At 33.3% G+C, this 57671-nt stretch carries 47 protein-coding genes (1 of these 47 running past the window's edge); 43 read left to right on the top strand and 4 right to left on the bottom strand.

Annotation, left to right across the window (positions count from 1 at the left end; translation table 11 throughout):
- The 21 genes from HNR33_RS12650 to HNR33_RS12550 form a co-directional block, all read left to right on the top strand.
- Positions 1–1692, top strand: the 3' end of a protein-coding gene (locus tag HNR33_RS12650; protein WP_429083814.1) for a S8 family serine peptidase. Its footprint begins 4203 nt before the window's first position; the window shows 1692 of its 5895 coding nt (coding positions 4204–5895); the start codon falls outside the window, past its left edge; its stop codon occupies positions 1690–1692.
- 150 nt (positions 1693–1842) lie between these two features.
- Complete coding sequence (locus HNR33_RS12645; protein ID WP_429083812.1) at positions 1843–3261, top strand: S41 family peptidase; 1419 nt, start codon at positions 1843–1845, stop codon at positions 3259–3261.
- A gap of 190 nt (positions 3262–3451) precedes the next feature.
- The gene (pyrG, locus tag HNR33_RS12640) at positions 3452–5065 is read left to right on the top strand and encodes a CTP synthase (RefSeq protein WP_429083810.1); all 1614 of its coding nucleotides are present in this window, start codon (positions 3452–3454) and stop codon (positions 5063–5065) included.
- A gap of 281 nt (positions 5066–5346) precedes the next feature.
- Complete coding sequence (locus tag HNR33_RS12635) at positions 5347–7950, top strand: S-layer homology domain-containing protein (protein WP_429083809.1); 2604 nt, start codon at positions 5347–5349, stop codon at positions 7948–7950.
- 250 nt (positions 7951–8200) lie between these two features.
- Positions 8201–9379, top strand: coding sequence for a TolC family protein (locus HNR33_RS12630; protein ID WP_429083807.1), 1179 nt, complete (start codon positions 8201–8203; stop codon positions 9377–9379).
- A gap of 183 nt (positions 9380–9562) precedes the next feature.
- Positions 9563–10657, top strand: coding sequence for a copper amine oxidase N-terminal domain-containing protein (locus HNR33_RS12625; RefSeq protein ID WP_429083805.1), 1095 nt, complete (start codon positions 9563–9565; stop codon positions 10655–10657).
- Positions 10658–10874: 217 nt separating this feature from the next.
- Positions 10875–12008 (top strand): efflux RND transporter periplasmic adaptor subunit, encoded by a 1134-nt coding sequence (locus HNR33_RS12620; RefSeq protein WP_429083804.1) that lies wholly within the window; start codon positions 10875–10877, stop codon positions 12006–12008.
- On the top strand, positions 12008–15118 hold the full coding sequence (locus HNR33_RS12615) for an efflux RND transporter permease subunit (protein WP_429083802.1): 3111 nt from the start codon (positions 12008–12010) through the stop codon (positions 15116–15118). Before HNR33_RS12620 ends, HNR33_RS12615 begins: the two co-directional genes overlap by 1 nt.
- A gap of 11 nt (positions 15119–15129) precedes the next feature.
- On the top strand, positions 15130–15738 hold the full coding sequence (locus tag HNR33_RS12610) for a TetR/AcrR family transcriptional regulator (protein ID WP_429083800.1): 609 nt from the start codon (positions 15130–15132) through the stop codon (positions 15736–15738).
- Between the two features lie 308 nt (positions 15739–16046).
- Positions 16047–17945, top strand: a complete 1899-nt coding sequence (locus HNR33_RS12605) for an S-layer homology domain-containing protein (protein ID WP_429083799.1) — start codon at positions 16047–16049, stop codon at positions 17943–17945.
- 109 nt (positions 17946–18054) lie between these two features.
- Positions 18055–20079, top strand: a complete 2025-nt coding sequence (locus HNR33_RS12600) for an S-layer homology domain-containing protein (protein ID WP_429083797.1) — start codon at positions 18055–18057, stop codon at positions 20077–20079.
- A gap of 304 nt (positions 20080–20383) precedes the next feature.
- On the top strand, positions 20384–20767 hold the full coding sequence (locus HNR33_RS12595; RefSeq protein ID WP_429083796.1) for a response regulator: 384 nt from the start codon (positions 20384–20386) through the stop codon (positions 20765–20767).
- A gap of 310 nt (positions 20768–21077) precedes the next feature.
- The gene (gene kal, locus HNR33_RS12590; RefSeq protein WP_429083794.1) at positions 21078–21461 is read left to right on the top strand and encodes a 3-aminobutyryl-CoA ammonia lyase; all 384 of its coding nucleotides are present in this window, start codon (positions 21078–21080) and stop codon (positions 21459–21461) included.
- Positions 21462–21511: 50 nt separating this feature from the next.
- On the top strand, positions 21512–22330 hold the full coding sequence (gene kce / locus HNR33_RS12585) for a 3-keto-5-aminohexanoate cleavage enzyme (protein ID WP_429083792.1): 819 nt from the start codon (positions 21512–21514) through the stop codon (positions 22328–22330).
- A 139-nt stretch (positions 22331–22469) separates the two neighbouring features.
- Positions 22470–23129 carry a hypothetical protein gene (locus tag HNR33_RS12580; RefSeq protein WP_429083790.1) on the top strand — a complete coding sequence of 220 codons (660 nt, stop codon included), beginning with the start codon at positions 22470–22472 and terminating at the stop codon, positions 23127–23129.
- Positions 23130–23172: 43 nt separating this feature from the next.
- Positions 23173–24024 (top strand): class II fructose-1,6-bisphosphate aldolase, encoded by an 852-nt coding sequence (locus HNR33_RS12575; protein ID WP_429083788.1) that lies wholly within the window; start codon positions 23173–23175, stop codon positions 24022–24024.
- 55 nt (positions 24025–24079) lie between these two features.
- Positions 24080–24724 (top strand): fructose-6-phosphate aldolase, encoded by a 645-nt coding sequence (gene fsa, locus HNR33_RS12570; RefSeq protein WP_429083786.1) that lies wholly within the window; start codon positions 24080–24082, stop codon positions 24722–24724.
- A 197-nt stretch (positions 24725–24921) separates the two neighbouring features.
- A complete protein-coding gene (gene glpX, locus HNR33_RS12565) occupies positions 24922–25893 on the top strand; it encodes a class II fructose-bisphosphatase (protein ID WP_429083784.1) in 972 nt (323 codons plus the stop codon).
- Between the two features lie 208 nt (positions 25894–26101).
- The gene (gene rho, locus HNR33_RS12560) at positions 26102–27463 is read left to right on the top strand and encodes a transcription termination factor Rho (protein WP_429083782.1); all 1362 of its coding nucleotides are present in this window, start codon (positions 26102–26104) and stop codon (positions 27461–27463) included.
- A 113-nt stretch (positions 27464–27576) separates the two neighbouring features.
- A complete protein-coding gene (gene rpmE, locus HNR33_RS12555) occupies positions 27577–27777 on the top strand; it encodes a 50S ribosomal protein L31 (RefSeq protein ID WP_429083780.1) in 201 nt (66 codons plus the stop codon).
- Between the two features lie 208 nt (positions 27778–27985).
- The gene (locus HNR33_RS12550; protein WP_429083778.1) at positions 27986–28576 is read left to right on the top strand and encodes a thymidine kinase; all 591 of its coding nucleotides are present in this window, start codon (positions 27986–27988) and stop codon (positions 28574–28576) included.
- A 145-nt stretch (positions 28577–28721) separates the two neighbouring features.
- Here the strand turns inward: HNR33_RS12550 and HNR33_RS12545 are convergent, their stop codons facing one another.
- The 3 genes from HNR33_RS12545 to HNR33_RS12535 form a co-directional block, all read right to left on the bottom strand.
- Positions 28722–29441 (bottom strand): SGNH/GDSL hydrolase family protein, encoded by a 720-nt coding sequence (locus HNR33_RS12545; protein WP_429083776.1) that lies wholly within the window; start codon positions 29439–29441, stop codon positions 28722–28724.
- Positions 29442–29683: 242 nt separating this feature from the next.
- Positions 29684–31024, bottom strand: a complete 1341-nt coding sequence (locus tag HNR33_RS12540) for an MATE family efflux transporter (RefSeq protein ID WP_429083921.1) — start codon at positions 31022–31024, stop codon at positions 29684–29686.
- 288 nt (positions 31025–31312) lie between these two features.
- Positions 31313–33379, bottom strand: coding sequence for a helix-turn-helix domain-containing protein (locus tag HNR33_RS12535; RefSeq protein ID WP_429083774.1), 2067 nt, complete (start codon positions 33377–33379; stop codon positions 31313–31315).
- A gap of 86 nt (positions 33380–33465) precedes the next feature.
- Between HNR33_RS12535 and HNR33_RS12530 the strand changes: the two genes are divergently transcribed.
- The 10 genes from HNR33_RS12530 to HNR33_RS12485 all read left to right on the top strand — a co-directional run bounded on the left by HNR33_RS12530 (position 33466) and on the right by HNR33_RS12485 (position 45170).
- Entirely contained in the window at positions 33466–34638 is a 1173-nt protein-coding gene (locus HNR33_RS12530; RefSeq protein WP_429083773.1) for an acyltransferase, read from the top strand.
- A gap of 365 nt (positions 34639–35003) precedes the next feature.
- Positions 35004–36767 carry a sigma 54-interacting transcriptional regulator gene (locus HNR33_RS12525; protein WP_429083772.1) on the top strand — a complete coding sequence of 588 codons (1764 nt, stop codon included), beginning with the start codon at positions 35004–35006 and terminating at the stop codon, positions 36765–36767.
- Positions 36768–36989: 222 nt separating this feature from the next.
- Positions 36990–37949, top strand: a complete 960-nt coding sequence (gene speB, locus HNR33_RS12520) for an agmatinase (RefSeq protein ID WP_429083771.1) — start codon at positions 36990–36992, stop codon at positions 37947–37949.
- Between the two features lie 285 nt (positions 37950–38234).
- The gene (locus tag HNR33_RS12515) at positions 38235–39683 is read left to right on the top strand and encodes a YjiH family protein (RefSeq protein ID WP_429083770.1); all 1449 of its coding nucleotides are present in this window, start codon (positions 38235–38237) and stop codon (positions 39681–39683) included.
- Positions 39684–39784: 101 nt separating this feature from the next.
- The gene (locus HNR33_RS12510) at positions 39785–40744 is read left to right on the top strand and encodes a DUF1385 domain-containing protein (protein ID WP_429083768.1); all 960 of its coding nucleotides are present in this window, start codon (positions 39785–39787) and stop codon (positions 40742–40744) included.
- A complete protein-coding gene (gene prmC / locus HNR33_RS12505; RefSeq protein WP_429083918.1) occupies positions 40744–41628 on the top strand; it encodes a peptide chain release factor N(5)-glutamine methyltransferase in 885 nt (294 codons plus the stop codon). Before HNR33_RS12510 ends, prmC begins: the two co-directional genes overlap by 1 nt.
- A gap of 25 nt (positions 41629–41653) precedes the next feature.
- A complete protein-coding gene (locus tag HNR33_RS12500) occupies positions 41654–42196 on the top strand; it encodes a chromate transporter (RefSeq protein ID WP_429083767.1) in 543 nt (180 codons plus the stop codon).
- Positions 42190–42705: a chromate transporter gene (locus HNR33_RS12495; protein ID WP_429083765.1), complete on the top strand. Its 516-nt coding sequence runs from the start codon at positions 42190–42192 to the stop codon at positions 42703–42705. Before HNR33_RS12500 ends, HNR33_RS12495 begins: the two co-directional genes overlap by 7 nt.
- 89 nt (positions 42706–42794) lie before the next feature.
- Positions 42795–43862, top strand: coding sequence for a peptide chain release factor 1 (gene prfA / locus HNR33_RS12490; protein WP_429083763.1), 1068 nt, complete (start codon positions 42795–42797; stop codon positions 43860–43862).
- Positions 43863–43976: 114 nt separating this feature from the next.
- The gene (locus tag HNR33_RS12485; protein ID WP_429083761.1) at positions 43977–45170 is read left to right on the top strand and encodes a cation:proton antiporter; all 1194 of its coding nucleotides are present in this window, start codon (positions 43977–43979) and stop codon (positions 45168–45170) included.
- Here the strand turns inward: HNR33_RS12485 and HNR33_RS12480 are convergent.
- On the bottom strand, positions 45160–45903 hold the full coding sequence (locus HNR33_RS12480) for a ZIP family metal transporter (protein WP_429083760.1): 744 nt from the start codon (positions 45901–45903) through the stop codon (positions 45160–45162). The genes HNR33_RS12485 and HNR33_RS12480 overlap by 11 nt on opposite strands.
- A 189-nt stretch (positions 45904–46092) precedes the next feature.
- On the opposite strand from HNR33_RS12480, the gene HNR33_RS12475 reads away from it, so the two are divergent.
- The 12 genes from HNR33_RS12475 to HNR33_RS12420 all read left to right on the top strand — a co-directional run.
- Positions 46093–47154, top strand: coding sequence for an L-threonylcarbamoyladenylate synthase (locus tag HNR33_RS12475; RefSeq protein ID WP_429083759.1), 1062 nt, complete (start codon positions 46093–46095; stop codon positions 47152–47154).
- 24 nt (positions 47155–47178) lie between these two features.
- Positions 47179–47640 carry a low molecular weight protein arginine phosphatase gene (locus tag HNR33_RS12470; RefSeq protein ID WP_429083758.1) on the top strand — a complete coding sequence of 154 codons (462 nt, stop codon included), beginning with the start codon at positions 47179–47181 and terminating at the stop codon, positions 47638–47640.
- A 28-nt stretch (positions 47641–47668) separates the two neighbouring features.
- Entirely contained in the window at positions 47669–48118 is a 450-nt protein-coding gene (gene rpiB, locus HNR33_RS12465; RefSeq protein ID WP_429083757.1) for a ribose 5-phosphate isomerase B, read from the top strand.
- Between the two features lie 40 nt (positions 48119–48158).
- Complete coding sequence (gene upp, locus HNR33_RS12460; protein ID WP_429083756.1) at positions 48159–48788, top strand: uracil phosphoribosyltransferase; 630 nt, start codon at positions 48159–48161, stop codon at positions 48786–48788.
- Positions 48789–49010: 222 nt separating this feature from the next.
- A complete protein-coding gene (locus HNR33_RS12455) occupies positions 49011–49475 on the top strand; it encodes a C-GCAxxG-C-C family (seleno)protein (RefSeq protein ID WP_429083755.1) in 465 nt (154 codons plus the stop codon).
- A 12-nt stretch (positions 49476–49487) separates the two neighbouring features.
- A complete protein-coding gene (locus tag HNR33_RS12450) occupies positions 49488–50399 on the top strand; it encodes a TDT family transporter (protein ID WP_429083753.1) in 912 nt (303 codons plus the stop codon).
- A 261-nt stretch (positions 50400–50660) separates the two neighbouring features.
- On the top strand, positions 50661–51917 hold the full coding sequence (locus HNR33_RS12445) for an S-layer homology domain-containing protein (protein WP_429083752.1): 1257 nt from the start codon (positions 50661–50663) through the stop codon (positions 51915–51917).
- Between the two features lie 137 nt (positions 51918–52054).
- Positions 52055–52501 (top strand): deoxycytidylate deaminase, encoded by a 447-nt coding sequence (locus HNR33_RS12440; protein WP_429083750.1) that lies wholly within the window; start codon positions 52055–52057, stop codon positions 52499–52501.
- 231 nt (positions 52502–52732) lie between these two features.
- A complete protein-coding gene (locus tag HNR33_RS12435) occupies positions 52733–53776 on the top strand; it encodes a glycosyltransferase family 4 protein (protein ID WP_429083748.1) in 1044 nt (347 codons plus the stop codon).
- A gap of 15 nt (positions 53777–53791) precedes the next feature.
- Entirely contained in the window at positions 53792–54919 is a 1128-nt protein-coding gene (wecB, locus tag HNR33_RS12430) for a non-hydrolyzing UDP-N-acetylglucosamine 2-epimerase (protein ID WP_429083746.1), read from the top strand.
- A 218-nt stretch (positions 54920–55137) separates the two neighbouring features.
- Entirely contained in the window at positions 55138–56889 is a 1752-nt protein-coding gene (locus HNR33_RS12425) for a sigma 54-interacting transcriptional regulator (protein WP_429083744.1), read from the top strand.
- 306 nt (positions 56890–57195) lie between these two features.
- The coding region (locus HNR33_RS12420; protein ID WP_429083743.1) for a thiolase family protein at positions 57196–57671 on the top strand (476 nt) is incomplete at its 3' end.

The raw sequence follows: 57671 nt of genomic DNA, 5'->3' as shown, positions 1-57671 counted from the left end.
GCAACAGTTCAGGATGCTGTAGGACTATACATGCCCGGTATTGGAGTGGATGATAATAGTATAAACGGCAGATCATTTATACATCACGAAGGAGTGCTTTATCCAATTGTTGAGCATACATCAAAAGATGGAACTTTAATGATGAGGCCAGTTATGAGCTATGTAATAGATACTCCTCAAATAACTAATCTGTCAGGATTATCATATACAGATAAAGACGTAATAGTTTTAGAGGGTACAATAAATAGAGACAGCTCAATTGTGTTCTATAATAATGGAGAAAAAATTAAAGAAGTAACAGTATTAGATAACAAATTCAGTTCAGAAATTGAATTAGCAGAAGGCGAAAATAAGATTACAGTAACTGGATTTAGAGAAGGCAAAGAAACAGAGCCAAGTGATCCTATAATAGTTGTAAAGGATACAGCTGCACCAATTATAGAACTTTTAGAACCAAAAAATAATCTAAAAACTGATCAAAAGCTAGTTCATATAATAGGTAATGTAAAAGACTATACACTAGATAAAGTAAAAATAAATGAAGAAATTATTAATATTGATGATGAAGGCGACTTTGATTATCAAATTGACTTAAATAATGGGAAAAATGTAATAACTGTATACGCTAGTGACCTTATGGGTAATGAAACAGTATTAACAAGAACAGTATATTTAGATCCAGATTTATCAAAAGGGTCAGGCAGTTCAAGCAGCAGTGCACATAAGAAAACTTTAGATAAGTATATAATTGAAGTAACAGTACCGATATCTGGTGATACAGTAAAAGATAAAAAAGGGAGCATTGAGTTTGTATTTGAAAAAGGAGCATTTGATAAAAGAGTTGAAGTTAAAGTAGAAGTATTAGATGATGAAGATATAGAAGAGCCAAAAACATCACATAATATAAAAAGAGTAGCAGATGTTTATGAGTTCACATCAAGTATAGATAAATTTAATAAACCAGTTAAAGTAAAAATGAAATACAATAAATCTAAACTTGATTGTATAGACGAAGAATTGCTTGGAGTTTATACATTAAACGAAAAGACAGATACATGGGAATATGTAGGCGGAAAAGTAGATAAGAAAAACAGAGTAGTAGAAGTAGAATTGAACCATTTCAGTAAGTATACAATAATGGCATCAACAAGAACATTTGCGGACATAGCAAATCACTGGGCAAAACATAATATAGAAGCTATGGCAGCAAGAAAGATAGTAGATGGAATGGATGGAGTAAACTATGTGCCACAAGGAACAATGACAAAAGCTCAATTTGTAAAGACATTAGCTAGTCTTCTAGGACTAGAACAAGAAGAACACACAGGAGTATTTACAGACATAGCAGGCAGATGGTACACAGGATATGTAGAAGCAGCACTAAAAGCAGGAATAATAACAGCAACAGAAAATACATTTAACCCAGATGCAGCAATAACAAGAGAAGAAATGGCAGTAATGATAGCAAATACAATAAAATATGTAGATGAAACAAAAGCAACAGCAGTAGAGCTAACATTTGAAGACAAAGATCAAATAGCAGAATCAGCAAAAGAAGCAGTAGCAATAGCATTTAACAATGGAATAATCAACGGAAGAACAGAAACGACCTTTATACCAAAAGGAACAGCAACAAGAGCAGAGGCAGCAACAATGATTTACAGGCTGCTGCAGACGCTAGACAAACTATAGTATACAAAAGAGAACTAAACGAAAACTCTTGGTAGAGATTCCCACCAAGAGTTTTTGCTTTTATAAAGGAAAACTATATAATTAATAGAAATATAATATAAATAGTCTTATAATAGATATAAATATGTTAAAACGAAAGGAGAAGATTGCATGAACATGAGAAAAAGCATAAAGAGATTAGCAATGTTGACGTTAGCTATAGCGATGTTAGTATCAATGCCAATTAACTTTGCACAAGCTGCAGATGAAGTTACAGATGAACAGCAAAAGCTTCAAAATGATTTAGATTATCTTGGTAAGATGTTACGGTTTATTGAGGCAACCTATTTACATGAAGTAACAGAGGATGAGCTTATAGAAGGGGCTATGAAGGGGTTATTCTTTAATCTAGATGACTACAGCAACTACTATACACCAGAAGAATATGCAGAGCTTAATGAAATAGTTACAGGAGATTTTGGAGGAATAGGAGTACATATAACAGATGAGGGTGGTTATGTAACTATAATAACGCCAATAGATGGAAGTCCAGGATTTAGTGCAGGATTAAAAGCTGGAGATAGAGTAGTATTCGTAGATGATATTAATGTAGTAGGCTACACAGCAAGCAAGGTATCGGAGCTTATGAGGGGAGAACCTGGGACTGAAGTAAAGCTTGGTGTTGTCAGAGAAGGTGTAAAAGGAGTTATATATTTTGATATAACTAGAGAAATAATAAAAATAAATCCAGTAGAATATGAGATATTAGATAACAACATAGGTTTTATTAAGATAAACGACTTTAATTCTCATACATTTGAAAATGTAATAAAAGCATTAAATGAACTTGATAGCAAAAAAGTAGATAAAATAATATTTGACATAAGAAATAACCCTGGAGGAAGTTTAAGAGAGGTTATAAATGTACTTAGACTTTTAGTTCCAGAAGGTCCCTTAGTGCATATAAACAATGCAGATGGAAGCACACAGACATACGAATCGTATAATACAGAAACAAAGTATGAGCTTGCGGTATTAGTAAACGAAGGAAGTGCAAGTGCATCAGAAATATTTGCAGGAGCAGTTCAGGACAAAAAAGCTGGAACTGTGATCGGAACTACAACCTATGGGAAAGGTACAGTGCAGACTATATTACCACTTACCAATGATGGAGGGATAAAGATCACAGTAGCAGAATACCTTACTCCAAACAAAAACGTTGTGAACAAGGTTGGGATTAAACCAGATATAGTAGTGGAAAATGCTTATATGGAATCTAAAGTTGATCTAAGCAAGATACCTGCACTAGAGAAGAAAAGAAAACCAACTCTAAATACTGTAGGGCTAGATGTACTGGGAGCAGAGCAAATGCTTCAGCTTTTAGGATATAGCATAAATGAACCAGATGGGATACTAGATCAAGTTACATTCAACACTATAAAAGAATTCCAAAAGGACAATGGACTATCAAGCTATGGTGTGCTAGATTTTACAACTCAAGATGCACTTACAAAAGCTATAACCAAATATGTACAGTCTCAATTAGTAGATAAACAATTAGAAAAAGCTATAGAAGTATTAAGCAAATAATGTTAAATGCATGCTGAGGGAGAAAACCCCTCAGTTTTTTACTTCAGAATTTACGTCAGACATGTATTTATCAAGTGTTTTTAGATTTATTAACATATTATATATGCTAAGATAAAATACTATAATTATTAAGATGATTTCGAAAAATTAACATATAGTCAATATATTAAAAAGAAGGAGGCTAGCATCTATGTCCACTAAGTACATCTTTATCACAGGCGGAGTTGTATCATCCCTAGGAAAAGGAATAACAGCTGCTTCACTAGGTCAAGTATTAAAAAGCAGGGGTCTTAGAGTTACAATACAAAAGTTTGATCCATATATAAATGTAGACCCTGGAACCATGAGTCCATATCAGCACGGAGAGGTTTTTGTAACAGATGATGGAGCAGAAACAGACCTTGATTTAGGTCACTATGAGAGATTTATAGACATAAATTTAAGCAAAAACAGCAATGTCACAACAGGAAAGATATATTGGTCAGTTCTAAATAAGGAGAGAAAAGGAGTATATCTTGGAGGTACAGTTCAGGTAATCCCGCATATAACCAATGAAATAAAGGAAAGAGTATTTAGAGTAGCTAAGGAAAAAGAAGTAGATGTAGTTATAACAGAAATAGGGGGAACAGTAGGAGACATAGAAAGTCTACCGTTCCTTGAGGCAATAAGGCAGATAAGATATGATGTGGGCAAAGAAAATGTTATGTATATACATGTGACACTAGTGCCATACTTGTCAAAGGCAGGAGAACTTAAAACTAAGCCTACACAGCATAGTGTAAAAGAGCTTAGAAGTATAGGTATTCGTCCAGATATTCTTGTATGTAGAACAGAGTACCCAATATCAAAGGAGCTAAAAGATAAGATAGCACTATTCTGTGACCTTGACCAGCGTCATGTAATTCAGAACCTAGATGCAGAAACATTATATGAAGTACCTTTACTCCTCGAAAAAGAAGGACTTTCTAATCTGGTTGTAGAATATTTAGACATCAAATGCGATGAACCAGATTTATCAGAATGGTCAAGTATGGTAGAAAAGGTCAAGGAACCAAAAGATAAAGTAAAGATAGCATTGGTAGGGAAATACGTAGAGCTAAAGGATGCATACCTATCAGTTGCTGAATCGTTAAGACACGCAGGTATTTCAAATGATGTAGATATAGAAATAGAGTGGATTCATTCAGAGAAGATTGATGAGAACTGCTGTGAACAAATATTAAAGGACGCTGATGGAATATTAGTACCTGGAGGCTTCGGAGACAGAGGGGTAGAAGGAAAGATATGCGCTATAAAATATGCTAGAGAGAATAAGATGCCTTTTTTAGGAATATGTCTAGGTATGCAGATGGCAGTAGTTGAGTTTGCGAGAAATGTAATGGGATTAAAGGGAGCACAGAGTTCAGAGCTTGACCCAGAAACACTGTATCCAGTCATTGATCTTATGCCAGAGCAGAGAGATATAGAGGATATGGGTGGAACAATGAGACTAGGCTTATATCCATGCAAGATACATGAAGATACTAAAGCTATGGAAGCATATAGTGATGAGCTTGTTTATGAAAGACATAGACATAGATATGAATTCAACAATGAATTCAGAGATAAGGCACTAGACCATGGACTTGTCATAAGTGGTATATCTCCTGATGAAAGATTAGTTGAGATAATAGAGATAAAAAATCATCCATGGTTTGTAGCTGCTCAATTTCATCCAGAGTTTAAATCGAGGCCTACAAGAAGTCATCCACTATTCAGAGAATTTATAAAAGCATCTAGAAATGTGACCGTAAAGCAACTGTAACATAACTGTAATGTTAAAGTACTAAGAAATAGTATATAATTACTAGTGTAGTACTGAGTATGTTAAAAACAAATCATTATTACAGTTTTATTACAAACATACTTGTCTAATTGACTGACAGCTATGTTAGTGCTATAATTAGGAATAGAATGCAGGATTCATCTCTGTTTCCTGATTCTACAATTATGAGTTAGACTGGTTCGGAAGAGGTTACAGTTTAACCTACATAGTTTAATCTCTTCAAAAAAAGAAAACATTAAAACACAAGGAGGTTTTTTAGAATGAAGAAAGTTTTATCATTAGTACTAGTACTAACAATGGTACTTGGTAGCTTTAGCTTCGCATTCGCAGCTGCACCAAGCGATGTAGCTGGCACAGAATACGAAGAAGCAGTTACTAGACTGGCTTCTCTAGGCGTACTAGAAGGATATCCAGATGGTACATTCAAGCCAGGAAATACAATAACAAGAGCAGAATTTGCTGCGGCAGTAGTAAAAATAAAAGGTTTAAAATCTGCTGCTGATGCATCAAAAGGTGCTACTAGCTTCGGTGATGTTCCGGCATCTCACTGGGCAACAGGCTATGTAAACATAGCTTCTAAAATGGGCTTTGTAAAAGGTATGGGAGACGGAACATTTGCTCCATCAGCTCCTATAACTTACGAACAAGCTGTAACATTAGTAGTTAGAGCTTTAGGTTATGAAGCAGCTGCTAATGCAAGAGGTGGATACCCTTATGGATATCTTGTAGTTGCAACTCAAGAAGGATTAACTGATGGAGTTAATGGCGTACAAGGTATACCTGCTCCAAGAGGATTAGTTGCTCAATTGTTAGATAACGCTCTAGAAATTCCAATGATGATTCAAGTTGGATATGGCGATCAAACTAAATGGGTAAAATCAGGAACAGAAGATACTAAAGAAATATTCTTATTAGATGACCTTGGATTTGAAAAGGTAGAAAAAGAAAGAGTAGTATCTATAGACAAAGATAAAAACACAATTAAGTTTGAAGAGTATGGTAAAGTAGACGTTGTAGATGGTTTTGATTTTGAAGAAGTTTACGGTGTTAGACTAAACGCTTGGCTTAACTCAGATGGCGAAGTAGTTATCTATACACTTAAAGACACTCCAAAGTTTGATGCTACTACAGGTGGAGAAAAAATCAAGCTTTTAGGAGAAAACAAAAAATACGAAGTAGCTAAAGGCGCTGATCTTGTATTAGATGGTGAAGAAGTAAAAGCTGAGAAATTCGTGGCTGACTATGCTAAAATAGTTCTTAATAGTGATGACGAAATAGTATGGGCTTATGGATTCAACTGGGATGATACATTTGCAGCTAAAGAAGTTAAAGATGAAGTAGTGTATAGCTATGATGAAGACGACTTAGATTTAGAAGATTATACAATAGTTAAAGATGGAAAAACTCTATTAGCAGATGATATTGAAGAAGGCGACATTTTATTCTTCAATAAAGGTGAAGAGTATGCTGTAGTTTATAACGATAGCAAAACTGGAGAACTTGAAAGAGTTTATGACGAGTCATTTAAATTTGATGGCGACACTTATGAAAACTCAAATGCTAACTATGAAGTAAAATATGTTGATGGTGATGTAGTAGGAAAAGTTGATAAAGATATTTTATCAGGTATGAAGGACGAAGGAGATGTAACAATATTCTTTGACTTCGCTGGAGAGGCTGTTTTCGTAATGGGAGACAGAGGAGAAGCTAATACTAACTACTACTATGGTGTTGTTACAGCGGACTCAGAGTATTTTAAAGACAGAAATGTTGAATCGTATACATTTGACGTACTAAATGAAGAAGGAAAAGTAGTTAAATATGATGTTGCACAAGATGATATTGAAGATACAGACTTCTTTAAAGATGGTTTATCTGTATGGAAATCAGACATTGACAAAGATGCAGTTGTAAAAGTTACAGTTGATGAAGATGGCGATCTTACAGAAATTGAATTATTAACAGGTAAAAACGTAACTGATGTTAAAATAGATGCAGCTTATGCAGGTGGCTATAAGCTACAAGATGATGCTGTAGTATTCATAGCTGAAGGTGAAACTGCAGTTAAAGACTATGATGTTATTAAATGGTCAGAAGCTGAAGACAAATTCACTAAAGTTGAAACTGGTATAGTATATGCTGGTAGCAAAGCTAGAGTAGAGGCTATATTCGTAACTAAAACTGATGCTGATACTGAAGACCATATGGGTCTAGTAACAGATGTAAGAAAAGTTAAAACATCTAAAGATGTTTGGGATATAACTATCGAAATAGCTGGCGAAGAAAAATCATTCTTAACAGATGGAACTCTTAAAGCAAGTGATATTACTGGAATATCAAATATGGATGATCTTGAAGACAAATTTGTTGTAATCACAGTAACAGATACTGAAAAAATAAAAGCAATTGATGCACAACTAAACAAATTAACAGGATTAAAAATTGATGATATCAGTACAACAAATGATTCAATAACAGTTGGAAAATCAGTTTATTATTTAACTGATAATGCAGTAGTTTATGACACTGACCTTAGTGACATTGATTTAAGAGATTTAGATGAAAAAGATACTATAACAATCTACTTCTTAGATGATGAAACTACTGAGTTTGTAAGCTACGTTCAAAGAACAGCACTTGTTGACGAAGATGATAGTGATGATGAAGATGAAGGTAAATTGACTGGTACTGTTAGCTTTGTAACAACTGCAAGAGGAAATGTATGGGTTACAATCGATGATGTTAACTACCTATATAATGGGGCCGAGTCAGAAGTGAAGCCTTTAGAAGGAAAAGAAGTAACATTTGAATTTGTTACAATCGATGGTGACAAAGTAATAAAATCGATAGTAGAAAAGAAATAAGCATAGCAATGAACGAAAAAAGAAGGGTATATCCCTTCTTTTTTTATTTAATGTATAGTTGATAATAATTCTTTAATATATGAAGTAAATCCTTCTATTATGGAGTCAAATATATTTAGGAGTATATTTAAATGCAACCGAACTATTACTATATATTAATAACTAGCTACTATTATTGACACCAGTGTATTTGTAGTATATTCTAATAATATATTGACTCACTAGTCAGAAATTAGAAGGAGGGTTTACTATGAAGAAAATAATATCTATAGTAATGATTTTAACGCTTGTTTTTTCAGCCTTTACATCAGTATATGCCGACTCAAGTATCGACACTAAGCAGGAAAAAGGTAGTATAGAAATGAATAAACAATTAATTAAGTTAAGCTTAACAGATGCAATTGAATATGCTTTAAATAACAATACAGATATAAAGATACAGGATTTAAATATTGAAAAACAGAAAGTATCCTATGATGAAGATATGAAGAGCGTTAGAACGTCTAAAAGAGTAAAAGAGGTTCTAGGAAATTATTCTGCACCTATAGAGCAGGTAGTTGCAGAAAGTCTCATCGAATTAGGTGTAGTTAAACGTTCTGCCAAGCTATCATTACAAATAGCAAATTGGAATAAGGAAATAAAGACTAATGAGATTAAATATAATGTAGAAAAAGGATATTTTGATCTTTTACAGGCACAAAAAGAATTGGATATTGCAAAAGAAGGATTAGAATTAGCAAAGAAACAGTATGATCAAAGCAAACTTATGTATGACTTAGGAACTATTTCTCAACAACAGCTTGTAGCTATAGAGCTTGGTGTATCACAAGCACAGACAGGCGTTAATGGAGCAAACATGGCATATGAATTTCAAAAGATGAATTTTAATCAAGTATTAGGATTGTCTCTTGATCAGGACATAATATTAACTGATAGCATAGAGTATAAGGAACATAAAGATATAGACTTAGATAGTTCAATTGAAGAAGCATTAGAGAATAATGTATCTTTAGACGTAGCTGAAGAAAGTTATGAACTATCAGAGCTTACACTTGATGCAATAAAAACAGGATATTTAGAAAATACATACAAATATAGAGAACAAGCAGTAGTAGTTGAAAGGGCAGCAAAAAGTCTTGAATCAGCTAAAACAGGCATTGAAATGGCAGTTCGTTCAGCATATCTTAACCTTATGACATCAGAAAAACAGATTGCAACATACGAAAAGGCAGTAGAAAAAGCACAAAAAGCTTTAGAGCTTGCTCAGGTGAGCTTTGAACTAGGCCAAAATACTGCAAATGATGTAACACAAGCAAGGATAGAGCTTATGGATGCTAAAAAGAACCTTTCAAAACAAATACATGCATACAACATGGCATTACTTGACTTTAAATATAGCACAGGCCTAGGAAAAACTCTTATAGGCTAATAGAGCTATAATAATATCCGCTAGTAGAGAACAAATCTACTAGCTTTTTTATGTCCAAAATTATTTGATTAATACTCTAGTCCCCTTGTCCTATTTTTCATATACTTTTATCCATATACCCCAAAAAGATGTATAATCATACGTATATATATAGAAAAATACAACACAAGGGGGCAAAATAACATGAAAAACTCAAAAGCAATATTGTCATTAGCAGTAGCATCTGCACTGATTGTTTCAGCACCGATGATCAGTTTTGCGGATAATGGAAAGGGAAACGATGACAAGGTAAAAGAACCTGTAAAACAAGAGAGAATAAAAGAAGAAAAAATAAAATTAACTGAAGAAACTGAAGTTAAGGAAGAGAAAATAAAAACAAACGAAGAAGGAAAAGTTAAAGAAAAAGATATAGCTTGGAAAGAAGCAAAGCACAAGCTTGAAGCAGAAAAAGATATAGTAGAGCTTCAAAAGGATGAATTAGAAGTACAAAAGGATGAGCTAGAAAAACAATATGAAGAAGCTGAAGAAAGTGGTGATGTTGAACTAGCAGAACAGATAAAAGCTCAGCTTCAAGAAGTAGAAGCTCAAAGACTTGAACTAAAAGCAGAAATGAAAGGCTTGTTACTTCAAATGAAGGAAGTTACAAAAAATAGATATAGTATTGAAGAGTTAGAGGAGCTTCAAAATATAGGAGAAGAACTTGCAGAAGTAGATGAAGAAGTGACAGTAATACCAGTAGAAAATATAGTGGTTAAAAACAAAGACATAAAATTTGATACTCCACCGGTTATCAAGCAAGGTAGAACTTTAATACCAGTAAGAGCATTAACGCAAGGATTTGGAGCTGTATTAGAGTGGGTACCAGAAGAGCAAAAAGTGACTATTACAAAAGGTGATGTAGAGATAATATTACATATAGACAGTAATATGGCTCTTGTTAATGGACAAGAAGTACAGATAGAAGTACCATCAGCTTTATATAGCAATCGGACTTATGTACCTCTAAGATTCATAATTGAAAATCTTGGATTAGAGATTGATTATGACAATGAAACAGATACAATTGAAATAGACGAAGAAACTGATGAAGATGAAGAAGCAGAAGATACAGATGAAGAAATAACAGAAGATAATAACCAAGATGACGAAGAAGACACAGATGATGTAGAAGATACATCATCAGATGATGAAGCTGCTTCAGAAGACGACACAAATGCTGAAGATGATATAACTGAAGAAATCGATGATACAGCTGAAGAAACTGTAACACAAGAATAGTAATACCAAACTATCTCAGAATAGACTATATAGTCTGCTCTGAGATAGTATTTTTTTGAAAAAAGTACAAGCAGTCTGTAAAATACTACGAAATTTTAACAGAAATTAACTTGATTTTCCTTTGTGAATAATATATACTTTACATATTCGACTGACTGGTCAGTTTTTAGTCCAGCCATTTCTAATAACAGAATCAAAGAAACTGGAGGTAATAAATATGCAAAAAAGATATGTAGCCTATTTGTTGATTATAACTCTGATAATATCATTGTCAGTAGGATGTACACAAAAGGAAAATGAAGATAACACTCAAGTAGAACAGGAGAACTATGTGCCAGTAGAGGTACAGAATGTAAGTCTGCAAACAATCTACAATGAGGTAACATTTAGTGGTAAGGTGTATCCTGAAAAGGATGTAATGGTTATTCCTAAGATACCTGGAAAGGTAACAAAAGTAAATGTAGCTGTAGGAGATAAAGTTGTTGAAGGGGAGATATTATTTACCTTAGATAAATCAGATGTAGAAAAGCAGGTAGAGACGGCAAGAGTAGCATTAGAAGGTGCTCAGGTAAGCTATGAGTTAAATAAAGAAAAAATTGAAAATGCACAGGCTAATCTGGAAAGAGCAAAAAAGCTATATGAAGAAGGAGCAATATCTGAGTCTCAGTTTGAGCAATCACAGCTTGCAGCTTCAGATAAGTCATTAGAGGCTTTGACAACACAAATAAACCAAGCTCAGCTTGCATATAATCAGGCTGTAGATGCTTTAAACAATTTAACAATAAAAGCTCCAACAGGCGGAGTAATTGCCAGTGTAAATATAGAAACAGGAGAGATGGCATCAAATGCACAGCCAGCTGTAACGATAGTAGATGTAAATAGAATATATGTTCAAATAAATGTACCTGAAAATATTATAAACGATTTAGAAGTAGGTCAAGAGGTAGAAGCTAAAGTTGAGTCAGCTTCTTCGGATATATTTAAAGGACAGATTGATTCTATTAGTCCTTCAGCTGATGCAAGAACACAGCTTTATCAAGTTAAAATATATATAGACAGTCAGGATAACAAGGTGAAGCCAGGGATGTTTGCTCAGACTAAGCTTAAGATTGATCAAAGAGAAAATGCACTAGTAGTAAATAGTGAAGCAGTTGTGCAGAAAAATGGAGAAACAGTTGCATATGTTGTAAATGATGATAGGGCAGTTGAAAAGCCTGTAGCGATAGGTCTTGATACAGGAAGTCATGTAGAAATACTTAGTGGATTAAATAAAGGTGACAAAATAATAATCAAAGGTCAAAATTATGTAGAGGATGGAACAACAGTAAAGGTAGTCAGAGGTGATAAATAATGAACTTATCAGGATTATCGGTAAGAAGACCTGTAACTATTTTAATGGTAACATTAATTGTAGTGTTATTTGGTGTAGTATCATTAAACAGATTACCTATAGACTTATTACCTAAGATTGAGGTACCTGTGGCAATAGTTTCTACATCATATAGCGGTGTAGGGCCGCAAGAAATAGAAAAGCTTATAACTAAACCTTTAGAACAGGCTATAGCTACAGTTGGAAATATAGAAACAATAAGTTCAACCTCATCAGAGGGAAATTCAATAGTTATAGCACAGTTTAATTATGGTACTGATATGGATTTTGCATCATTAGAAATGAGAGAAAAGGTTGATCTTGTAAAAGGGTATTTACCAGATGAAGCATCAACTCCAATGGTAATAAAAATAGATCCAAATGCAATGCCTATAATACAGCTTTCATTAACAAGCAATGATGACCTTGCTAGTCTTCAAGCTATAGCAGAGGATAAAATAAAGCCAAGGATAGAAAGACTGGACGGAGTTGCATCAGTAGATATTTCAGGTGGATATGAGAATCAGGTCTTAGTTAAAGTAAATCAGGATAGACTTGATGGATATGGATTATCTATAAGTCAGCTAGCACAGGTTATAGGAGCTGAAAATCTTAACCTACCTGGAGGTCAAGTTAACAAAGGACAGCAGGAGCTTGCAATTAGAACTCTAGGGGAGTTCCAGTCTTTAGAAGAAATAAAGGGGCTTCCTATAGCATTACCAACAGGTGGAGTGATCAGATTAAGTGATATTGCAGAGGTTAACATAGAATATAAAGATATTTCTACAATATCAAGAACAAACGGCAGCAATAGCATAAATATATCTATTCAGAAACAATCAGGAACTAATACTGTTGAAGTAGCAAATTTAGTAAATGAGGAAATCAATAAGCTTAAAGAAGAAAATTCTAATATTGAGATGGAAACAGTTTTAGACCAATCAGAATATATTAAGCTTTCAATAGATAATGTAGTAAAGAATGCCATAATAGGTGCACTACTTGCAATAGGAATACTGTACCTATTCCTAAGAAATCTAAGAACAACATTTATAATAGGCACTTCAATACCAGTATCTATAATAGCAACATTTATTCTTTTATATTTTAGTGATATTACATTAAACTTAATGACACTTGGTGGTCTTGCATTAGGTATTGGTATGCTGGTGGATAATGCCATAGTAGTACTTGAAAATATATATAGGCACAGACAGGAAGGATACTCTAGGAAGGAAGCGGCAATAAAGGGAGCTTCTGAGGTAAGCATGGCAGTAACAGCTTCAACATTAACTACAGTAGCAGTTTTCTTACCAATAGTGTATGTAGAAGGAATTACATCAACTATATTTAAAGAGCTTGCACTAACAGTTTCTCTATCCTTAGGAGCATCGCTGTTAGTGTCACTGACACTAATACCAATGCTATCATCTAAGATATTGAAGGTAGAGCATAAAAAGAAGAACGTATTTTCATTTTTATATGATGCCTTTGATAAATTATTTGCATTAGTAGAGAGAACTTATAAAAGAATTTTAAACTGGGTACTCCATCATAGAAAATCTACAGTATTTATAGCAATAGTAGTATTTATTGGAAGTATGGGTTCTGTGTTAAGCTTAGGAGCAGAATTTTTCCCTACTATGGACGAAGGACAGTTTACCGTAAGCGTTAAGCTTCATCAGGGAGCAGAGCTTAAAGAAACTGATTCAGTTATTTCTGAAATAGAAGAAATACTTGAAGGCATAGAAGAGGTAGATACTGTATTCTCAAGTATAGGCTCAGGTGGGAACTTTTCAATAGATGGAGCATCATCAAATAGAGGAACTGTAATGGTAATGCTAGATAGTCTAGCAAATAGAACAAGAAGCACTAGTCAAGTAGCTGATGAAGTTAGAAAGAAGACAAGAGATATTCCAGGAGCAGAAATAGGAGTAGAGGTATCTTCTAATACGATGATGGGATTAGGTGGAGCTCCTATAAGTATAATAATAAAAGGCGATGATTTAGACACTCTTAAAAAAATAAGCGAGGACTTTAAAGAAGTTGTTGAATCTGTTAAAGGAACTGCAGAAGTAAATACTAGCTTAAGCGAAGGAATTCCAGAAGCACAGATAATAGTAAATAGAGAGAATGCCTCCTTATATGGTTTAACAGCTGCACAGATTGCTAACTCGGTAAAAGGAAATATATCTGGAGTAGTGGCATCTAGATATAAATACAATGCAGATGAAATAGATATAGTTATTCAAGGAAATGATATATTAAGAGAAAGCATAGCTAACTTAAAACTAACACCTATAAAGACTCCTCTTGGCGTGACAATACCATTGAGTCAGGTAGCAGACGTTACTGTTGAAAGAGGACCAACAAAAATAGATAGAGAAGGTCAGGTTAGAGTGGTTACAGTGACTAGTCAGATTGTAGGCAGGGATTTACGAAGTGTTTCTGATGACATAGAAAGCAAGCTTTCAAAATATAATCTAGAACCAGGTTATAGCTATGAATTAGGAGGTCAAAATAAGGAGTTGAATGATGCATTTGCCGATTTATCATTGGCTATACTACTAGCAGTAGTATTGATTTATATGATCTTAGCATCTCAATTTGAGTCACTACTGCATCCATTCACCATAATGTTCTCTGTACCGTTGGCATTTGCAGGAGGTGCATTAGGGTTATTTATAGCTAGAAAGCCTCTTAGTGTGCCGGCTATAATTGGGGTTATAATACTATCAGGTATAGTTGTAAACAATGCTATAGTTCTAATTGATTATATAAACACAAGAAGAAGCAATGGTGAGGATAGACTTAACGCTATTACCAACGCAGGACCTATAAGGCTTAGACCAATTTTAATGACGACTCTTACTACTGTATTAGGGCTAGTACCTTTAGCATTAGGTATAGGAGAAGGATCAGAGGCTATGGCTCCTTTAGCAATAGTAGTAATAGGTGGGCTATTATTATCAACACTACTTACTTTAGTTTTCATTCCAGTACTTTACACAATATTCGATGATATTGCTATGTTTACAAAGAAAAAGATATTTAAAAGAAACTACAGTAGTAGTGATGTTATTAAACAATAAGGTGTGATGAAATGTCTAAGGAAGAAAAACGGCTAGATATTTTAAATGCTGCAATAAAGATTTTTTCAAAATATGGAATTCATAAAGCTAAGATTGAGGATATAGCTAAAGAAGCAGGCGTAGGTAAAGGTACTATATATGAGTATTTTGATAGTAAGAAAGATTTATTCCAGGAAGTTGTAAAGTATGGGTTAGAGTTATATAAGAAAGATATGATGGAAACATTTCATAGAGAAGAGCCAATTCGAGATAAATTAGTTAGCTTTTGTTCATCACATGGAAAATTTATAAGTGAACATGTTGATATGGCTCAAAATATTGCTTCTCAGACAGGAGTATTATCAAAAGAAATGAGATGCTGGATGGCCGAGTGCAGGATCGAACTGGGAAAAGCAGTTATCGAGGTTCTCAAAAAAGGTGTGGAGAATGGCGAGCTAAGGAATGATTTAGATTTAGAGGTTGCAAGCTATGCTATTTTTGGAACAATTAATCAATACTATTCTAAAAGAATATTTTTTGATAACGAGAGATACGAAGACATTGATCCTGCACCAATAGTAGATACCTTATTTAGAGGTTTCAAGAATGATAGCTTAAAAAATAATAAAAACCAAGGATAGGCTTAAAACCTATCCTTAACTTTTATTTTGAACCATAGATCCAAAGTGGGGAAAGTGGAAATCAATATTTTATCTATACTCGCTTTTTATATTGTATGTATACATTAAAAATATAAATAAAAGAAAAAATTATGGAACAAAAGGCGAAAACTGTACGTCATATATAATGATACACTTATATAATGTTTCAATAAGATGTCAGAAGTATTACAAATTGATGTTAATTGTATTATTTTTCGCAAAACAGAAGGATTTAAGGTTTATTTAAAGAATATATAGAGGATAAAGAAAGAAAGGGAGGGCAACCAATGTTAGCTACTAACAAAAAGTACATAAGAGTATTTTCATTAATTTTAGTATCAATATTCATTCTAACAAACACAGCAGTATATGCTCAAACATTCACAGACGTACCAGATAAACACTGGGCTAAAGAGTATATAGACAAGATGAATAATGCAGGGATCATCAAGGGTGAAGGTGAAAAATTCAACCCAAGTGGTAATGTTACGAGGACAGAAGCAGTTGTTATGATTTCAAGACTTCTTTCTGTAGACAAGGATAAAACTAGCCAAGCTAGACAAACATATCAAAGTTTTTTAACTGAAATGGGTATAAAAGAATGGTTCCAAGATGGTATTGCCATAGCATTAGCATCAGGAATAGTATCTAAAGATGCAGTTAAAACTTTTCGTACAAACAATAAGGATAATCCAGCTCAAAAGGATGAACTTTGTATATATTTGACTAGAGCTATGGGACTAGAGAAAGAAGCTGCAGGCAAGACATTTATTGTTCTTCCATTTAAAGATTCTGAGCTTATACCAGCTTATGTTGCACCATATATAGACATGATGATAAATAAGGGTGTTGTAAGCTCAAAGGGAGATGAGAATGGCAAGTTCAACCCTAAAGCTTCTGTAAATAGAGCTATGATGGCTAAAATGCTTTCAATAGCTTATGATAATATGAAATCTAATGGAACTTCAGTAACAGTGCCAGACACATCAGTACCAGATAAAAACGAAAAAACTATTTCAATCTCGGGGACAATATCAAGTATAGTAAGAGCAACAAATGAAATTTATATTACAATTGAAGACAAAAGAGGAACTAAGACATCATATAGAGCGAATTCTACATCAACTATTAAGCTTGATGGTAAAAAGGTAGACTTTAAAGAAATAGTTGAAGGATTAAAAGTTGGAGCTGAGGTAACAGAAGATTTTAGAATAGTTTCACTTGAAGCAGAGGGAATAAACGAAGACTACGAAGGAACTATAAAGTCTATAATATCTTCGGATCCTGCTATGCTTACCATAGAATATAAAGTAGATGACAAGTCATCTAAGACGGAAAGAAAGACATTCTATGTAGATGAAGATGCAGATATAACAATTGATGGCGAAGATGCTTATTTGCGTGAATTGAAATCAGGGGATCTAGTAAAAGTTAAAGTGAAAAATAGTAAAATAGTTGATATAGAAGCTCAGAGTAAGTATCTAAAACTTGAAGGAACAGTAAAAGACATAAAATACTCTCCTGAACCAGAACTTGTGATAGTTGATGAATATAAGGAAACTTATGAGTTTCCTGTAGATAATAGAGCAAGGATAGAAAGAAATAGAAGAAGAGCCCAAATTTCTGATATAAGAAAAGGAGATAAGGTAAATATAGAAGTTGAATATAATATAATAACAGATATAGAAGCGAAAACCGTAAAAAGTGAAGATGAAGGCTCGATTGTAGGTATCCTTATTTCAAGTAAGCCTGAGCTTACTATTAGAAACAAAGACGGAGAAACAAACACATACTATATAGGTAATATGGCAGATATAGATGTTGATAGGAGAGATGCTGATATATATGGCTTAAAGCTTGGATACTATGTTGAAGTGGACATTGAAGGTGATGAGATAGTATCTCTAGAGGCTGAAGCAAGAGAGAAAAACGATAGGTATACAGGTATTGTTGACTATGTGAATAGTAAGGCAGAGGTAGTTGTAATATCAGTAATAGATCCTAACTCAGGCGAGAAAAAACAGATAACGGTTTACGTTACTGATGATACTTCTTATATAGATGCTGATGGTGGAAAAACAAGATTTAGTTATATTGATAAGGGTGATGAAATATTCGTCATGGGTAGCTTTGATGGAACAATCTTTACAGCTAAAAGTGTTATAATAACTCAAGATAATAATTAGGAAAAAAGTCCTAACCTTATATGGTTAGGATTTTTTTATGACATACCCCTAAATAATGTAAGACTACCTCGAATATATATTACAAATCAAAACAATAGGAGGTAATTGAATGAAGGCAAAAAGAATCATTTCAACCGTAGTAGCACTTTCGCTGGTACTATCTATAAGTTTTACAACAGCTTATGCAGATGGATGGGGAAAAAACAAGAATAAAAACAAAGTCCCACCAGGACAGGCAAAAAAATATTTTGATGACCTAGACAGCTTTAAATGGGCAGAGCAGGCTATTGAAAAGATGTTCTTAAAAGGTTTAATCAATGGCATGGGTAACGGAAGATATGTACCTCAATCAGCAGTGACAAAACTTGAAGCTATAGTAATGTCCCTTAGAGTAATGGGATGGGAAGATGAAGCTATAGCAATAAATGATCTTCCAAAGAAGTATAGAGGTGATGTAGTAGCAAATTGGGCAAAAGGTTATGTTACTATAGCGTATGAAAAAGGAATACTTGATGATGTAGATATGATGTACTTTAAACCTCAAGAGCCAGCTAAGAGACACGAGGTAGCAAAATATGTTGTAAGAGCATTAGGATATGATGACGAAGCACGCGATAATATGGATAAAAAGCTTCCATTCGTAGATGCTCCAGCAGTTCCACAGGGATCAGTTGGATATGTATATATGATTAATGATTTAGGGTTGATGCAAGGTAGTGCAAAGAAGTTTAATCCAATGGGAACTATGACAAGAGCAGAGATGGCGGTACTTTTCTCAAGATTAGATGACAAGGTAGATAGTGATGATGATGAACGAGTAGCTGGAGAAGTATACAAAGTATATGAAGATAGAATAGCTGTTAAAGTAAATGGAACAACAAAGAATTATACTGTGGACGATAAAGTAAGAGTGTATGATGGCAAAGATAGAGTAGATTATGATGATATCAAAACTGGTGACAAAGTGAAAATGGAATTAAAAGATGGGGAAGTAGTATATATTGAGATAGTAGATAAACTAGATGAAGATAAGATTATTGCAAGATATAAAGGTACTGTGAAAGAAATAGACACAACTAAACCATATAGAATAGCACTACAATCAGAAACTATGCTTATGATGTTTGAAGTAGTTGACAATGTGGAAGTGGAGTTCAAGAATGGTGAAGGAAATTTCAGTGAAATAGAAGAAGATGATAAAATTGGTGTTGTAGTAGATAGAAGAAACAGAGTAACTCAAATCTTTGTTGAAAGAAATAGAGAAAGAGAAGACTGGGATGATGAAGTAGAAGGAACAATTACAGCTATCGACCTAGCTGGAAGCTATCATCTTACAATAGACAAAGAAGAGTATGACCTAGACGAAGATGCAGAAGTAAAGATTGATGGAAGAAACAAGGATTTAGAAGATTTAAGAGTAGGAATGTACGCAGAATTTAAATTAGAAAACGATGAGATTATTAGTGTAGATGCTGAAAGCGTAGAAGATAAGTTTTATGGAGAAATTAGAGATATTGATGATGAAATAGAGATAAAAAAAGATAATGGGAAGTATGTAACATATGATGTATCTGATAATGTAGACATTGAAATAGAAGGAGTAACAAGACCAGATATAGATGATTTAGAAATCGGTGACTATGCTAAGTTTGAAATTAAAAATGATATTATAGTATCAATCGAAGTTCAAAACAGAATAACAGAAGTAGAAGGAATTCTTTTATCGGTTGATAAAGATACAATAACAGTTAAAGTAGATAAAAAAGAAAAAGAATATGACTTAGCTAATGTTGTAAAGGTTGAAGTTAAAGATCATAGGAACTATATAGATTATCTTGAAATTGGGATGAAGGTAGAACTTGAAATAAAGAACGATGAAGTTATCAGCATATACGCTGAAGATAATGAATTCGAAATAGAGGGCGAGATCAAAGCAATAACAGTATCAAGCAAAGGTACTACTCTTAAGATTGAAACAGATGATGATAAAGAAGTTTCATATTTAGTTAGTGAAGATGCAGAAATTGAAATTGAAGATATTGAGAATGCTAATGTTGATGATCTTGAAGTAGGTCAAGAGGGCGAGTTCGAGGTAATAAATAACACAATAGTTGAAATATCTATAGAAGACTAAAAATTTTATTGAAAAATTGTTATTAAGTCCCATTCTATATAATGAGCATATAGATTATTATTTGAGCTATCTATATGCTCACTTTTTTTGTATAAGAAAGAAGAATAGAAAACAGGAAGATATTAATATAAATAGTGCTAAAGTCACAAATGATTAAAAAATCTTTGAGCAGGCTATTTTTCTTATTACATTATTGAAAACAAAGAATTCAAAAAAATGTTAAAAAAACATACGTTCGGAAGGAATATATTAACATTTGTAGAATATTTTATATTGGAATTATATTTAAATGGGGGGAAGCCATTTGAAACCGAAAGTGTTATGCGTTGACGATCAATATGGCATGAGGGTATTACTTAAAGAGATTCTTAAACGTGACTATGATGTCGAGGTTGTAGAAACGGGGGAAGAAGCTTTAGAGCTGGTTAAAAAATTCAAGCCACAAGTTGTACTGTTAGATATGAAATTACAAAATATGAAGGGCACAGACGTTTTGAAGCTTATGAGGCAGATAGATCATAGTATAAGCAGCATAATCTTAACCGGATATTCAGAACAAGACAAGCTTGATGAGATCGAAGAATCAAAGCCAGAGCTTGTCATTAAGAAACCATTTGATATAGATATAGTAAGGAACAGTGTTAGGAAGCTAATAAGTGAATCAATGCGGAATGAATTTGCTTGCTAAAGGCTAAAGAAAATAGTGCAGAATTGACAGTATGTCATTTCTGCACTATTTTTTATAACTAATGGGAAAGTTCTACTTTTATAACCCATAGGTAAGTCCTAGTTTTCCTTAATATATTAACGTTTTAATAGAAGCCTTTTTTATATTTTTAATAACAAGAACTTTCAGTAGATGAGTTTCAAAAAAAGGAAACATTATAATGCTTCTTTAGAAGCCTTTTTTACTACATTATTGTAATAAATTGCTTTATGTACTGAATCTCTAGTATAATATCCATAGATAGTAAATATAATTGGGGAGGTATTGTGGCATGGAAAAAGCTATGATAAGGATTAGAATGAGTATGCATGACGCTCATTATGGTGGAAATCTTGTTGATGGAGCAAAAATGCTTCAACTATTCGGAGATGTTGCAACAGAACTACTTATAAGAAATGATGGAGACGAAGGATTATTTGCTGGTTACGAGCAAGTAGAGTTTAAAGCACCTGTGTATGCTGGAGATTACATAGAAGCAGTAGGAGAGATCACAAAAGTAGGAAATAGCTCAAGAAAAATGGTGTTTGAAGCAAGAAAGGTCATAGTTCCTAGACCCGATATCAACGAATCAGCTTGTGACGTACTAGAAGAACCAATAGTTGTTTGTAGAGCAGTAGGAACATGTGTAGTCCCAAAAGATAAACAAAGAAAGTAATTATTAATTTCAATTCTCAACTATTAACTAATGTGATGGGGGTATATAGAATGCAAAAACTTATAATAACTGCTGCATTAACAGGAGCAGAGGTTACAAGAGAACAACAACCTAACCTTCCTTTAACTCCTGATGAAATAGCAGAGGCAGCATATGAAGCTTACAAAGCAGGCGCATCCTTAGTTCATGTTCATGCTAGAGATAAAGATGGAAATCCAACTCAGTCCTATGAAGTATATAAAGAAATAAAAGAAAAGATAGAAGCTAAGTGCCCTGTTATATTTCAGCCTTCAACAGGTGGAGCAGTTTGGCATACACCAGAAGAAAGACTTCAGCCTGTAGAGCTTAAGCCAGAGATGGCAACATTAAGCTGTGGAACTTGCAATTTTGGACCTGATGTATTTATGAATACAGAAGAATACATGGAGAAATTTGCTAAGAGAATGCAGGAGTTGGGAGTTAAGCCTGAGCTTGAAGTATTTGAGAAGGGTATGATAAATAACGCTCTACGACTGGTAAAAAAGGGTCTTTTAAATACACCATTACATTTTGATTTTGTTATGGGAGTGCCTGGAGCTATAACTGCTGAATTAAGAGATTTATTATATCTTGTAGATAGTATACCTAAAGATTCAACATGGACAGTAGCAGGTATAGGAAGATATGAGCTTCCATTGGCAACAGCTGCCATAATGCTAGGAGGACATGTAAGAGTTGGCTTTGAAGATAACATATACTATGGCAAAGGAGAGCTTGCTAAGTCAAATGCACAGCTAGTAGAGAGAATAGTAAGGTTAGCTAAAGAACTAGGCAGAGAAGTAGCAACTCCAGACGAAGCAAGAGAAATATTAAATATACCAAGAAAATAAATATATTAAAAAATTTTCACAAAGCAGCATAAAGCTTGAAATTACTCAAGCTTATGCTGCTTTTTTATTCTCACTTTGTTATGTAAAGAAGGAATTATAATATAAATGAAGAATTAAAATAAATAAGGAGGTGCCTAGATTGTTAGTAAATACCAATATAGCATTTGCTGTGAGATGTGATGTCTGCGGAGGCTTACAACTTCATAATACTTCCTTATTTGAACTATATAAAGATAAGAAAACTGAACTTAAATGCACATGTGGGCAAATAAATGCTATAATAAAGGCGAAAGATTTTAAATCATTTTGGATAGACGTAGTGTGCTTTGCTTGTCAAGAAAGGCATATATTTAAGTATACACTTAAGCAGCTCTTAAAGGGCAATATTGTTACTAGATGCATAGAAACAGGAATGGAAATATGCTTTATAGGGAACAATGAGGACATACATGAATTGATTGAGAAGAACGAAAAGAACCCATCTGAGCTATTAAGTGAGCTAGGTTTCTATGACTACTTTGAAAACTTTGAAGTTATTATGAAGTCACTGGAATTTATAAAACAGCTTGACAATGATGGAAGAATAAAATGTGATTGTGGAAGTCATGACATCCTTACAGATTTATTTCCAGATAGAATAGAGCTTAAATGCTTAAACTGTGATAGTATTAAGATGATATATGCAGAAAATGACGAGGACTATAGAAACCTAAAAAAAAGAGAACGTATATTGATGCATAAGCATGGATTTGAATGTATAGATGCAATAAATCAAACAAACGATTACTTTAAAAAATAAAGATATTAAATGGATGGTAATAATTTAAGGGAGGAATAACGATATGTTAGCAACAGGTAAAGAAGTACTTCAGCATGCACATGAAAACGGCTATGCTGTAGGTGCTTTTAATGTAAATAATATGGAAATAGTTCAAGCAATAATAGCTGCAGCAGAAGAAACCAATTCTCCTGTAATACTTCAGGCAAGCCAAGGAGGACTTAAATATGCTGGAGTCGAGTATATAGCACAGATGTCTAAAATAGCAGCATACAATGCTAAAGTTCCAGTCGTAATACACCTAGACCATGGAACAGATTTTAAACAAATAATGCAATGTATACGACATGGATTCACTTCTGTTATGATAGATGGTTCTAAGTATCCATTAGAAGGCAATATAGAAATTACAAACAAGGTTATAGAGATTGCTCATGCAGTAGGAGTATCTGTTGAAGCTGAGCTTGGGAAAATTGGCGGAACTGAAGATGATATAACAGTTTCAGAAAAAGAAGCTACATTTACAGACCCAGATGATGCAGAAAAATTTGTTAAAGAAACAGGAGTTGATTCTTTAGCAATAGCTATAGGAACAGCCCATGGTCCATATAAAGGAGAACCAAAGCTTGATTTTGATAGATTAAAAGTAATAAAAGAAAGACTTAATATGCCTATAGTATTACATGGATCTTCAGGCGTACCAGAAGATAGTATCAGAAAAGCTGTAAGTCTCGGAGTAAACAAAATAAACATAGATACAGATATAAGAATGGCATTTGCAAGGGCCGTAAGAGAGTTTGTTATAAACAATCCTGAAGCTTATGACCCAAGAAAGATATTAGAGCCAGCTAAAAAAGAAATGCAAAAGATAATAGCAGAAAAGATGATTATGTTCGGTTCAGCAGGAAGAGCATAAGTGAGTCATGGTATAGTCCTATGACTTATTTAAGAAATAAAAATGAGGTGATTAAGTGAAACTTTTTATTGACACAGCAAATATTGACGAAATAAGAGAAATAAACGACTGGGGAGTAATTTGCGGCGTAACAACAAACCCATCGCTAATAGCGAAAGAAGGAAGAGATTTTAAGCAAGTCATTACAGAAATAACTTCTATAGTTGATGGACCTATAAGTGCTGAGGTTATTAGTCTTGAAGCTGAGGGCATGGTTAAAGAAGCTGAAGAACTTGTTAAAATCCATCAAAATATCGTAATAAAAATACCTATGACAAAAGAAGGCCTAAAAGCAGTAAAAATATTAAGTCAAAAATGTATCAAAACAAATGTAACATTAGTATTTTCAGCAAATCAAGCCCTTCTTGCTGCAAGAGCAGGAGCCACATATGTAAGCCCATTTGTTGGAAGAATGGATGATATAGGTAATGAAGGTATGCAGATAATAGAAGATATAGCAGCAGTGTTTGACATACATGGGTTAGACACAGAGATAATCTCTGCAAGCATTAGAAATCCTATGCATGTTCTTCAATCAGCTAAAGCTGGTGCACACATAGCTACAGTACCGTACAAGGTATTTGAAGCTATGGTTAAACATCCAATGACAGATCTTGGAATAGAGAGATTTTTAAAGGATTGGGAAGGTGTACCTAAATAATAGGAGACAATGTAAAACAATTATTGAGAATTAAGAGAAAATCAATCATTTTGGGGTGATTTTCTCTTTTATTTTTGATTATAATTGAAATAAATTTAGAGAATTAAATAAATCATTATTTATGCTATACTTTTTGACAAATAAATATTAAATAGCATATACTATTCTTAGAAAAGTTAAACTTAGGAGGTCTTACTATGGATAGAAACCTTGCACTCAATATAATTAGAGTAACAGAAGCCGCAGCTTTATCAAGTGCTAGATATCTGGGTAGAGGAGATAAAAATGCAGCAGATCAAGCAGCCGTAGATGGTATGAGAAGGATGTTTGAAACTCTTAACATTGATGGAGTAGTAGTTATTGGAGAAGGCGAGATGGATGAAGCACCTATGCTTTATATAGGCGAGCAAATAGGAAGATGTATTAATACAAGCTTAAAGGTAGATATAGCAGTAGATCCAGTAGATGGCACAACTGCAGTAGCTAAAGGTCTGCCTAATGCAATAGCAGTAGTAGCAGTTGCACCTAGAGGATGTCTGCTTCATGCTCCAGATATGTATATGGACAAAATTGCAGTAGGACCAAAAGCAGCAGGTAAAATAGATATTGAGGCTCCAGTCGAAGAAAACCTTAAGGCAGTTGCAAAAGCTTTAAACAAAGATATATCAGACTTAACTGTAACTATGATTGATAGACCAAGACATCACGAGTTAATAGACAAAGTAAGAAAAGCAGGAGCAAGAATAAAGCTTTTTGGAGATGGAGACGTAGCAGCAGCAATTGCCACCTGCTTCGAACACTCAGGTGTAGATATACTTATGGGAATAGGTGGAGCTCCAGAAGGAGTAATAGCAGCTGCAGCATTAAAATGTATGGGCGGCGAATTTCAAGGAAGATTAGTACCTATGAACGATGAAGAAAAGCAAAGATGTCACAAAATGGGCATATCAGATACTAATAAGGTTTTATCAATGGAGGACCTTGCAAGTGGAGATGAGATATTTTTTGCTGCAACGGGAATTTCTGATGGAGAATTATTAAAAGGTGTAGTTTACCTTGAAAATAATATGGCTAAGACTCACTCAATGGTAGCAAGGTCCGAAACTGGAACTGTAAGATTTGTAGAAGCTATTCATAAACTTGATAAAAAACCAGAGTACGCTAAGTAAAAATTCATCACAACTTCATCTCGATTTAAACTTAAATTGAGATGAAGTTCTATTAATTCTTAACTTCTTGACTGAATCTTAACAAAATGATAATATAACTATAGTTGATACCCTTCTGTTATACTTTCCTAATTGCTATCCCTTATAAAATATCAATTTTTGGAAAAAATAATTAGATGTAATGCGAATTAGTTTTGGAGGTGTAATTTTGAATCGTACCGAATTAGGCAGTAAAAAGCTAGATGAACTGCGCTTAATAGCAAAAGAAATAGGGATAAAAAGTTGTACAAAACACAAGAAAGATGAACTTATTGATATTATTATACAGCACTATATTAGTGAAGATGAGAAAAGTGAAAAAGAGACTGAAGAGGATGAGAAAAAAACAGGTATAAGTAAGTCTTACATTAAAACCCTACCAGATAAAATAACTGAGGAAATACAACAAAGTGAAGAAATAAACATAGCAGATGGCATACTTGAATTACATACAGATGGTTATGGATTTATGAGAAGCGAGAACTATTTATCAGGTAGTGAGGACATATATGTATCGCCATCACAGATAAGAAGATTTAATCTTAGAACAGGTGACAAAATCTATGGAATTACAAGACCACCAAAGACTGGTGAGAAATATAAGGCTTTATTGTATGTTAAGAAAGTCAATGGTGAAAATCCAGATACTGCTACAAGAAGACCAGATTTTGATACTTTAACTCCTATCTATCCAGAAGAAAGAATCTCTCTAGAAACTTCCCCAAATGAATTATCAACAAGAATAATTGATTTAATAGCTCCTATAGGAAAAGGACAAAGGGGAATGATAGTTGCACCTCCAAAGGCAGGTAAGACAACACTTCTTAAAAGGATAGCAAATAGTATTGCTCAAAATCATCCTGACATAGAAATAATAATTTTATTAATAGATGAGCGACCTGAGGAAGTAACTGATATGCAGAGATCAGTTAAAGGCGATGTTGTATACTCCACATTTGATGAACTTCCTAAGCACCATATAAAGGTTGCAGAAATAGTACTTGAAAGAGCCAAAAGACTTGTTGAGCATGGCAAAGATGTTGTAGTTCTTTTAGATAGTATTACTAGGTTAGCTAGAGCATATAACCTTACAATACCGCCTACAGGAAGAACTCTATCAGGTGGATTAGATCCAGGTGCATTACACAAACCGAAAAGATTTTTTGGTGCAGCAAGAAACATAGAAGGTGGTGGAAGCCTTACTATTCTTGCTACAGCCCTTGTAGAGACAGGAAGCAGAATGGATGATGTTATATTTGAAGAATTCAAAGGAACAGGAAACATGGAGATACATTTAGATAGAAAGCTTTCTGAGAAGAGAATTTTCCCTGCATTAGATATCAATAAGTCTGGAACAAGAAGAGAGGATCTCCTTCTTAACCAAAAAGAATTAGAAACTATATGGCGTATAAGAAAGGCTTTAAGCAATTATCCTATAGCTGATGTAACAGAAACATTAATAGATCATCTAATGCAGTCAAAAACTAACAACGAATTTATAGATATGGTAAGAAACAAAATATGGGATTAAGAATCTCTTTAAAATGTTGAAATATAAATATAGATGTGCTATAATGTATTAGTTGAAAACTAGATATAAATCTAAATATAGTGCAATAATGTTTTGGGAGAGAGGTGAAATAAATGAAAGCAGGAATACATCCAGATTACAAAAAAGCAGTTGTGCATTGCGCATGTGGAAATACATTTGAAACTGGTTCTGTAAAAGATGAGTTAAGAGTAGAGATTTGCTCAGAATGCCATCCATTCTTCACTGGTCGTCAAAAGTTCGTTGATAAAGGTGGACGTGTTGACAAATTCAAGAAGAAATACGGTATGGAGTAATAGCTACTTAAATCTGTCTCATAGGTTAGATGCCATTGGCTTCTAACCTTTATTTTTTATAAAATAAGTGGTAGCTAGGGGGCGCTTTGTCTGTCATCTCTGTTCCAAGAAGGAAAATGGAACGGTAAGTTGATGACCTAACAGCTTACAGGATACTCATATTTCTTTAGATGTGTCTTTATACATAAAGTAGATAGGGGGAATTAAGTTGGCGAAGTTATATTTTAGATATGGAGCTATGAACTGTGGTAAATCAACTAGCTTAATGCAGGTAGCATACAACTATGAAGAAAGAGGAATGAAAGTCATTATAATTAAACCTTTAATAGATACAAAGGGTGGAGATAAAGTAATCTCTAGATTAGGCATAGATAGAAAAGTTGATTTATTGTTAGAAAAAGATAAAAATATCTACGATGAAGTCCAAAAATGGAATGAAGAAAACGGAAAGATTGACTGTATCCTAGTTGACGAGGCACAATTTTTTGCCAAGCATCAAATAGATGAACTCTTTGAAATAGCAGTAAAAATGAATATTCCAGTAATTTGTTATGGACTTAGAACAGATTTTCAGATGATAGGATTTGAAGGCAGTGAGAGATTATTACTGATAGCCCATAGTATAGAAGAGTTAAAAACTATTTGCGCATGTGGTAAAAAAGCAATATTAAATGCAAGAAAAATTAACGGAAGATTTGTTTTCGAAGGAAAGCAAGTAGCTATAGATCGTGAAAATAACATTGAATACGAATCACTTTGTGGTGAATGCTACTTTAGAGAGAAAAGTAGATATTTGTAGTTTGAAGAAAAATTTTTAAGCTCATTTATTATCGGCCCAATATTGTTTCTAATATAAGAGTAAAGGTTTAGTTGCACTAGCTTTGGAGTACATACATTATGATGACAAAGCTTGATGCAACTATGATTGATATATATTAACTTTATTACCTATCCTTTAATAAAAAGTTATAATTTAAATTTACGTATTCCATTATTTTACCTGCAATTAGCTTATGTCCTTCTGCATTCGGGTGAATACCATCTACACAAAGATATTGACTATAATTACTCTCTTCAAGGAATGCTCCCCTGACATCGAGCAGTTCAGTACCACTTTTCTCTGCAATCTCCACTATTTTTGAGTTATATTGCTCATGCCATGTATATATTTTCTTCACACTACCAAGCCAAGAAAGCACATTCTTTTCTGCCTCGCCATTGTTTTTGCAGATCCACTTAAAATATCTATTAGGCTCCAGAGGAGGAAGAGTCATCAATACAGGAACAATATTAAGATTTTTGAAATATTTAATAATACCGTTTAATGTTTTTTCGAATATGTATAACTCTGTCTTTGGCTGATGACTGCTATTAGGTTCTTTTGCAATAGCATCCCAATCAAAGTCACAGTCGTTACCTCCGAATTCAATTAAAACAATATCAGGATTCTTCTTTTCAACATCCCGTTCAAGCTTCTGAGTACCTCTTATTATATTATTACCAAACTTGCTCATGTTAAAAATTACACCCTTGAGCTTATTCTCTATTAGGCTAACAAAATTATCTTTTAATACAACATAACGGCATTTTTTATCATCATATATTACTCCTTTTGAAATAGAATCTCCATAAACCGCAAATTGATAGCACTCTTTTATATGCATAATATCCCTCCATATAAATTAATAATAAGCTCTATATATGAACTGTTTCATACCAACTCCAACACGTAGTTTTAAAAACTACTTATCACTATATCTATATATTATCCATATATTAACCAGAAGTCAAGGTGTATTTTTAAAAACATGAATCAAGGGATGAAATGTGAGTCAGGAAGAAGTCCTATAACTTAAAAAAATGAGTCAGGGGACGATTTGAACTGTCCTCTGACTCACTAATCTGATTATGCCTTATTAAAATCAGCCATAATTGGCTTGAATTTATTTTCGTTTTTATTGTTTTTCTTGATAAGCTGGAGTTCTTCGTACCTTTCTTTCATATCTTGTTTTGCTTTAATTATATAATAAACTCCAGTGATAGCAGATAATAAGTCAGATACTGGATACGCAATCCACGCACCTACTAAACCAAACATTCTAACCATAATAAACAATAACGGTATGAATAGCAACAACTGTCTATATATTGAAAGTAACAAGGACAGCTTAGGTTCTTCAATAGCCTGATAATAGTAAATTGCAACAAAGTATATTCCTACTGAGGGAAAGACTGATATTACTATTCTAAAAGCTTTTACTGCTTCCATTAATATATCTTTTTCTTTTACAAAGGTTGCTAATATTGGGTTTGCGAATACTAGAACTATTAGCCATAAAAGAGATGAGGTTAGCATAACTGCTTTCATGGAGCTGCTAACAACTTCCTTTAACCTCTTGAAGTTTTTGGCACCGTAGTTGTACGCCGCTATAGGCTGCATTGCTGAAGCCACACCAATTACAGTAATAAATAGAAACATTGAAACTCTTGTCACTACTCCAACTATAATTATAGCCATATCTCCTTGTGAATTCAAAACGTTATTCAATACAACCGCTACTACTGCATCAGATATCTCTATAATAAATGTTGAAAAGCCAACTGTAAGTATTGAATAAGTAATTCCTTTGTTTAAGCTAAACCCAAGAGATACATTGAACTTATCTTTTATCTTCAAGAAATGATAAAATGCATAAACAGATGAGATAATCTGAGAAGATACTGTAGCTATTGCAGCTCCTTTGATACCGAATGAAAACATAACGACTAGGAAGTAATCTATTATAATGTTGCACATTGCTCCGATTACTGTAGCAATAAGATTAGTCTTTGCATTGCCTAATGATGTAAGAATGTATCCAATTATAACTGTGAAGCATTGGAATACTCCACCAAATATCACTATACTAATGTATTCATTTGCATATGGAAAAATACTCTCGGTTGCACCTAAATAATAAATTATCGGAGTTTTAAAAATATATATGAATATTACAAGAAGAGAAATAATTACTAGCATAAGTGCTATAGCATTTGATACGATATGCTTTAACTTTTCACTATTACCTTCTCCTAGGCTTCGCGCTACTGCAGTTGAAGCTCCTACAGCGATTAACAAGCCTATAGCTATGATCAATCTCTGGATAGGAAAAGCTATTGTAAGAGCGCCTATTGCTTTAGCACCTATTTCTCTTCCAACATATACAGTATCAACCATGTTATAAAGCTCTGAAACAAATATTGATATAATAATTGGTACGGCAAGCCTGAATAATAACTTGCTTACCTTTCCTTCCGAAAATGTACTTTTTTCATCAACAACTTTATTGGCAGTTCAAGCCATAATTATCACCTTTTCTTTCTTATTTTAAAAATCTTCACCTCATGAACGCTCTTTAAGCCTTGAATTTTCATACCGGTTACTAATATTATATTGAATACGTAGAATAATTACATTCACTAAAACGCTGACTTTAAAGTACATATTTGCTGAATTCGACAATTATGTTTTTACACAAAAAAGTACAAAAGCACCTTAAAAAAGATGCTTTTGTACTTTTTTTAGTTCTATTAACACTGCTCCATACCCTTGAACCTTGGTTAAGATATTAAATACATTGCTTTTCTTTGCATAACCAAAATCTATTAATGGAGAAGAAGCTTTGATTAATAATTTAATATTCTCATCTGAAAGTCTTGCTGGCTTTCCTAACCCCTTCCAGTAATCATATGCGGATCCTCTTTTTTCATTTATCTCATATTTGATCATTTCATAATCATCATATAGATTCATAATATTAATGGAAAATTTTCTTGCGGCGGTGTTCTTTACACCTCTACGTTTAAAAATACTATCAAAAGATATTATTTTATCTATATCATCACCATAACTATACAACAGTATCTGAATATCATCTTTTTGTTTAGTTATAATGTAGCCATCACCTTTCTCTATAAGCTCGTTACCGAGCTTGGAAAGCAGAAGATATGCGTAATATGCAGGTTTTCGAATCCCCATTCGGGTTATTAGGGAGTTATCACCTATGAATACTTCATTCTGCATATTACTATTCTCAGATATGCTATCAAATGCTTTAAAGCAGAGACAATTATCGTTTATTTCATTATGGACAATATAAGGAACCATATAACATGTATCGTAAATAAAGTCTTTTTGAACTTCACCCATATTGTATTCAAATAGCTCAAAGTGATCATGAATCATACTATCTATCTGTTCTTTTTTTTCTGACTTTACTATCCTATCAGTAGAAAACATCCATTTGTTGAGCTCGTAAATGCCATATTCTTCTTTAAAATATCTGATGAAGCTCTCTAAAAGATTGACTAAAGTATCTGTATCGATATCGTCTAATACAATGATTGGTCTTAGATTTATACTTAATAGATAGTTTATAAGCTCTTTTATATCATACCAGTTTGTAAAACTATCTTGATCGATTAGAACACCAATTTCTTTTGAAAAAAGCTTATTTAATATTATATAATCAAATTCTATGTCTGATTGAAGTTGTCTAAGGTAACTCCTTTGAGTTTCTTTAAGCAGCTCGGAGGCTTCCCCCAAGCTGATAATTTTTTTTGATTCATTAAATAAATCTATACCAGAAAGTGCTGCATCTATGCTGACTTTTACGATTTTATCAGTATAGTTGTACCTATCATAATCTTCAAGATACTCTGATAGATATTCAAATACTTTGTTTAAATCCAATTCATTGAATACCTTTAGTTTCTCTAGTGTTTCTTCATCTACCTTGTATTTTTTCCTGTATTGGAGAGGAGTACATTTATAATGTCTCTTAAAATGTTTATTAAAATATCGACTGTGTGAAAAACCTAATTCTTCTGTTATTTCTGATATAGTCATATCAGTGTCTAAAAGCAGCTTTATAGATTCTTCAACTCTAGTAAGATTGAGAAAATCCTTAAAGCTATATCCTACAGTATTTTTTATTTCATGAGATAGGTAGTTCGAGCTTAGGAATTCCTTTTTTGCAATATCACTTAAGCTTATTTTATTTTTATAATTATTGTAAATGTATCTTACTATTCTATCATATCTCTCAAATTGCTCTTCATTTTCTTTTAGATCTTCCTTCTCATAAATAAGTTGATGGAAGTTATTTAATAGATGATATAGCAGTTCGACTAGAGTTTCTTCTATTTGGTCTTCATAATCGTCTTGTTTTTGAATTATTTCACAAGTTAAAATTGAGAGTAGTCGTCTAAGAATATAATATTTTTCATCCTCCTGAGCTCCAACATCAGAAGAGTTAGTATAGAAAAAGATATCTCTTATTGATGAAAAGTATTTTTCAAAGAAGTTTGGATCAATGTGTATTAATAGAATTTCATTGTCATCATCTATTGTGTTTATACTGTGAGCTTCATCACAATTGATTATCTCTATTTCGCCATCTTCCACCTCATATTTGCCAGCTTCTATAGAAACACTGACTCTTCCCTTTAATACAAAAATAATTTCAATAGAATCATGCCAATGTATTGGATATTGTTTTATATTTATCAAGGACATAGTTATAGGCATACCAGCCATATAGTTTACATATTCCTTTCTCATATATACCACCCTTAAAAGTTCTTTTACTATTCTAATTATATCACACTATTAATAAGTCAGGGGACGCCCCTTGACTCTTCTTCATCATGAAGACTTTGCAACTTAAGAGTTGTAAGAAGTATATCATTAGTATAGAATTATTTATAGTATCTATTCAGTTTGTGGTCATGAAGGAGATGATTAAGATAGAACAACGTAAGATTGAAAGAATTTTATATATAGATATATTAAGAATATTGGCTGTATTTTCAGTTGTGGTGCTTCATGTGGCAGCTCCACTGCTAGCTAGCCTATATACTAATGGAACTAGCTGGTGGTGGATTGGCAATATAATAGATGCTTCAACTAGATGGAGTGTGCCTGTTCTGATTATGGTTAGTGGATTGTTGCTTCTTGATAGTAAAAAAGAACAATCTGCATTACAATTTCTAAGAAAGAGAATAGGGAAGATTATAGTTCCACTAGTATTTTGGAGCTTTGCATACATGGTTTGGACTAATAGAGCAGATATAAATATTAATACCGATATGCTTCTAGCATATGTACTTAATTTTTATCAAGGAAATGTTCACATACATTTGTGGTTTCTATATATGATCATTGGTCTATATCTAATAACTCCGATATTGAAAGTGTGGATTAAAAATACTAATGTGGACAATATCAAATACTTTATTATTATTTGGTTTATAGTTAATGGCATAATCAATTTTATTCAAAAATTTACTGGTTTCCAAACTGCATTTGTCTTTGACTTTTTTCACTGGAGTATAGGATATTATGTACTGGGACTATTGTTAAATAGATTAAGATTAGAAGGAAACAGAAAAAGAGGAGTCTACACATTAGGTGTTCTAGGGTATGTCATTACCGTAGTTGGTACATTTGTATTTACTAAATACAATGGTGGAGAATATGTCCCGCATTTTTATTCTTTTTACGCTCCTAATGTTATATTTATGACTATAAGTGTGTTTGTACTAATCAGAGATATAAATTGGAATAGTGTAATTAAAAAAGAATCATTATTATATAAGACAATTTCAGATCTTAGCAGTACAAGCTTTGGTATATACTTAGTGCATCTTTTAATGTTAGATATCCTGTCCTCAAGACATATGATAATAAAGCTTAACGCAATGACTATTCATCCTATCATAGGAGTACCATTAGCCAGCATTGCAACTTATATAGGCTCGTATTTAGTTGTTAAAGCTTTAAATATGATACCAATTATAAGGAAAGTTGTACCTAGATAATGTGTGAAAGGAAATATGACGATATTAAGAAATTTAAGCTTACATTAGAGAGTGAATAAGTCAAGGGGCCGATCCTTGACTTATTACTTTTACAATAGAGGTATATGCATATCTAACGGTATACTGCTTTGCTTCTTCCTCTGTTATGTGTATTCTCTCCTTTCTTAGTGATGATAAATCATGTATTCGACTCTGACAATTAATGTCCTATCATTATATTTGTTACTTTTCAATTTTGTTTCTTTGAATAACTATAAAGGAATAACAAAATCAAATGTAGAATAACTAAATCTTAAGATATTTATATTAACATTAGATAATTGACTGGCTACTGAATTAAAGTGAAAAGACAAGGAGGCTATGGGATGTTACCTGAAAACTTGTTTTTAGAAAAAAATCTATATATAAATGCTGACGAAACTGATTATAGAAAAATTATGAACATTTTTTATTTGGCTGAAACAACTTATCTGCCTGTTATTCAGAATAGAAAAGTTATTGGAATGTTAAGCTTATTTTGCCTCGTAGAAAGCTTTGATAAGAAAGAGTCGGTTTTAGATATAATGGATAGAGACTTTGTTTTCATAAATAAGAATAGTGATAATTTATATATTTACAACTTAAATCAGACAATTGTTCCAATTGTTAATGATAAAGATATATATGTAGGTTTTATAAGAAGAGAAATTCTGCAAAACTATTATGAAATAGAAGATATTAAAAAAGCTCACTTAGAACAAATTCAGTACTATATGGATTTAGAAGAAGAATTTGAAGCTATTTTTGAGTCATCTAAAGATGGAATTCATATTACTGATGGAAATGGGGTCACTTTACGTTTTAACAGTGCATGTGAGAGAATAGATGGTGTAAAAGCTGATGATATAATAGGAAAGCATATGTCTGATTTAGTTGAATGTGGAGTGTACTCTGAATCAGTTGCTCTAGAGGTGCTTGAGAAGGAAAAGCCGGTTACAATTTTGCAAAAGGTAAATGGAAAAGAAATTGTAGCTACTGGAACACCAATATTTAAGAAGGGTAAAATGGTTAGAGTTGTTATTAATTCTAGAGACATTACTGAGTTAAACAAATTGAAAAGGGATTTAAACCAATCACAGCTGATTAGTAAAAAATATGAGACTGAGCTTGAACTTTTGCGTTGGGAACACATAAAAGAAAATAATATTATTATTAATAGCAAAAAAATTAAGAAAATTATGGATTTAGCAGTTCGTGTAGCAAAAGTAGATTCCACAGTACTGATACAGGGAGAATCAGGAGTAGGTAAAGGTGTATTAAGCAAACTGATTCATCGCAATAGTAGACGCAAAGGCAAGCCATTTATAAAGATAGACTGTGGTTCAATTCCAGAAAATCTTTTGGAATCAGAGCTTTTTGGGTATGAAAAAGGCTCATTTACTGGTGCAAACAAAGATGGTAAAATAGGGTTAATTGAATTAGCGAATGAAGGTACACTATTTTTAGATGAGATAGGTGAGCTCTCACTTAATTTACAGGTAAAACTTTTAAGAGTAATCCAAGATAGAGAAATCTTGCGTGTTGGAGGCAAGACCACAGTACCTGTAGACATTAGAATAATAGCTGCAACAAATAGAAATTTAAAAGATATGGTAAGAGAAAAGAAATTTAGAGAAGACCTATACTATAGGCTTAATGTAGTACCTATATATATTCCTCCATTAAGAGAGAGAAAAGAGGATGTACAGCCTATTATTATGAGTTGTTTAGAAAGATTTAATAAAAAATACGGATATGCTAAGAAAATTAAGCCAGAAGCAATGAAGTATTTAATTGAATATGATTGGCTAGGAAATGTAAGAGAGGTTGAAAATATTGTTGAGCGATTAGTTGTAACTACAGTAAGCGAATATATTGAGGTGGAAGACCTAATTAGTGCAAATATACGTTCAGCCCATAATAAAGCTACGATAAAGAAATTCAATCAAATTAGTTCTTTTAAAGATATAATGCAAGACTATGAGAAGGAATTATTGTTAGATGTAATGAAGAATTGTAAAAGCACCCAGGAGATGTCATATATTTTAAAGCTGGACCCTAGTACAATACGAAAAAAGTTTAAAAAACTAAATATTGATAACCCATTTTAAAGAGGAATATTTTCTTTTGGAGGAAAATATTCCTCTTTAATTTATTATGGAAAAATAGTCACTTTATACAATGTAAAAGGAATATTATCCTCTCATTTCTTATTGGAGATTTATTCCTATAAATTAAAGACTGGTTAACTACTGACTTTGGCAGGTTGTATAACTTGGCATGATTATTGCTCTAATACATTAATAAATAAAAACAATAATGGAGGGAGTACAATGACAACAAAACAAAATAACCAACCTGCTAGTGCTTTAAATTCTCCAAGATTTTGCAATATGGGAACTTTTATGAGACTGCCAAAACTACAGACGTTAGATGATTTAGATTTTGCTATTGTCGGTATACCATTCGATACTGCTAGCTCATTCAGAACAGGTGCTAGATTTGGTCCTAATGCAATAAGAAATATTTCTGCAATGATAAAGCCAAATAATGTTATGCTTGAGGTAAATGTTTTAGAAGAGTTAACTGGAGCAGACTATGGAGACATAAGCGCAATACCAGGATATATACTACCTACCTATGAAAATATTGAAAATGAACTAATTCCAATAGTTGATGCAGATGTAATTCCGATTAGTTTGGGTGGAGATCATTCTATTACATTGGCAGAGCTTAGAGCGGTTGCAAAAAAACACGGACCTGTATCACTAATTCATTTTGATTCACATGCTGATATTAATGATTTAGTTTTTGGAGAAAAATATAATCACGGTACACCATTTAGAAGAGCAGTAGAAGAAGGAATTATAGATCCTAATCATTCTATACAAGTGGGCATGAGAGGTTCATTATATGACCCAGATGAATTTAAAAAATCGGCAGAATTAGGATTTAAACTACTGCCAGCATATAAGGTTAGAGAACTAGGAATTCGAGAAGTTGGAAGAATAATCAGAGAAAGAGTGGGGGATAGGCCAACCTTCTTTACTGTTGATATCGACTTTGTAGATCCGGCATATGCGCCTGGAACAGGAACCCCCGAAGTAGGAGGATTTACTTCTTATGAAGCTTTATCTCTTATTAGAGAAACTAAAGAAGTGAACTTTGTTGGATTTGACATTGTAGAGGTACTTCCTGCATATGACCACGGAGAAATAACAGCTTATATGGCTGCAAACATTGCTTTTGAATTCATATCAATGCTTGCATTGAAAAAGAAAAACAAGAAATAGCACAAGGGTCAGGCAGATTCTATTATGCAACAAACTTTAAATGATTTATGTTTTTGATAACTTTTTAGATAGCTATAGATGTAAGATAATCAGCATTAAAATTTGAAATTGAATATGAATAAAATAGAGCACTAATGCAAACGTTTCTTTATCTGTTTTATTCGTATTCAAATATATATTTAAATTTAGATATCTATAGACATAAATGCACTATGCAATTTACTAATAAGGTTTGTAGCATAATTGGGAAAACGCTATCACGACAATATGATAGGAGGAAACCATATGGGTGACAATGTAGTAAAGCTTAAAGAAGATGGAATAGACATAAGTGAAAATAAGAAACTTGACTCAATAGAACTAGATAGAAAAAGCTACATAATAGGACTACTTAAATTTATTGTATTCACAGGGATTGCAGTATTGGTATTTTTTATTCCATTAAATATTAATGGGAAATCAGATGTTCTTTTTAGTACGATTTATAATTTCTTTATAGACGCCTTGGGGAATTTTGGACTTTGGATGGTTACCTTAGTCATAATAATAAATGCAATTTTAAGCTTTTATGGAAAGTTTATAGTAAAAGGAGAATCCAAAATTGAAGAATACTATGCAGGAGATTCAATACTACATCCATTTTTTTATCTACTTGGAGCAGTATTCATGACAGTATATTCGTTGAACGCAACTATTGAAGGATTTAATGCAACAGAAGTAATTGTTGGGCCTGCCACTGGAGGAACGGTGGTTCCATCTATAGTTATGGGAGTTGCGTGGATTATTCCTGTAGGAGCCTTCTTTATACCTTTCTTATTAAACTATGGAGTAATTGATTTATTTGGAGCAGTACTTGAACCATTCATGAGACCTGTATTTAAGGTGCCTGGAGCAAGTGCAGTTGATGCCATGACTTCATTTGTTAGCTCATCTTCAATGGCAGTACTAGTGACAAGCAGACTGTATAAAGCTAAAGTATACACTAAAAGAGAAGCAGTAGTTATTGCTACAAGCTTTAGTGCTGTAAGTGTCGGTTTCGCATATCTTGTCATCAAAACAGCAGGATTAGAAGACTATTTTATTCCAGTTTACTTCACTTCTTTCTTTATTGCATTCTTAATTACAGGCATAATGGTCAGAATACCACCTTTATCAAGAAAACCTGATATTTATGCTGATGGTAGAATTCAGGACCAACAAGAAGTTTCAAAGAAAGCAACCTTTGGGATGGGTAATTTTAAGAAAGGTATTAATCGAGCAATTAAAAAAGCTTATACTGCAGAAAGCATTTTCAAAGAAGTAAAATCAAGTTTGATAGATGGATACGTTGTATTTCCAAAGGTATTGTCATTATTATCTGCTGCTGGCATACTGGGACTAATAATAGCAGAATATACTCCATTCTTTGAGTGGATAGGTTATTTGTTTATTCCTTTGTTAAAATTATTCGCTATACCTAATGCGCCTGAAATAGCTGCTAGTATTCCTATAGGAATAGCTGAAATGTTTCTTCCAGTTCTTTTAATAGCTGATAAAGTAGAGTTGTTAGATATTGGCGCTAGATATTTTGTCACTACAGTGTCTATGGTACAAATAATCTTTTTATCAGAAACAATAGTTGTTATGCTAGCAACAAAGCTGCCAGTAAAATTTAAAGAATTAGTCATTTGTTTTTTTGAAAGAACACTATTAGCAATACCTATTGTAGCGTTATTTATGCATATACTTTTCTAAAGAGTCAGGATCTCCTGACTCTTTTTTCTAGTTATATTCAATATTTGTATAGTATGATATAATATAAAATGTAAAAATTTCTTTATTCAGGAGTGGTAAATTTGTCAGAAATAAAGGGTATCGAAAGGAAACCAAAGCATATAACGAGCATTGGTGGTCAGGCCTTAATAGAGGGTGTAATGATGAAGGGGCCGAAAGACATTGCAATAGCAGTAAGAAAGCCAGATAATGATATTGAGGTTAAGAAGGAAGCAATAAATACATTATCAACAAAATATAGATTCTTAAAATGGCCATTTATCAGAGGTGTAGTTGGATTAATAGAAGCAATGGTGATAGGAGTTCAGTCACTTATGTATTCAGCACAATTTTATGAAGAAGAAGAGGAGACAGAGCCTGGAAAGCTTGATAAGTTTTTTGACAAGGTGTTTGGAGATAAGGCTGAAGATATTGCTATATACTTTTCAGTATTTTTATCACTCCTTATAGCAGTATTCGTATTCATGCTAGGGCCATCATTTTTAACAAATTTTTTGAAGACAAAGATAGCAATTCCCATATTGCTAAATCTTGTCGAAGGTGTAGTCAGAATAATGCTATTCTTGATATATGTCATTGCAATATCTAAGATGAAAGATATTCAGAGAGTGTTCCAATATCATGGAGCAGAGCACAAGACCATTCATTGTTATGAGCATGAAGAAGAGCTTACAGTTGAAAACGTAAAGAAATATCCAATACTTCATCCTAGATGTGGAACAAGCTTTTTATTTATGGTTATGATAATAAGTATTTTAGTATTTTCTTTCTTTGGATGGCCAAGTCCATTACAAAGATTTATAATAAGAATAGTAATGCTTCCTGTAATAGCTGGTATATCATATGAAATAAATAAACTAATAGGTAAAAGTGATAGTAAATTAGCATATTTTCTTTCATATCCAGGCTTGATGATTCAGAAGCTAGCTACGACAAGAGAGCCAGATGGAAACCAAATAGAAGTGGCAATAGAAGCATTAAAGGGAGTTTTAGTTGAGGATAAGGAGGCAGATCGTTGGTAATGGAGAAGCTTACAATTGCTAAACTGCTTCAAAAAAGCATAGATATGTTAGAAAAAGGGGATTATAACAATCCCCTTCTTGATGCTCAGCTTCTATTATGTTATACACTGAATGTTGATAAAATATATATTTATACACATAAGGATGAGCAGATAGATGCTGAAGCTGTGGATAAGTTTTTAAAATTAATTAAAAAACGAAGTCAGGGGTATCCACTACAATACATTTTAGGAACACAAGAATTTATGGGGTTAGACTTTTTTGTGAAAGAAGGGGTGTTGATACCACGGCCAGATACAGAAACTTTGGTTGAGCATATAATTAATGTAGTTAAAAGTGGTTATTTTGGTGAAAAGAAAACTATTAATATTGTGGATATAGGGGCTGGGAGTGGAGCAATAACACTTAGTCTAGCTCATTATTTAGATAATGCACATGTTTATTCCATAGATATAAGTGACTCTGCACTTGAAGTCACAGACATAAATCGTAAAAGATTAAAGCTTGAATCTAGAGTTGAGCTTTTAAAAGGGGATCTGCTAGAACCCCTAGATTTTTTATCGCTTTATGGTATGATTGATATAATAGTCTCAAATCCTCCATATATTTCTTCTAAAGAAATAGGTACGCTTCAAACAGAAGTAGCAGAATACGAACCAAGACTTGCCCTTGATGGAGGGGATGATGGACTTGATTATTACCGAAGAATAGTATCTGAAAGTATACCGTATTTATCTGAAAAAGGTGTGGTAGCCTTTGAAATAGGGTATAATCAAGGAATCGAAGTAAAACAGCTTTTGAATAATAGTGGATATTTTAAGAGAATAGAGATAAAAAAGGACCTTTCAGGACATGATAGAGTAGTAACTGGATACCGTCATTAGGATATACAGGGGGGGGGACTGAATAATGAAATTACTAAATGCTTTTATAGCCTTCTTCAAAATAGGTGCATTTACGCTTGGTGGAGGTTATGCTATGCTGCCACTTATTCAAGCAGAGGTAGTAGATAAGAAAAAATGGCTAAGCAATGAAGAGTTTATTGATACTATAGCAATAGCTCAATCATCACCAGGACCAGTAGCAGTAAATAGCTCTATATTTATTGGATATAAGCTGAGTGGAGTAATAGGTTCCATAGTTTGTACATTAGGAGTAGTACTACCTTCGTTTATTTCTATATTGCTAATAGTTAAATTTCTTTATCAATATAGAAATAATGAAATAATAGACCAAGTGTTCTCTGGCATCAGACCAGCAGTAGTAGCACTTATTTTTTCATCGGTATACAAGTTGGCTAAGACTTCAAAGCTAAATAAATATACATTACTTATCTCTCTATTATCTCTTATGGTTATAGTACTATTTAATGTCAGTCCTATAATAGTGATACTGTCAGGTGGACTAGGAGCAGTAGTATATTTTAAAGTAAAGGAGAGAAAAGAATGCTAATAAAACTTTTTATTTCCTTTTTCAAGATAGGTGCATTTAGCTTTGGCGGCGGTTATGCTATGCTTCCATTTATTCAAGAGGAAGTTATAGAAGTGCATCATTGGTTAACTGCAAGTGAGTTTGTTGACATACTTGCAATAGCACAGATGACTCCAGGACCTATAGCCCTAAACAGTGCTACATTCATAGGGTATAGACTTGGTGGCATATGGGGTTCTTTATCTGCGACAACAGCAGTCGTCATGCCTTCATTCATAATAATACTTACAATAGCGCACTTCTTTAACAAGTTTAAAGAGTCCCAAAATGTTCAGTGGGCATTTAAAGGTATCAGGCCAGTTGTATTAGGACTCATAGCATCTGCTGGTATATCTGTAGCCAAGGGAACCATAGTAGATTTGAGAAGTACATTTATTGCAGTGTCATTATTTTATTTGTTATCTTTCAAAAAACTCCATCCTATTGTAGCTATTGTTATAGCAGGAGTGATGGGAGTAATATTGTATTAATACAAAAATTTAACTTTCAATGTATTACAAAAAAATAGAAAATATGTTATAATATAAAGTCGGACAATTCAGTAATCGAGGTGAAAAAAATGTTAGATAAATTAAAATTCATAGAGCAAAAATACAATGAACTAAGCGAAAAGATAAGTGACCCAAATATAATAAATAATATATCAGAATGGCAGAAATATGTTAAAGAACATGCAGAAATAGAACCTATAGTTGTAAAGTTTAGAGAATATAATGAAGCAGCTGAGCAGCTAGAAAGCGCAAAAGAAATGCTTAAGGAAAAACTAGATGAAGAGTTTAAAGAGATGGTTAAGCTTGAGGTTGTAGAGTTAACTGAAAAAAGTGAAGTACTCTTAGAAGAGCTAAAAATGCTTTTAGTACCAAAAGATCCTAATGATGAAAAGAATGTTATAGTTGAGATTCGTGCAGGTGCTGGTGGAGATGAGGCAGGTATATTCGCAGGGGACTTATTTAGAATGTATACAAGATATGCAGAGAGACAGCGCTGGAAGATTGAAATGATGAGTTCTAACGATCAAGGAATCGGTGGGTTCAAAGAAGTTATATTCCTGATAAAAGGTAAGGGCGCTTACAGCAGGCTTAAGTATGAAAGTGGGGTTCATAGAGTTCAAAGGGTGCCTGCTACTGAATCAAGTGGAAGAATCCACACATCTACAGCAACAGTTGCAGTTCTACCAGAAGCAGATGATATAGATATTGATATCAATCCTAATGACGTACGTGTAGACGTGTATCGTTCATCAGGTAATGGAGGACAGAGCGTTAATACAACTGACTCTGCGGTTAGACTTACACATATACCTACAGGAATGGTTGTTGCATGTCAGGACGAAAAATCACAGCTTAAGAATAAAGAAAAAGCCTTTAAGATTCTTAAAGCTAGACTATATGATAAGCTTATTGAAGAACAAAATGCTGAAATAGCACAAGAGAGAAAAAGTCAAGTTGGCTCAGGTGATAGAAGTGCTAAAATAAGGACATATAATTTCCCACAAGGAAGAATAACAGATCATAGAATAAATGTAACAGTATATAAGCTTGATGCATTTTTAGATGGAGATATTACTGAAATGCTTGATGCACTTATAACAAGTGACCAGGCTGAAAAACTTAAGCAGGTTGAATAAGTGGTTTAAAGAATGCTTTAAAGCATTCTTTAAACTTTTAATGATTTTATTGTAAACGCTTTGAAAACGTTTGCGGACGATAGGGGTAAACATAAAAAAGGGGAGATGATTTAAGTGAAGGGAGATTTTGTTTTTTTATTAGATATTGCTATTATCCTTTTATTTGCTAACATGGGAGGATATCTAAGTCACAAGCTGAAGCAGCCTGCAGTTTTGGGGCAGATTATAGCAGGTCTAATACTTGGCCCTTCTATTTTAAGTCTAGTTAAATCGACAGAGATAATTAGCCATTTAGCTGAGGTTGGAGTAATATTACTTATGTTTATAGCAGGTCTTGAAACTGATATAGATGATTTGAAGGCTTCAAGCAAATCTTCTACATTGATTGCATTAGGAGGAGTAATGCTTCCATTAGGCTTGGGGGTATTAGCAATATTGCTTATGAAGCCACAGGCAAATCTTACTGAAGGATTGTTTGTTGGAGTCATTTTGACTGCAACGAGTGTAAGCATAACAGTCGAAGCACTTAGAGATTTACAAAAACTAAGAACAAAACAAGGGATAGGAATACTTGGAGCTGCAATAATGGACGATGTTGTTGGAATTATATTACTCACACTAGTGGTAGGTATTGCAAATCCATCTGAAGGTAATGGATTATTATTAGTAATTGGTAAGATTTTAATATTTTTTATCATTGCAGCAGGTGTTGGAATAGCTTTTTCAAAGATACTTACGAAATATGCACATATATTTAATAAACATAATAGAATTCTTTCATCAGCACTTATATTTTGTTTTTTAATGGCATTTATTGCAGAAGAAATGGGAGTAGCCGCAATAATAGGAGCATATTTTACTGGTGTGGTTTTCTCAACTACTCCACATAGAAACAAAGTATCCCATGAAATACAAAAGATTGCATATTCAATATTTACACCAATATTTTTTATTAACATAGGATTAAGTGTGCAGTTACATAATGCTGGTACAGCTATAGGGTTAAGTATAGTGATTATACTAGCCGCAATAATAGGTAAAGTAGTTGGATGCGGATTAGGAGCTAAGCTTTCTGGTTTCAAAGGCATAGAATCAGTACAAGTTGGAATTGGAATGATCCCTAGATCAGAGGTTGCATTAATAGTGACAAATCTTGGACTTAAGCTAGGGGTTATAGGAAATGATATATTCACATCCATAATTCTTATGGTACTAGTATCTACGATTATTACACCACCGCTACTTAAGATTATGTTCAGCAAAGGAGAACAGAAGAACTTTAAACTTGCTAAAGAAGCTAAAGCTTAGCTGAAACAATGATCCCAATTATAAAACCGATAACTAAGCCTATAGTTGAAGCCCTTCCTTTGTGAAGGGCTTTTGCATTTGGAATAAGCTCACCACAAGTAATATAGAGCATAGTTCCGCCTGCAAAAGCTAAACATAGACCAATAAAAAAGTTAGAAACACTACCTAATAAAGAGCCAATCAAAGCTCCCAGGCCAGTTGGAAGACCAGCTAGAAGAGTGAGCATAACTACCTTAAGCTTAGGGGAACCACTTATTCTAAGTGGTGTTGCCATTGCTACACCTTCAGGAAGATTGTGTAATGCAATTACTAATGTCATTGTTATTCCCATTTCAGGAGTTAGCATAAAGCCCGATCCTATAGCTAATCCCTCAGGGAGATTATGCATAGCTATTCCTATCCCAAGTAAAGCACCTGTTTTAAAAAAACCATTATTTATGTTTTTCGCATATCTAGCATTTTTTGGAGAAGGGATGAAGTCTTCTATAAGAAAAATCATCAATATCCCTAATATTATTCCTAGTATTTCAACCCATAATCCGCTTATTTCATAAGCTTCAGGCAACAGATCGAAGGCTACAACAGCAAGCATAAGGCCACTTGTAACTCCCAAAATCATGCCTATAAGTCTTGTATTAGGCTTTACAATAGATAAAGCAATTAATCCTCCTAGACCAGTTCCGAATATTCCCACCATAGAACCAATTACAGTAGCAAAAAAAACATCAGACATTCTAACACCCCTTGTTTATACCATTATAGTCTATGTTTATTCTGGCACTGTCTTTTGAATAACTAATTTTTTGGTTTTCATGATCTAATCCTTGACCACTCACTATTATTCATATAATATATATTTTGATAGTTTGTTGCAGATAATATTTATATTCATATTGCGATTTAATGAAAAGAAGGGGAAAATATGGAAACAAAAGATACAAAAATATTAAAAATAGATTCTAATAATCCTGAAATAGATAAAATACAGCAGGCCGCTGAAATGATAAAACAAGGCGGTATTGTTGCATTTCCCACAGAAACAGTTTATGGATTAGGCGCGAATGCATTAGATGAACAGGCTATAGATAAAATATTTGAAGCAAAAGGAAGACCGCAGGATAATCCACTTATAGTACATATAAGCGAAATAAGTCAGTTAGATGAACTAGTAGAAAACATACCTGAAAAAGCGTTCCCATTGATGAAGAGGTTTTGGCCAGGTCCATTAACACTTATATTCAATAAAAGTAATAAAGTGACTGACAAGATTACAGGCGGATTATCAACAGTTGCTATAAGAATGCCAAATCATAATATAGCTTTACAGCTCATAAAACATTCAGCTCTACCGATTGCAGCTCCCAGCGCAAACATTTCTGGTAAACCAAGCCCAACAGAATCATCTCATGTAATAGAAGATCTCTTTGGTAAAATAGATATAATAATAGATGGAGGAAGTACAGGAGTTGGACTTGAATCCACAGTTCTTGACGTTTCCTCAGAGATACCTGTAATATTAAGACCGGGTGGAATAACGCTTGAACAGCTGTTGGATATTTTTCCAAAGGTTGAATATGACCCTGCTCTTGAAAGTCTTAATCAAGATATAATACCAAAATCGCCTGGACAGAAATATAGACATTACTCTCCTAAAGCAAAGATGAAAATAATACAAGGTAAGGTAGAAGATATCTGTTACAGCATAAATGAACTGATTAAACAATATGAAAAAGATAAAATGAAAGTTGGCATAATGGCAACAAAACAAACGCATCATAAATATAATAATACAGAAGTATTGATAGTAGGAGATAGAGAAAAGCCTGAAACAATAGCAGCAAATCTTTTTAGTACTCTAAGAGAGTTTGACAAGCTCGGAGTAGACATAATATTAGCGGAAGGAATTGATGAAGCCGGAATCGGTAAAGCTGTCATGAATAGGATGAAAAAAGCAGCTGGAGGAGATATATTATACACTACTTAACACTACTTAAAGGAGGAACTTGTGATGAAAACTGTTCTTTTCGTCTGTACTGGAAACACTTGCCGCAGTAGCATGGCAGAGTGGCTTTTTAAAGACATGATAAAAAATATAGATATACTAAAAGATATAAAAGTCAGTTCAGCAGGCGTGTTTGCGTTGCCAGGCCAGAATGCATCGAAGCAAGCTATTACTGCTATGCAAAAATATAGCATAGATTTAAATAAGCACAGCTCATCACAACTAACCAAAAAACTAGTTGATAAAGCAGATTTGATTTTAACAATGACTGTGAATCATAAATATGCATTGCTAAATATGGTACCAGATGCAGTCAGTAAAACTTTTACATTAAAAGAATATGCTTACGGCGGAAATACATCATCACTGGATATTGCAGATCCTTATGGAATGCCAGTAGAACGATATGAGCAATGCCTTGATGAAATAAGAGAAGCACTTACAAAGGTTATAGAAAAAATGAAATAAATTGAAAAAATATTCAGGAGGGATGAGCATGAAAATAGCACTAGGTAGTGACCATGGTGGATATGAACTAAAAGAACATATAAAAAAATACCTTGAAGAAAAAGGCATAGAATATGTAGATTGTGGAACGAACTCTACAGAGTCAGTAGACTACCCAGAGTTTGGCCAAAAGGTGGCAGATGTAGTAAAAAAAGGCGAATGCGAAAGAGGAATAGTATGCTGCGGTACTGGTATAGGAATATCAATATCGGCGAATAAAGTCCCTGGAATAAGATGTGCATTGTGTAGTGACTGTTATTCTGCTAGAATGTCAAGAGAACATAATAACGCAAATGTCTTAGCACTAGGGGCAAGAGTAATAGGAAGAGATCTTGCACTAGAAATAGTTGATACATGGCTTAAAACAGAATTTCAAGGCGGAAGACATGAAAGAAGAGTGAACAAAATAACAGACATAGAAAATATGTATGTTATATGATACTATACAGATTGAAAAATAAATAATAAGGGGAGATAAAATGAGTAAAGTAACAGTTATGGATCATCCACTAATAAAGCATAAGTTAACATTTATCAGAGACAAAAACACAGGGTCAAAAGAATTTAGAGAGCTAGTAAAGGAAGTTGCAATGCTTATGGCCTATGAAGTAACAAGAGAGCTTCAGCTTGAAGAAATAGAAATAGAAACACCTATTATGAAAACAAAATCAGAAGTTATTTCAGGCAAAAAATTAGGTATAGTACCAATATTAAGAGCAGGGTTAGGAATGGTAGAAGGAATGCTTAATCTTTTACCAGCAGCAAAAGTAGGTCACGTTGGACTATATAGAGATCCAGAAACGTTACAACCAGTAGAATACTACTGCAAGCTTCCAACAGATGTTGAAGAAAGAGAGCTAATAGTGCTTGATCCAATGCTAGCTACAGGAGGTTCAGCAAAGGCTGCTATTACATTCTTAAAAAATAAAGGTGCAACAACCATAAAGCTTATGTGCTTAATAGCGGCGCCAGAAGGAATAAAAGCAGTTCAAGAAGCACATCCAGATGTAGACATATACGTAGCAGCAGTAGATGAAAAATTAAACGATCATGCATATATAGTACCAGGTCTAGGAGACGCTGGCGATAGATTGTTCGGAACAAAATAGATTCTTCAATCACGTAAATAAAGACGGTTCTTATTTGCCTCAAAAGGTAAGCGAGAACCGTTTTGCTTTTGTCATACGGGGACTACCATATCTGATGTATAGTTTTCATCTATACAATTTCGCTTGATGATAGAAATATCCTATTGGTACTTTTTTAATATTGTATTATGTACAAGCTGTATAATACAATATTAATAAATTTGCTAAAGGAGGGTTTCGAATATGAAAAAAGAAATAAGTATAAAAAAAGTCAAAGATGATGCTGAACAATTATATAGAAAAGGTGATTTTTTCTGCTCAGAAGCTATTGTATGTTCAATAAAAGAAAACTTTGGGATTGATATGCCAGACGAGATGATAGCCATGGCTTCAGGGTTCCCTATAGGAATAGGTAAATCTAAGTGTGTATGTGGAGCAGTTTCTGGTGGAGTAATGGCTTTAGGGTATTTCTTCGGTAGAACTAAAGGTGGAGATCCTAAGGTTCAAAATACTCTTAAGCTGGCTAATGAGCTTCAAGAAAGCTTTGCCAATAATCATAAAGTGCTATGCTGTAAAGTTTTAACTAGAGGAATGGATATGGGCTCAGGAGAACATAAAGAGCAATGCATATCTTTTACTGGAGAGATAGCTCAAAAAGCTGCAGAAATAATAGTTAGAGAACTAAATCTAGTAAATATTGACGAGTAGTGGAGAAAAAATATGACGAAAGTGATAAAAAAGCTACCTATACCTATAGCTGGGCTAATGCTTGCTTTAGCAGCTAAAGGCAATCTGGTTCTGTCATATGGAAGTGTCTATAGAAATATATTTGGAAGTATTTCAGCAATACTATTTATATTGCTTATAATGAAAGCTATTACCAATCCAAAATCTGTATCAGATGGATTAAATAGCCCTGTTGTTGCAAGCGTAATGCCTACTTTTTCAATGGGAATGATGCTGCTTGCCACATATTTAAAGCCTTATTTACCATCATTATCATTTTATATGTGGATAGTAGCAATTGTCTTACATTGCATATTCATAATTGTTTTTACCAAAAGATATATATTCAAATTTGATATAAAGAAAGTCTTTCCTAGCTACTTTGTTGTATACGTAGGGATTGTAGTTGCAAGCGTAACAGCTCCTGCTTTCAACATGCTTAGTCTTGGGCAGTATATATTTTGGTTTGGATTTGTGTCATATCTAGTTTTACTGCCAATAGTGTTGTATAGAGTTTTTGCTGTTAGAGCTATACCAGAACCTGCATTGCCTACACTTGTTATTTTTGCAGCGCCGGCAAGTCTTTGTTTGGCAGGATATATTAATTCATTTCAACAGAAAAGCATGGCAATACTCTCATTCTTGACTGCATTGTCGTTGCTTATGCTAGCTTGTGTGTTGTTATATTTTCCAAAGCTTCTTAAGCTAAAATTTTATCCCAGCTATTCAGCTTTTACTTTCCCGTTAGTAATAAGTGCCATTGCAATCAAATTGACTAACGGATTTCTGGTTAATGCTGGTAAAGTTACACATCTAAAATATATAGTAAAAATAGAAGAATTATTAGCAGTTTCAGTTGTAATATATGTTCTAGTAAGATATACTCAGTTTCTTTTTACAGACTAGACAAAATTGTATGTTTATAAAATAACGAGGATAACAGCTAGATTTTTAGTTGCTATCCTCTTTATTTTGATTTTACATAGTATACAATAATATATTATTTTTCTACATTTAACGACATTTTTAAGTAAATTTATTGCATATAAATCTCTATGATGATAAAATATGCCATAAAGTATAAAAATGTAAGATGACAAAAAAAGTTGTCTACAAAAACTAGGCAATAAGTAGGATCAATACTATAATAAGGGGGCAAAAATAACTATGAAAAAGAAGATTATATTTTTATTATTAATTAGCTTAACGGCGGTACTGTTTACTGGTTGTATGGAATTTGAGATGGGAATGAAGATAAATAAAGATAATACAGGAAATATGAATCTACTTTTTGCTTATGATGAAGAACTATTAGGAGAATATATAGGGGCAGAAGAAAATCCAGTGGAAGAGTTAATGGATATAGGAGATGTAGCAAAGACTGAAGGTGTAGAGGTTATTCAAAAAGACCTAGAATACACAAAAAACGATGCACTATATAAAGGTAAAAGTGTAGATTTTAAATTTGATGATATGAAAGTGCTTTATAATGAAATGGAGAATGATGAATTCATTATAATAACAGACTTAGGGGAGGGAGTTTGTAGAGTTGATGTAAATTTTAAGGTTGATGAAAAAGCAACTGCTAGTGAAGCAGATTCAGGAAATATGGAGGATTTATTTACAAAGGAACTATTTAAAGAATTAGGAGGAAGGACTGAATTTATTTTTGAAACCGAATATGAGGTAAAAAATCATAATGCGGACTACATAACAGAAGATGGAAAATACGTTTGGGATTTATATGATGCAATTTCTGGAACGAAAGATAAATCTGTATTTGTAGAGTTTTATACAGGACAAGAGGTATTTAATGATTCTGTATCTAGTGTATCTGAATTATTTTCAAATCGACAAGAATTAGAAGCAAGTATTAAATTAGATGTAACTAATAAAGATTTCCATGGTAAAGCCCTTCAAGCGATAGGTATTCTACAAGGTACAGAGAAAGGCTTAGAGCTAGATAAACAATTAACTCGTATTGAAGGAGCAGCAATGTATGCACGACTATTAGGCTTAGAAGATGAAATAAAAGAATTTAAAATAAGTAATCCAGAATATAGTACTGGATTTAATGATGTACCAAAGTGGGCAGAACCAACAATCAATTATTTACACTATAAAGGCTTAGTAAACGGTATATCAAATGATAAATATGGATCAAAGGACAATATGACAGAACAGCAATTTACTACACTAGTATTGAGAGCACTAGGCTATGATGATAGCTCAGGTGAATTTAAATGGAACAGCGCAAGTGCAAAAGCGTTAAAGGTTGGACTATATGCAAATGATGCAGTTCAATATAATTCAGTAGTTTCGCCACAGCTAACAAGAAGAGGTATGAGTTACATATCGTATAATGCACTATTCTTTGAGCACAAGTTAACAGGAAAACTATTAATAAATAATTTAAAACATTAATGAATTAACCTCTAGTTTGATTATGACTAGAGGTTTTTTACTTGGAAGCTTTTTTTACCTGTTTGTAACTTTTTTTATGATAGGTTTTATGATAAACTTTATATAATTATTTTAGTAATCACAAAGGAGATGAATGTGTGAGACCGTCATGGGATGAATACTTTATGGAAATAGTAAATGTAGTAAAGAAAAGATCAACTTGTAGTAGAAGACAGGTTGGAGCTTTAATAGTAAAAGATAAAAGAATACTTTCAACAGGATATAATGGAGCACCAACGGGACTGAAACATTGTGAAGAAGTTGGGTGCTTGAGAGAAAAGATGAATATCCCATCAGGACAAAGACATGAGCTTTGTAGAGGACTGCATGCAGAACAAAATGCAATAGTTCATGCAGCAAATTCAGGAGTGAGCATAAAGGGCGGTACAATATATGTTACTGATCAGCCGTGTGTACTTTGTGCCAAGATGATAATCAATGCGGGTATAGAAAGAGTGGTATTTGGAAGTGGATATCCAGACGAGCTTTCTAAACAACTACTAATTGAAGCAGGTATTGAGCTAGTTAAATTTCATAACAAATAGGAAGTTAGGGCAAGTTAAGAATAGTACTCTCTTACTTCTGCAATAAACATTTAATATAGTAAGCAACAATTGGAAAATTCAGTATTTGATACATATGAATGCATACTGTTTTATTCTCAAGATTGACTTAATATAGTATTTAGAGTAAAATCAATATGAGAGGGTATGCTTGTTTACAATGTGCTTCTAGAAGATTTCCGTAAAGCGGAACAAAAGAAGGAGTGTTTATAAATGACTAATTATTATTTGGCTTTTTTCATTCCACTTATTTTAGCTTATCTATTCACACCTGTAGCTAAAATAATAGCCAAAAAAATTGGTGCAATCGATGTACCAAAAGATGACAGAAGAGTACACAAAGTACCGATTCCTAGACTCGGTGGCTTAGCCATATATATAGCTTCAATGATTGCGATGGTTATGTTCCTACCTTTTGATAAGGCTACAGCAGCAATAATGATAGGCGGAACGATAATCGTAATAACAGGAATAATTGACGACGTAAAGCCGATGCCCGCTAAACTAAAGCTCGTACTACAAATATTAGCAGCTTTTGTATTAATAATGGGTGATGTAAAGATTGAGTTTATAACTAATCCTTTTGATAAAGGAGATGGCTTACTATACTTAAAAGGCTTCTCAGTACCAATAACTATTTTCTGGGTAGTAGGGATAACAAACACATTGAACTTAATTGATGGACTAGATGGACTATCAGCAGGAGTGGCTGCAATAGCTGCTGTGTCACTATTTTTCGTTGCGTCAGGATTTGGATATGTTCAAGTAATGATAATGGCTGCAATCGTTGCAGGCTCAGCGTTTGGATTCTTACCTCACAACTTTAACCCAGCTAAAATATTTATGGGAGATACAGGAGCATTATTCTTAGGATTTATGCTATCAGCTATAGCAATAGAAGGTGTAATGAAGAGCTTTGCTACCATAGCGATAGTAGTTCCAGTACTTGTATTAGGACTTCCTATATTTGATACTACCTTTGCAATATGCAGAAGATTAATAAACAAAAGACCTATAATGGAAGCAGACAAAGGGCATGTTCATCATAGATTACTAGCAAAAGGTCTAAGTCAAAAGCAAACAGTTATGGTACTATATATGGTAAGTGCAGCATTAGGAACAGTAGCAGTATTATTAGCAGATGTAAGATCAGACCATGGAGTAATAATATTAGGGGTAGTTTTCTCACTTGTAATATTAGGTGCTGCAAGACTTGGTGTTATTGATATTAAGAGAAAACAAAGGAGTAAAAGATAAAGGGGACTGTGATTTATGAAAAAAATTAAAGTACTGACCGTGTTTGGGACAAGGCCTGAGGCAGTTAAAATGGCACCAATAGTAAAAAAGCTGAACCAAAATGAAAACATAGACCATAAAATTTGTGTTACAGCTCAGCATAGACAAATGCTGGATCAAGTACTTGATGTATTTGGAATAACTCCAGACTATGATATGAATATATTTGCACCAGGGCAAACATTAACTCAGATTACAACAAGATCATTAGAAGGTTTAGAAGCGATAATAAAAGAATTTCAGCCAGATGTGCTTTTAGTTCAAGGCGATACAACTACGGTATTTACAGGAGCACTGGCAGGCTTCTATCATAAGGTTAAAATTGGACACGTAGAAGCAGGGCTTAGAAGTCATGACATGTATTCTCCATATCCAGAAGAAGCGAATAGAAAGCTAACGGGAATTATTACAGATTTCCATTTTGCTCCTACAGAAACAAGCAGGCAGAATCTGTTAAACGAAGGATATGATGATAGTAAAATATATATCACAGGAAATACAGCAATAGACGCGTTACTTGAAGTTGTGTCAGATGAATACAAATTTGAAAATGATTTATTAAATAGTATTGATTATAAAAATAGAAAGCTTATATTAGTAACAGCACATAGAAGTGAAAATATCGGACAGCCTATGGAAAACATATTTACTGCAATAAGAGATGTAGTAGAAAAAAACAATGATGTAGAGGTTGTATTCCCAATACATTTAAATCCAAAGGTTAGAGATATAGCAAATAGAATACTAAATAATAATGATAGAATTCATGTTATAGAGCCATTAGACTATCTTCCATTTGCAAACCTTCAAGCCAGGTCTTACATGATAGTGACAGACTCTGGAGGAATACAAGAGGAGGCACCCACTCTTGGCAAGCCTGTTTTAGTTGTAAGGAAAGAAACAGAAAGACCAGAGGGAATAGAAGCAGGAACAGCTAAGCTTGTGGGGATAGAGTATGATGACATCTACAGAGAGATGGATATATTAACAAACAATAGAGAAGAATATAATAAAATGGCAAATGCCGTTAATCCATATGGTGACGGAAAAGCAGCAGAAAGAATAGTAGATATAATTGTAAAAAGCTTTTCAGAATCTAACTAAAATTGAACCTTTGACATTATAAAAGCATGTAGGTATTACTTACATGTTTTTATAATATACAGGATCCTTTGATTAAGACTTTCTTACGACATAGAAGGGAAATAAAAATTTTTTATCGAATATGTAAATATAAGTAATACATTTATAAAAGCTGCTATACATGTAAATTATTATATTAAAAAGGGTATAAATAAAAATTACCGTAAAAGGGTGAGTCCATGAAAATACAAGACTTTTTCTCAAAACTTCATATAGACGAGACGAAGCTATTAGAAGCATTGGCAGATACAATATTTGATGGAATAATAATAACAGATTCTAAAGGTACTATTTTATTTGTAAACAAAAGCTGCGAAAAGATTTTAGGATTAATGAAGGTGCAGCTTTTAGATGTGGGCTTCGATAAAATAATCAATGATAAAGAACTTATATACAGTATCAAAGACGGAATAAAACCCATAGAGAAAAAAACACTTATAAACGACAAACCCATTTATTTTAGAAGTACTCCGTATTTTATAGATGACAAGCGTGTTTTCAATATAATAGTTATTAAAGATATTGCTAATGAAATGGATTCACAGTACAAGCTTAAAGAGTTAAAAGACAGCATGGAAATGATAAAGGACATCTTAGATCATGCTTATCAAGGAATAGTACTTGTAGACGAAAATGGACGTATAGTAAAGTTTAACTACGAAAGATTACTTGGTATAAAAGAGGAAGATGTATTAGGAAAGCCTGTAGAAGAGGTTATAGAAAATACAAGACTTCATATAGTAGTCAAAACTGGAGAAAAGGAGCTATGTGAGGTTCAAAAAATACAGGGACATGATATGATAGCCAGCCGTACACCTATAATGAAGGATGGGAAAATCATAGGGGCAGTAGGCACAGTTCTTTTCAAGGATATAAAAGAGGTTAAATCATTAGCGCAAAGAATCGAAGTGTTAGAAAGTAAATTTGACAGATATAGAGGCGAAATAAAAATGATAAGGGAGGCAAGATACTCCTTTGACAATATAATTACTCAGAACAAGCAGATGGAACATCTTAAAGACGTGGCGAAAAGAGCAGCCGAAAGTAATTCAACAGTATTGATTATTGGTGAAAGTGGAACAGGTAAGGAATATTTTGCTCATGCAATCCATAAGGCAAGCTACCGCAAATATGGTGCTTTTGTAAGGATAAACTGTGCTGCAATACCTAGAGAGCTTCTAGAGGCTGAGCTGTTTGGATATGAGGAAGGTGCATTTACTGGAGCAAAAAAGGAAGGTAAACCAGGTAAATTTGAGCTTGCCAATGGAGGAACTATTCTTCTAGACGAGATAGGGACTTTGCCTTTAGATATGCAAGCAAAACTTCTAAGAGTATTAGAAGAAAGAGAATTTGAAAGAATAGGCGGCACTAGTCGTATCGACTTGGATATAAGAGTTATAGCTTCAACAAATGAATATCTTGAGGATGCTGTAAAAAAAGGCAAGTTTAGACAGGATTTATACTATAGATTGAATGTAATCAGGCTGAATATACCACCACTTAGAGATAGGATAGACGACATACCAATACTGTCAGAATACCTTTTGCATGATTTAATAAAAAAACTTCACATGGAATATAAAGAGATATCTCCAGAAACAATAAAGGTACTTAAGGAACACAACTGGCCTGGAAATGTCAGAGAGCTTAGAAATGTAATAGAAGTAGCATTAAACCTATCAAATGGAAAGGTAATACTTCCACAGCATCTACCTGAACATCTGATAAAGAATTCAATTACAAACACTAAAACTATAAATGGGCAGAAGATGCTAAAGGACATTGTTGCAGAAGCAGAAATAAAAGCCATAAAAGAAGCTCTGGCTGATTGCGATGGAAATAGAACTCTAGCTGCAAAAAAACTTGGGATACACAGAACTGCATTGTATAAAAAAATAGAATCATATGGACTAGATATCACAGAACTATAAGGTGTATAAACTTTTCTACAATACAAAGTTGGTGTAGACAAATTTATACACCTTTGTTTTTCTTTATAAACGTTCATTTATGGACATTCTACAGCATATTCTTTATTAGATAAAAGACATAGTAGAAAAATTTCTATATATTTTTTATCAAATCAAAAAATTAATAAAAACACAGTGAATACAATTTTTTATGCCAAACAAGTAAAATCAACAGGTTTATCAATATGCACAATGAAAATGTTTGCTTGGCATGATAATTGCTTTAATAAATTACATAAATCTAAAAAAATAAAAGGAGGATACAGAATGAGAGAAGTAGTAATTGTAGGTGCAGCTAGAACACCTGTAGGAAGTTTTGGAGGAAGTTTAGCATCATTATCAGCTATAGACCTAGGAGTTATAGCAGCAAAGGAAGCAATCAAAAGAGCTGGTATAGAGCCAGAAATGATAGACGAAGCAATAATAGGTAACGTATTATCAGCAGGGTTAGGACAAAATCCAGCTAGACAGGTTGTAATAGGAGCAGGATTACCAGATACAACACCTGCCATGACAATCAATAAAGTATGTGGTTCAGGACTTAGAGCAGTAAGCATGGCAGCACAGTTCATAATGCTAGGAGATGCAGACATAGTACTAGCAGGAGGAACAGAAAGCATGAGTAACGCACCATATCTAGTGCCAGGCGCAAGATGGGGACAAAGAATGGGCGATGGCAAAATGATAGACTACATGGTACATGATGGACTATGGGATATATTCAATGAATATCACATGGGAAT

It is taken from the genome of Brassicibacter mesophilus (assembly GCF_050433385.1).
Classification (GTDB): Bacteria; Bacillota; Clostridia; order Tissierellales; family Proteiniboraceae; genus Brassicibacter; species Brassicibacter mesophilus.
This window is presented reverse-complemented; position numbering and strand designations above follow the sequence as displayed.

Coding starts and splice junctions, on each gene's coding strand:
- HNR33_RS12645 (WP_429083812.1), top strand. CDS start 1,843: ATGAACATGAGAAAAAGCATAAAGAGATTAGCAATGTTGACGTTAGCT.
- pyrG (WP_429083810.1), top strand. CDS start 3,452: ATGTCCACTAAGTACATCTTTATCACAGGCGGAGTTGTATCATCCCTA.
- HNR33_RS12635 (WP_429083809.1), top strand. CDS start 5,347: ATGAAGAAAGTTTTATCATTAGTACTAGTACTAACAATGGTACTTGGT.
- HNR33_RS12630 (WP_429083807.1), top strand. CDS start 8,201: ATGAAGAAAATAATATCTATAGTAATGATTTTAACGCTTGTTTTTTCA.
- HNR33_RS12625 (WP_429083805.1), top strand. CDS start 9,563: ATGAAAAACTCAAAAGCAATATTGTCATTAGCAGTAGCATCTGCACTG.
- HNR33_RS12620 (WP_429083804.1), top strand. CDS start 10,875: ATGCAAAAAAGATATGTAGCCTATTTGTTGATTATAACTCTGATAATA.
- HNR33_RS12615 (WP_429083802.1), top strand. CDS start 12,008: ATGAACTTATCAGGATTATCGGTAAGAAGACCTGTAACTATTTTAATG.
- HNR33_RS12610 (WP_429083800.1), top strand. CDS start 15,130: ATGTCTAAGGAAGAAAAACGGCTAGATATTTTAAATGCTGCAATAAAG.
- HNR33_RS12605 (WP_429083799.1), top strand. CDS start 16,047: ATGTTAGCTACTAACAAAAAGTACATAAGAGTATTTTCATTAATTTTA.
- HNR33_RS12600 (WP_429083797.1), top strand. CDS start 18,055: ATGAAGGCAAAAAGAATCATTTCAACCGTAGTAGCACTTTCGCTGGTA.
- kal (WP_429083794.1), top strand. CDS start 21,078: ATGGAAAAAGCTATGATAAGGATTAGAATGAGTATGCATGACGCTCAT.
- kce (WP_429083792.1), top strand. CDS start 21,512: ATGCAAAAACTTATAATAACTGCTGCATTAACAGGAGCAGAGGTTACA.
- HNR33_RS12575 (WP_429083788.1), top strand. CDS start 23,173: ATGTTAGCAACAGGTAAAGAAGTACTTCAGCATGCACATGAAAACGGC.
- glpX (WP_429083784.1), top strand. CDS start 24,922: ATGGATAGAAACCTTGCACTCAATATAATTAGAGTAACAGAAGCCGCA.
- rpmE (WP_429083780.1), top strand. CDS start 27,577: ATGAAAGCAGGAATACATCCAGATTACAAAAAAGCAGTTGTGCATTGC.
- HNR33_RS12545 (WP_429083776.1), bottom strand. CDS start 29,441: ATGCATATAAAAGAGTGCTATCAATTTGCGGTTTATGGAGATTCTATT.
- HNR33_RS12535 (WP_429083774.1), bottom strand. CDS start 33,379: ATGAGAAAGGAATATGTAAACTATATGGCTGGTATGCCTATAACTATG.
- HNR33_RS12530 (WP_429083773.1), top strand. CDS start 33,466: ATGAAGACTTTGCAACTTAAGAGTTGTAAGAAGTATATCATTAGTATA.
- HNR33_RS12525 (WP_429083772.1), top strand. CDS start 35,004: ATGTTACCTGAAAACTTGTTTTTAGAAAAAAATCTATATATAAATGCT.
- speB (WP_429083771.1), top strand. CDS start 36,990: ATGACAACAAAACAAAATAACCAACCTGCTAGTGCTTTAAATTCTCCA.
- HNR33_RS12515 (WP_429083770.1), top strand. CDS start 38,235: ATGGGTGACAATGTAGTAAAGCTTAAAGAAGATGGAATAGACATAAGT.
- prmC (WP_429083918.1), top strand. CDS start 40,744: ATGGAGAAGCTTACAATTGCTAAACTGCTTCAAAAAAGCATAGATATG.
- HNR33_RS12500 (WP_429083767.1), top strand. CDS start 41,654: ATGAAATTACTAAATGCTTTTATAGCCTTCTTCAAAATAGGTGCATTT.
- HNR33_RS12495 (WP_429083765.1), top strand. CDS start 42,190: ATGCTAATAAAACTTTTTATTTCCTTTTTCAAGATAGGTGCATTTAGC.
- prfA (WP_429083763.1), top strand. CDS start 42,795: ATGTTAGATAAATTAAAATTCATAGAGCAAAAATACAATGAACTAAGC.
- HNR33_RS12480 (WP_429083760.1), bottom strand. CDS start 45,903: ATGTCTGATGTTTTTTTTGCTACTGTAATTGGTTCTATGGTGGGAATA.
- HNR33_RS12475 (WP_429083759.1), top strand. CDS start 46,093: ATGGAAACAAAAGATACAAAAATATTAAAAATAGATTCTAATAATCCT.
- HNR33_RS12470 (WP_429083758.1), top strand. CDS start 47,179: ATGAAAACTGTTCTTTTCGTCTGTACTGGAAACACTTGCCGCAGTAGC.
- rpiB (WP_429083757.1), top strand. CDS start 47,669: ATGAAAATAGCACTAGGTAGTGACCATGGTGGATATGAACTAAAAGAA.
- upp (WP_429083756.1), top strand. CDS start 48,159: ATGAGTAAAGTAACAGTTATGGATCATCCACTAATAAAGCATAAGTTA.
- HNR33_RS12455 (WP_429083755.1), top strand. CDS start 49,011: ATGAAAAAAGAAATAAGTATAAAAAAAGTCAAAGATGATGCTGAACAA.
- HNR33_RS12450 (WP_429083753.1), top strand. CDS start 49,488: ATGACGAAAGTGATAAAAAAGCTACCTATACCTATAGCTGGGCTAATG.
- HNR33_RS12445 (WP_429083752.1), top strand. CDS start 50,661: ATGAAAAAGAAGATTATATTTTTATTATTAATTAGCTTAACGGCGGTA.
- HNR33_RS12435 (WP_429083748.1), top strand. CDS start 52,733: ATGACTAATTATTATTTGGCTTTTTTCATTCCACTTATTTTAGCTTAT.
- wecB (WP_429083746.1), top strand. CDS start 53,792: ATGAAAAAAATTAAAGTACTGACCGTGTTTGGGACAAGGCCTGAGGCA.
- HNR33_RS12425 (WP_429083744.1), top strand. CDS start 55,138: ATGAAAATACAAGACTTTTTCTCAAAACTTCATATAGACGAGACGAAG.